This is a genomic window from Caballeronia mineralivorans PML1(12) (genome assembly GCF_001028175.1).
In the GTDB taxonomy this organism is placed as follows: domain Bacteria; phylum Pseudomonadota; class Gammaproteobacteria; order Burkholderiales; family Burkholderiaceae; genus Caballeronia; species Caballeronia mineralivorans.
Genome location: NZ_AEJF01000056.1, coordinates 1 through 53485 on the forward strand (window position 1 = coordinate 1; position 53485 = coordinate 53485).

Here is a 53485-nt window from a genome sequence, read left to right on the forward strand (position 1 = left end):
GCATTCAGCAAGCACCTCATGGAAGGCATTCAGGTGTGTTTCAATCACTGGAGTAGATGCCATAGCAATGAGTAGACAAAAAGACGACACAATCGAAAGATTCAGACGGTGTTTTAAGCATAAAACGTGCCAATTCTGATCGAAATCGTTTCAAGGCCTCGATGCAAGGTTCGACGTTATCGTGCTCAGGTAGACGGAAGAAGCAACAATGATGTTCGAATTGAGACCATTACACACGTTCCATTAATTACAGTAAATTATTCGTATCGAAATGGATGTTTGGCATTGAAATTTGACAAATTTTCCGATTCAGTCAGTCAGGACGTTTTTCCCGACGAAATTGATTTTTAATTTGTTTCAGAATTCAATTACGCTCCGGCTTATCGGCAAAAAGTGTTCGGACGTCAAGGTCTGATAAAACTAATGACGTCGGCTTTCTGCAACTCGGACTTCTTTTCCCGTTACCGTGCAAATTCTGCAAAAGCGGAACACGATTAACCCAACCGGCTTGTTTCTCCAATCGTTGTAGCGAAGTGACGGTGGATGACTTGAAGAATCAAAGCGGCAGTTCGTTGCAGATTTTGGCGTATCTGGAGGACTGGTGCTTGGATCGCCCAGGTGGAGCAAGGCCTTCGAGCACTGGCGTCGAGCGTGCCGCCGTTGGCTGAAAAAAGGCCGCGCGAGGCGGCCTTCGCGAACTCAACGTGCAGCGATATACATCGCGATTTCAAAGCCGAAACGCATATCTGTGAAACTCGGCGTGACCCATTGCATATCACCACCTTTTGCCTTGCGAAACTCGTGAACAGCTCATGATTAAAAACCGAAATGCGAAACAATATCGTTATTAAATAATATGCAAATAAAATGCATTTAAATAATTACTCGATAATCTGGTTTTTTATTAAGAAAAAATAAATGCAACCGAACAATTGGCTTGCAGCGGATGGCCGCCGGCAACGCCCCCGCCGACCTGAGTGTTATCCATGAGAACTCTCCAAACGCTTGCGTAACCAACCTGAATTGCGCAACGATCGTTCTCTTGACGGTTCAACCATCGCGGGTTTCGCCCACGTTCCACTCGATCCACCTTCGCAAAGGAGCGGAAAATCAGCTATTCAAGTACGTGCCGGGTGAACCGATGACGCAGCGCGTGCGTGCAATCTGGCGTCTCGCGAGACTTTTCGTGCGGGAAAGCCGCGTCAAGTCCGCAGCCGACGCCCCGATCCATCACGTCCTGCGCTCGTTCGCGACGGGTGCGCGGGCTCGCAGTGCGACCAGTCTCGCTCAGCGCGCGCCCGTGTTGCAGAATCTGTCCGGCGTGCTGACCATGGCGTCGGGTCTGCTGATCGAGCATCGGGGGTTATCGGAGACGGCGGTGCGTGTTGCGCTCGCCGAACTGGACACGCTCAAGGCGCCGCTGAAAGACGCGCCGCTGCGCCAGGCGCTGGAAACCGCGTTGCCGCCTGGACGGGCGGCGGCGTTGATCGACGTGGACGCCGAGCCCGAGCGTTGCGGCATCGCGGAGCAGACGCATCGTGCGCTAATCGTGCTGGATGTGAATCCCCGCTCCGGTGTGAGTGCCGCGCCCGTGGCCGCGCGCATCACGCTGATCCGCACCGATACACGCGCCGAACTCATGCAGGACCTCGACGTGGCAAGCTCGGCGGCGAGTCTGGCGGCACGGTTTTCACGCGAGGTCCGCGAGCAGAACGTCGGCGCGCTCATCGCGCGCGTGACGGAGTCTATTGGCGGCATGCTCGATCTGCGCCAGCGCGCCGCCGATCAAAGTTTTCTCCGCTACCGGCTGCGCGAGGTGAACAAGGATTCACGCGTCGTCGTGCCGGAGGTGTTCTGGGATTTTTGCAGCGATACGGTGCTCGTCACGCGCTCCGTGCGCAGCGTGCCGCTCTCGGACACCGAAGCACTGCGCGCCCACGGTCTGGACTCGGCCGACTTGATCGCTACGTGGATCGAGGTTTTTTTCGAGGTCGCGCTGGGCGAGGGCGTGTTCCACGCCGGTCTGGAAGCGGCGGGCGCAGCGGTCAGCATCGAGCCGGACACGCTCGGGGCGCTGGTGCTGGATGGCGATTCGCCGCTCACTTTTTTCGCCGCGCACGAGCGCGGTTTCCTGGTCGCAGGGTCGGACGCGTTGTTGCGCGGCGATCACAAGGCGGCTGCGCGCGAACATATGCAGCACGGCCGCCCCCGTGAACAAGAGACGCAGCATGCGGTGCGCGTGGAAGCGACGTATCGGCGGGAAGCAGAGCGTTTTGCCGGCGATGCCCATCGGCACCGGACTGCCGCCGATCTCTTCACCGCGCTGGGCAAAGGGCCGCTGGAGCATGCTTTCGGCGACAACCATACAGGCATCGCCTCCCGCGCGGCGCTGCTGGCGCGCTCGGTACAGAGCATCGAGGAGATGGTGCGGCGGGTCGCGCCGGATGTCGATGTGTGGCCAATCGCGCGCCGGGTAATCATGCGCCTGGCGCTGGATCAGTTCAGTTCGCACGGAGCCTTTTCGCAACTGGCGAAGGAAGCCATGCACTGGCCGCACGCGCTGCCGCGTGTGCCGAATCTGCTGGCGGATTGGGTGAGGCGGCAAAACCAGCGGAACACGGATTCGCGTTCCGCGCGTTAGGACCACCGCGACAAGGGACCGTCTGTTACGCGACTGATGTGGCTTCAAGCCATCGAAGTCCCATTGGGTCCGCCAGGAACAGGCATAACACGGTGCGTAAAAAAACCGGCCGCACTTCGCAGTGCGGCCAGCCGTTTCCCGCCCAAACCCTTCTGACGAAACTACCGTTGCCGTGCCCAGATTGCGCCCAGCACAAAACCAACCGCAGCTGCCACAAGCACCCCGTTGATTGGCTGTGCAATGACCGCCTCGCGCACGTTGTCGATGGTCTCGCCGTAATTGCGCTGGATCGTGCCGAGCGTCTGACGCACCTTGCCTTCAGCCTGCAGCGACGCGTCGCCGGTCAAACCGCCGACCGCATCCTGCACCTTGCCCACGACGGTTTGCGCCGCGCCTTCTACCTGATCCTGCACCATAGTGCCTCCCGTTCTGGTTGAAGCGGTTATCGAAGAATCCGGCGTACCGGAGCGATTGATTGAGCAGGGTTCATGCCCAGGTGCCACAGGTTTGAAGCTGGATTCGAGAGTTCGATTCGAGCGCGCGCCGCATGAACCCCGCCTTAACCTGATCGCATGCGCACTTTTCGCGCCCGGTCGCGTTTTGTCGGCGCGCGAGGCGCACGACACGACGCGTGGCATCATCTGGCTTCATCGTTTTCGCCCGTCAAACACCACGTCATGCTGCGCGCCCTTGCTACCTTGTTGTTGTTCCAGTGCTTCGGAGAGGGCCTTTCGATGGGCTTGCATGTGCCCGTTCCCGGCCCTGTCATCGGATTGTTGCTGCTGTTCGGCTATCTGCTGATCAGGCCGTCCGCCGTCGATTCGATCGAACCCACCGCCCTCGAATTGCTCCGCCACTTGTCCTTGCTGTTCGTGCCGGCTGGCGTAGGGATCATGGTCGCCGCCGACAAGGTGCGCGGCGAAGGTCTCGCGATCGTGGTCGCGTTGGTGGTGAGCACGACGCTCGCGATTGCCGTCACCGCGCTCGTCACGCGGGCGCTGATGCGGCGCCAGGTGAGACGGGCGCGTATGAATACACCGTCAGAGCTTTAAGGACCACGCGATGACAGAACTCGGCGCCCTGTGGGTCTATCTCGCCGCAACACCGCTGCTCGGCCTGACGATGACCCTGTTCGCGTACCTGATCGCACAAGGCATCTATGCCCGCGCGAAGTTCAACCCGCTCGCGAACCCCGTGTTGATTGCGGTGGCGCTGATCGTTGCGGTGCTAAGCGTCACGCACACGCCATATCAGACGTATTTTCAGGGCGCGCAGTTCGTCCACTTTTTGCTCGGACCGGCGACCGTCGCACTCGCGCTGCCGCTCTACCGGCAACTGCCGAAGCTGCGCCGCGCTGCGTTGCCGCTGGCCGGTGGGTTGATCGCGGGCTCGCTGACGGCGATCGTTTCCGCGACCGCCATCGCGATGTTATTCGGCGCGCCGCGCGTGACGGTGATATCGCTCGCGCCGAAATCCGCGACCACGCCGATCGCCATGGCTATCGCCGAGCGACTGGGCGGACTGCCGTCGTTGACTGCAGTACTCGTGATTTGCACCGGTGTGTTCGGCGCGGTCTCGGCGCGCACGATTCTCAACGTTTTACGTATAGAGGAGCCCGAGGTGCGAGGGTTCGCGCTTGGCGTGGCGTCGCATGGCATTGGTACGGCGCGCGCTTTCCAGGTCAGCGATGAAATGGGCGCGTTCGCTGGCCTCGGCATGGGCTTGAACGGATTGTTCACGGCGTTCGTGGTGCCGGTCCTGTTGCCGATAGTTTTGCGCTGGGTCAACTGACCCGCGAAGGATTGAAACGATCGAGGCGATCTAGGAGAAGTTAGGAACTCGCTCATGGTTCAGGCGGCGCGGAGATGGTCTCATCTTGGATTGTCGCGGGCGCTGTCATCGGGCGCACGCGAGTTCCTCGTCTGGTTCACGCCTGTCACGAGTACGCGGTTCAATGGTCGTTCGCGCGCAGGCATTTTTTGCGGCGAGTCTCCGTCATGTCCCTGTATACCCGTTTGTCTTTTATAACCGCCAGCCGGATTGCGCTGGGCGGCTTCTTCCAGGTCTCGCCGAGCATGGCGGCTACGTCCATCGATCCGGGCATCTACTCGGGCGCTCCGTTCGCTTTTAAGGCGGACCGTGGAATCTTCTCCGAAGTACCTGCACAGCAAGTCGATTCGCGCATCTTTTCGCCCATCAGCGAACCGGGCGATACACACGTCTCGAAGTTTGCTCAGGATCGCGAGCGCTTGCGTCACGACCTGTAGAACCTGGCAAGAATCGCTTCACGAACTGTTTAAAACCGTGGAGTGTTTCAGGCGATGACCGGGCTGTAAAAAGCATCTTCATGCATTTTCCGCTTTGGCTTTTCTATCTGCCATAATTCCGGTGCTTTCGCATTCTTAATTGCGTTCAACCCGGAAATTCCATGAACTCCAACAATACAACGAGAGGCGGGGCACTGGTCTTGGCATGGTTCGTCCTGTGCGGCGCAGCGTGTGCCGCCGGGCCTACAGCGCCCATGCAAAGCAGTGCCACGGCAGCCGGTGCACTCGGCGATTCAGGCGCGCGCCGCAGTCTCCTGACCAACGGTGCAGCCGATGAACCGCAGGCGACGGTGAATGGCAATGTCGCGGAATTGCAGCAAATGATTCGCGAAGGAAAGGTAAAGGAATTGCGCACCACGTATAACGGCAGCTATGGTGCGAGCATGTTGTTTTACCCGGATGAAATGACGTTTTATATTGCACTGTTCCAGCAAAAGAAGTTCTGGCGCGTGATCAAGACTCAAGTTGATTCGCGTGCGGAAACGCTCTATGCGGACTTTGCCAAAAATACTGCGGCACTCGCAGATACCGAGATCCGCCGGACCAAGCTTGAGGCCGAAAAGAGCTTTGCGGACCGGTTGATCGCCGTTCAACAAGGGCGCGCGAATCGCCTGCAGGCTGACCTCGATGTCGCACGGGCGCAGCAAAGCCAGGTGGCCGACCGGCAGGCGGAACAGCAGGAAGCGATCCGTTCGCTGCGCGCGGAGCAGGATGCCGCACAGGCGCAACTGCGTGCCTTGCAAACCAAGGTGCAGGATCTTCAACGCCAGTCGGACGTCGACCTGATGCCATTGCCGAAATGAAGCGCGCCTGACCGCTTGGATTCCGCCTGCGACGCGTGGGCGCCGATCTTTCGCAGCGCGTTTCAAACTCCGCAAAAGCGGCCGCATTCGCGGCCGCTTTTCATTTCCCGTATGGTAACGAGCCACCAAAAGTTTTCCGATTTTTCACGTTTGTGTGCTGTTTCAAAAATCACCCGAAAGTGTTTCACTAATTAGGAATTATCCAGTAAGGAATGCTTGTTTTCGCATGCTAATATGCCGCGCGATTTCGGATTCCAGATCATTTTCAAGATACGGATCGAAGGCTTGAGGCGAATAAGGTGACTGCGAAAATCGGGTAACTGTCTGATGGCCCATCCAGTACGCATTTGTCTCGATATCTCAGTCACACGTTAATTTAAGAATGGTAAACAGGATGTCTAATAAATTAATCGCTGCAGGTTTGTTGTCAATCGGTGTGCTCGCTGGCTGCTCGACAGCTTCGGGTCCGACTTTCAACGCCAATCAGATCCAGACGGCCACTGGCGCGCAGGTTTATCGCGTGGAATGTCATGGTTTGTTCGAAGGTGTCGCGGCATGCGTGAAGCAGGCTCAGAAAATTTGTGGCGACAAGCCCGCGTACAAGCTTGAGACCATGGAGCGCCTGCGTTCCCCGTCCGAAGACGCTGCTGATCCGCGTGTCCTGACGTTCCAGTGCGGCGCACCGGCTCAACCGGAACCTGCTGCGGCTGAAGCCCCGGCTCCCGCGCCGCAGCCTGCTCCCGAAATGCCCCGTCAAATCGATCTGAGCGGCGACGCGAATTTCGCTACCGACAGCGCCACGCTGACGCAGAAAGCAGCTGGCACGCTCGACGAGTTCGTGGCGGCTGCTCAGGGCGTGACGTTGCGGCAAGTCGCAGTGGCGGGCTACACCGATTCAACGGGCTCCGCGTCGCATAACCGGCAGATGTCGCAACGCCGTGCGGAATCGGTGATGTAGTACTTGAAGGACCATGGTCTGCGTTCGCAAAACTACACGGCGCAAGGTTTCGGTGCCGCGAATCCGGTCGCGCCGAACGCGACGAACGCTGGCCGTGCCAAGAATCGCCGCGTGGAAATTCGCGTCAGCACGCAGTAATCGACGCAACGAGCTTGAACGCTTCGGTCGTTGTTTCGAAGCGTCCAGAAGCGTAAAAGCCCCGCAAGCGCGTAGCGCTTGCGGGGCTTTTGTTTGCAGGGCTTCTTATATACTTGCGCGGGCAGAGTCGGCTGCGCTTCAGAACCTTCAGAACAGCGTGAGCTGCGCGCGTCCCGGTCCGCCTTCAAGTGTCAGCAAATGTTGCTTGCGTTCCACGCCGCCTGCGTAACCGGTCAACTCTCCGTCCGCGCCTATGACGCGATGACACGGCACGATGATCCCCACCGGATTGCGCCCGTTCGCTCCGCCCACGGCTCGCGATGCTCCCGGAGCCACACCCATCCGGCGCGCGAGATCGCCGTAGGTCCAGGATGTGCCGAACGGGATCTCTTGCAACGCCACCCATACACGTCGCTGGAACTCGGTGCCGTTGAGCCGCAACGGCACGGAAAACACCGTGCGCTCGCCGGCGAAATACTCGGCAATCTGTTCCTTCGCCTCGATAATCGCTCGCGACTTCGGTGGTCCTGTATCGATGAGACCAGCTGGAAAGTGCTTCTGTCCGACGAAGAACAATCCTGTCAGGAAATCGTCTTCCGCGCGATACGCGAGGTGGCCCAGCGGACTCGGTGCAACGTGGCATTCGATCAAGGGTCGTCTCCGGCCAATTTTTAACGCTCAGATGAACGGATTATCCGTCTTGCCCGCTGGCTTCGGCGGCTCGTCGGCGAGTTTCATGGGTAAGCTTGCGTCGTTTTGCAGGGCATCGACAATAGCGTTCACCGCCTTTTGCAGCGCAAGCGCCGTCGTCAAGCCCGTTTTATCGCGTGCGATCGTCAGGTCGCCGGAAATGGAGAGGCGCGCGGTGTCGTTGGCGATCACGAGCGCGTCGCCGTTGATGTTGAGCGTATCGGTATCGTTGGAAAATGGCTTAAACACCTTTCAGTCCTCCAATGCGTTGGTCTTTCAGCGTGTCCGGAATGCCTGGAAATTGGAGCCCGCTCATGGCTTCCAGTTCGCGAACCGTCTTGACCGTGTATTTGTTCGTCGGCATGTTGTCCACCACCACGGCGAACGCCAGTTCGCGATTCGGCAGATACACGACCTTATACAACTGCGTGGGCACAAGCACACGCGACTCGCCGATAGTCTGCAACTGCCGTCCGGAAAACAGCGGTCCGGTGACGACGTAGGCATCGCCGGATTGTTCCACCAGCCGCCGCACAGCCTGCTCGATCCGCGACCAGATGCGCCGGTTATTCGACGGATCTTGCGGCACGACGTTCGCCAGCGAAAACGATTCCGCCATACCCTTCTTGTCCCACCGGTCGCCGGCCGGACTCATGTGGCCGCGATCGTAGCCGCTTTTCTTGTAGTCCGAGAGCGTGGCGCTGTCGCCAGGCGGCAGTTTCTTATCGACAAAAAAACGGTTTGTGCGCGTGTTGTCGCGGGCATCGTCAATATGTTGCGCCGTCAGGTGCTCCGCCGACCACAGCGGGCCGTGCGTGACGCCGGAATGCAGGACGGCGAAGTCGGAATAGCAAAGTTGCTGCGTCGATACGCGCATCTTCGCATTCGCGATAATCGGCGCCCGGCCACCCGGGCTGAACTGCGGACAGTCGCTGGCCGCGAGGACGTTGAGGGAGACGGTGGCGCTGAGCGCTGCCAGGAACGATGCGAAATGCGTGAAGCGGATTTTCATGCGGAAGGCGAGGTCGGGGTGTAGTGGGCTAATTTCGTCGAGGCCGGAGTATAAGGCGCTGAGGTGCGTCGTGTGGCAGCGAGCATCGGTGAGCATCGGCGGCGAAAACGCACACGCGATAAAATTCCCCCGCCGTCGCAGGGTGCATGCGCGCAGTGTGCGGCCGCGATGGCCCTTTCTGTCTTTGATTCCTACTTGCGAGCTTCCGCGCCCATGACCTCGATCAGCCGCATGTTTTGCGCTGTTATTGCTTTAGCCGTATCGATTGCATTGCCCGTATTCGCCGATGAGGCGGCGTCCTCCCCAACGGTCGCCTCGTCGCCAGCACCGGCCGACAACGACGGTCCCGTCTACGGCCCTGAACTCCAGGGCTTCGACTACCCATATCCGGTTGGCCGGTTCGCGATTTCATCACAGCGGCAAATCGTGCGCATGGCGTACATGGACGTTGCGCCGAAGCGTCCTAACGGGCGAACCGTGGTTCTCCTGCACGGCAAGAACTTTTGCGCGGCGACGTGGAAGGAGAGCATCGATGTGCTCACCGACGCGGGGTATCGCGTGATCGCGCCGGATCAGATCGGCTTTTGCAAATCGACTAAACCGGTGCGTTATCAGTACACGTTCCAGCAACTCGCGCGCAATACGCACGCGTTGCTCGCGGCGCTTGGCGTGAAAAAAGCGACGCTCGTCGCGCACTCCACGGGCGGCATGATTGCCGTGCGTTACGCGCTGATGTATCCGCAGGAGACCGAGCAGCTCGTGCTGGTGAATCCGATCGGGCTGGAGGACTGGAAGGCGAAGGGCGTACCGTCGATATCGATCGATGACTGGTACACGCGCGAGTTGAAGACAAGCGCTGACGGCATTCGCAACTACGAGCAGGCCACCTATTACGCGGGTCACTGGGACGCGCGTTACGAGCCGTGGGTGCAGATGCTGGCGGGGATGTATCGCGGCGCGGGCAAGGAGGTTGTCGCGTGGAATTCGGCGTTGCTGTACGACATGATCTATACGCAACCGGTTGTGTATGAGTTCGGGCAGATCAGGACACCGACGTTGCTGCTTATCGGCGATAAGGACACGACCGCGATCGGCAAGGATTTCGCACCGTCGGAGATTCGGCCGACGCTTGGGCGTTATCCGGAGTTGGCCAAACGCGCGGTAGAGGCGATCCCGGGAGCCAGGCTGGTGGAGTTTGCGGAGTTGGGGCATGCACCCCAGATGCAGGACCCGCACGCGTTCCATCAGGCATTGCTCGCGGGGCTGGCGGCGCTTGGTGAGAAGAGCAACTGAGAGGCATTTTTGTTGGCGCCGGCGGAGCGTTTTGGCCGTTGGCGGAACCGGGCCTGTCAACCTCTCGTGCGAACGAATCACCACCGCTAAATATGAAGACTTTCCTTCTCTACGTTGTAACCGCCATCGCCGAGATAGTGGGCTGCTATTTTCCCTATCGATGGCTAAAGGAGGACGGCTCGCCGTGGCTCCTCATCCCCGGCGCGTTAGCGCTTGCACTCTTCGCGTGGTTGCTGACGCTGCATGCCAGCGCCGCCGGCCGCGTTTACGCGGCGTACGGCGGCGTGTATATCGCCGTGGCGATCATGTGGTTGTGGATCGTCGAACGGATTCGCCCGACAACCTGGGATCTGGCCGGCGTGGCGATCGCACTGGCCGGCATGAGCGTGATCGCGTTTCAGCCGCGCGGATGAGGCCAGCGGGCTGTTACACGCTTTAAGCCTTAAGCCTTAAGCCTCCAGCGCCAGCAACGCGAACGTCGCGAGCCAGTGCTCGCCCATGTAGTCACCCGCCACGTGCGCCAGGCCCGCTGCAAGGTGGTCGTTCGCCGTGGCATCGAGCAAGCTTATCCGCGCGTCGCCTGCAGGCAGTGAGCGGGCCAGTGACCGCTGGCACCACGCGCGGCTGAGATTCAGGCCATCAAGGTGCGCAAGCTTGCCGTCGCTGCGATCCGTGACCGTGGCGGGCGTGAACAACGTGGCGGGTTCGCGCGCGCTCAACTGGGGGAGAAAGCGGTCGAACCAGCTGGCGAATTCGGCCGCGGGCAACACGCGCCGCATCAACTCGGCTTCCATTAGCGACGACGACAAAAACTCATCGCCGCCTGGTTCCCACGCCTGGCAACCGGCATCGTTCAGATACCAGCGGCGCGCGGTATCGACGATCAGCGTTTCAAACGCCGAATCATCCACCTGTCGTGCATAACCGATAGCCAGCGTCAACGCGAACGCCGTATTGAAATGCGTGCCCACACGCAGCGGATATGTCGACTTCGGCAAGAATTCCGTGAAACGCTCGACAAACGCGTGCGCAAGCGGTGCAAGCGCCGCGGCCCATCGTTGGCCTTCGGTCGACTGCATCGACTGAAGCTGGTCCGCGAGCGCGAGCAGCCACGCCCAACCGTACGGACGCTCGAAACCACGCGCCTCCGGGCGCTGCAAATACGCGACTTCGGCGGCGACGTTGGTATGGGTGAAATGGGCGTCGATCAACGCGTGGATTGCCGGCGCTTCGGGCAACCCGGGGAAGCGGTCGACGAGCCGCGTGGTCAGCCAGTATCCATGAACGCACGAGTGCCAGTCGAAGCTGCCATAGAAGATCGGATGGAGGGCGCGCGGGCCTTGCGCGTCGGCGGCGCTCCCCATCACGTGGTCAAGCTTGTTCGGGTATTCACGTGTCAGGTGGCCGAGCGCGAGCCTGGCGAATTTCGACGCGAGAGCGGCGTCAAGCGTAGGTGTCGATGACTGCGGGTTCATGCGGTTCTCCAGAAAACCAGGCGTCCGCAATTATGGCAAGACTTCGGCTCACGGGACGTGTGAATCCGGAGGCGATCAATGCCATGCAATGCGGCGTTGAGCGGCCATTTCTTAGCGACTCAGGGTAATTACTAAGTACTTTCAATTTGCACGACTGTAAGTTTTCGTTCGCGCCGTTCCTCACGCTTACCCGGTCTGCTGCTGGCCATTGATTTACCGGTAATCCCTTTCGAGAAAGGCCTTGTGGATATCTGCCAAATTCTTTTTCTAACGAAAAACTTTCTTCATAAACGCTGCTGTAAGCTGAAATTTGGCTGACCGTTATGACGCGCCAACCCCCTGTTCGTCGTATAAACTTGCGCCCGACCGCCCTCAGGGCGTGACCGTCGCCGGCATCCGACCGGCTCAAGAGCGGCCACAAGCCGCCGTTTTCAATACGCGACAGGAGTTCTCAACAGCATGGCCGACATCGCACTCTCAACTTCAGCCGACACCCGGCGACGCGTCTTCGCGATCGTCGGCGCTTCATCGGGGAATCTCGTCGAGTGGTTCGACTTCTACATCTACTCGTTCCTCGCGCTCTACTTCGCGCCTGCATTCTTCCCAAGCGGGAACCCGACCACGCAGTTGCTCAACACCGCCGGCGTGTTCGCGGCAGGTTTCCTGATGCGGCCGATCGGCGGCTGGATGTTCGGCCGTATCGCCGACAAGCACGGCCGCCGCACCTCGATGATGATCTCCGTGCTGATGATGTGCGCCGGCTCGCTCGTGATCTGCTTCCTGCCGACCTACGCAAGCATCGGTGCATGGGCGCCGTTTTTCCTGCTGATCGCGCGGCTGTTCCAGGGCTTGTCGGTGGGTGGCGAATACGGCACGAGCGCGACCTACATGAGCGAAGTGGCGCTGCAGGGGCGGCGCGGTTTCTTCGCGTCGTTCCAGTATGTGACGCTGATCGGCGGTCAGCTCGCCGCGTTGCTGGTGCTGGTCGTGCTGCAGCAAGTATTGACCACGGAAGAACTGAGGGCGTGGGGCTGGCGCATTCCGTTCGGGATTGGCGCGCTTGCGGCGGTGGTGTCGCTGTATCTGCGGAAATCGCTCGATGAAACCACCACCGCCGAAAGCCGCAAGCTGAAGGAAGCCGGCACGCTGCGCGGTCTCCTGCAGCATAAGGCTGCGTTCATGACCGTGCTGGGTTTCACAGCAGGCGGATCGTTGATTTTCTACACGTTCACCACCTACATGCAAAAATACCTGGTGAACACGGCCGGCATGCATGCCAAGACCGCGAGCAACGTGATGACGGCCGCGCTGTTTGTCTACATGATCATGCAACCGGCGTTCGGCGCGTTGTCGGACCGGATCGGCCGGCGCAGGTCGATGATCTGGTTCGGCTGCCTCGCTACCCTCTGCACGGTGCCGATCCTGCATGCACTGAAGGACGTCACGAGCCCGGTCGTGGCGTTCGTGCTGGTGGTGATTGCGTTGGCTATCGTGAGTCTCTACACGTCGATCAGCGGATTGATCAAAGCTGAAATGTTCCCCGCGGAAGTGCGCGCGCTCGGCGTGGGGTTGTCGTATGCGGTGGCAAACGCGGTGTTCGGCGGCTCGGCGGAATACGTCGCGCTGTTCTTGAAGTCGATCGGCAGCGAGTCGATGTTCTACTGGTACGTGACGGCGCTGTGCGCGATTGCCGGAATTGTCTCGTTCCGGATGCGCGATTCCGCCAAGGAAGGGTATTTGCGCGACGTGCCTTGATGATTCGACTGATTTGACGCGAGGCAGAGTTCTGCCAGGCGTCACCCGCGGCGCATTGCGCTGAAGCTGACGCTAATGCGCCGCGGGATTCAATACGGTTCTCACTCTCAAGCAACTGCCTCGGCGGGCATCGCGTCGAGTGCGGCGACTGTCTTGCGCAGCCCCTCGAAGATACGGTCGGAGACCCTGGCCGGAAACCCCTCGGGCAACTCACCCGATACACGCTCGATAACACCGGGCGTTTCTTCAATCAACCGCTGGATGATCGGCTCTGCATCCTGTCCGTATGAGCACCGCGGCGCCATCGCGTTGAAGTGCCGGCGCTGGATATCGCGGAAAGCGTAGTGACGGTTCTTGCCCGACACGGCCATCGCGAGCTTGGCCTTGAACCACGACCACTGGTTCGCTCCCTTCCCCTCGACCGGCCAGATGGACATGACGTCATAAATCGGCGTCAGCCGGTAATGTCCGCGCGGAAGCAGCCGGATGCTGAAGTTCTTCGCGTGCCCGTCCGGGGCCGCCAGCAGCCAGAAAAGTATCTGCGCGGTCAGCAGCGTTTCTATGTCTTCCTTCGCCGTCTCCGACTGCTGGAGCACTTGCGCCAGGTCGATCACACCCGGGCCGCCTTCGTTCTCATACTTCTTGTGCGAGGGTAGCCCCATCACCTGGCAAAAGTCCTCTTGCGGCAGCCGCACAATCCACTTGCCGCTCGAGTGCATCTGGCGGTCAAAGCGCTGCACGCTCAGCACGCGTTGCCGGCCAAAGGTCTTGATGTCCGTTTGGGCGACCGGTAAGCCGTAAGCCCGCAGGAGATGCATGCACAGCCACTCGTTTTCGACCGACGTGGTGAGGTCCGCGCGCCGATTACCCACCAGGCCGAGCGGGAGCTTCAGGATATGGGTGGTAGGCGTGGCGCCGTGGGGTTTCATCCACTGGCCTTCGTGCCAGAGGAGCGCCGTCTTTTCCTGCGCGCCCGCGAGCGAAATCCGGAAGTCGTCTTCGTCGTCTTGAGGGCCAAAAGTGCCACCCCCCGCGGTTTGTTTCAGGAGCGTCTCGATTTCTCCATCGCTGAGCGGGGTGCCATCGATTTGTTCGACACCCGCAGGTTCCTCGTCGACGCCCAGGAGCTGAACCGCGCCCACGCAATCCCGGCCGATGGCCTGCAAAAGATCGAACGCATCCAGCGTGTCTGTCCGGAATCGCTGGCCTATTCGCTTTCGGATGGCTTCGCTGTCCGGTAGCAGATTGTCGAAATAGTTGAGTACCCTGTCGCCTTTGAGCGGAGCGTTATCGAGCGGGATGGGCAGCGACAGGGAAAGCGGACGGCCGACCTCGGAGGCGGCCCACGCGGGGGCGTAGGCGAGTTCCATCGGGCCGCGAGTGGGAATGCGCCAGACACCCATGCGTACGCCGTTGACCCATACCGAGAGCGACCGGGAATGTGGTTTGCGTCCCGCCATTACCACTCCAGCGCGGACGCGGTTGGCGCTACCGCAGGCGAACCCTTGTCCTGAACCTGGAGTTGCAGCCCGTAGGCGCCAAGAAGCGTCAGCAACTGGTTGAGCGTAAGCGCACCGGAGTCCGCCTCGAGAGTCGAGATACGACTCTGGCTCACACCGAGCCTTGCGGCTGCTTCGGTTTGGGTGAGGCCCGCCCGCCGGCGGCCGGCCGCGATAATCTGACCCATCTGGTAGGGCGTGGCGATTGTCTGTTGCATGACATTTATCTCTCACACGAATAAATGCAGTTTATGTCTGTGGCAGATATTTGTCAAATATTCGTGTGGCAGATATTTGCACACTATCTCTCACACGAATATTTGGGGTTTATTCATGCTGCAGATTTTCTTGACCCAACAATCCCCGACATCGACCGATGACCGGGATTCGAGCGGACTAACCTCCGCCGTTTTACCCACACCCCACGCTTTTTTGACGTGGGTCGCCCTTAAACCGCGTGATTTCTGTCGATTCTGCGGGTTTTCACCGCCTGCTCGGACAAAACGCGCATTATTGAGATGACGGTAAGATTGCGGTCAGATGCCCACTTAGGCGACGCCCCCGATCACGATCCGGCTCGTCGCTGCAATAACGGGCTCGCCAGGACCTAAGCGTCAAGCGCACGTAAACCGGCTGCGCGGCGTTTGCGAGTCCGTCTGCTTGGAGACTAGCCCATGGAAGATTTCGACGAAACGTTGTACCTCGTGTGGCGAGCCAACCTGAATGTGCTCGCGGGATCGCCGGCTGGCGGCGCGAGGATTGCCCGCATGATGAGTTTTTCCCCGTCGTACATGAAACTGATTTTGGCCGGAAGGCGCGATTTCAGTGAGGAGTTCGTGCGCGGGGTGGAAACCGTGACCGGCTTGCCGCCGCGTTGGCTGGACGAGCGCCGCGACCGGCGCGACATTCCGCCCGAAACCCAGCGCGCGATGGACGAGGAAACGCCCGCCGCCGTGTTTCGCGGCAACGCGCACCCCGCGCCGAAGCGGCCCGTCTTGCGTGGGCCGGAGCCGTTGCTGTCGCAGACGGAAGCGACCCGCCGCATCGCCGATCAGGCGCTGCAGCAGGTGGAAACGCATCGGCGCGACCAGATGTTCCGCCGCAACCGCGATCTGTTGCTCGCCGACCTGCGCCGCGTGGAGCGGCAGCTTTCGATGGTTCAGCTCGACGGCATCAATGCGAAAGCGGAGGATTTGCGCGCGTCGGGCAAACTGGACGATCCGGTGAAAGCCGATCTTGCCGGCCGTATCGAGCAGATCGATAAGCACCGCGCGATGCTGATGCAGCACGTGGAGAAGCTGGCCATGCTGCTGGCCGGTCTCGACGAGTAGCGGCTAACGCGTCCGTTTGCCGCGATGTTGCGCTTCGGGAGCAGATTCGTGATCCACTGTGATTGCGACCGGATCGCTTGCGGGAAAGCTCTCTTCCAGCGCTTCGTCGAGGGCTGCTTCGAGGTCGTGCGCGGCCACCGGCGCTTTCTTCGGCTCGTGGTGCGGCTTTGCTTTCGGTTGCGACATGGCGGCGCTCCTTCAGTGAACCAGCAGATTTCACTATAGCAGCGGGGCGGCGTGCGTGCAGTCACGCATTGGCACGCATACCGCGATACGCCGCCGGCCGCACGCCCGTCCACTTCCTGAATGCACGATGAAACGCGCTTGGTTCGGCGAAACCGAGCGCGTGCGCGATCTCCGCGATGGTCTGCGTCGTGTCGGCAAGCCGTGCGATGGCGAGATCGCGCCGCAGGGCATCGCGGATGGATTGATAGGTCGCGCCTTCTTGTTTCAGGCGGCGTCGCAGCGTGGCTCCGGCCATGTTCAAAGCGGCAGCGATGTCTTCGCTGTCCGGCCAGTCGACCGGCGGCGACTGCCTTAATTGGCGGCGAATCCGTGCAGCCAGCGAATCTGGATTGCGATACTTCACGATGAAATTCGCCGGCGCCTCGCGCAGAAAAACCTTCAGCGTGGCGGCCGTCTGCACAACCGGCAACGTGACGCAATCCGGTGCGAGATCGACATACGACGCGGGTTGATCGAAGAACATGGCGTCGCAGAACATCAGCCGGTATTCGTCGGATGCCGCAGGTTCCGGGCAGCGCAGATGCGCGGCCAGCACCGGGATGCGCCGGCCTACGAGCCAGCACAACAAGCCGTAGATCATGATGAATGCAGTCGCGTACGCGAACATTGGGCGTGGCGCGTCGGTATCGGCATCGGCGAGGCGAATTCTCACGCGCGTTGTGTCGGTGTCGATCTCGCATTGCAAGTCGTCCAGCACGAGCCGCAGGAAACCCGCGATGCGGGTCAGCGCCTGGCCGCCGTCGCGCGAACCCAGTGCGGCATGACAGAGCAGCGCGAAGCTGCCGCGGCGCATCGGATGGCTGTCCTGGCCGAAAAATTCATCGTCGAGCGCATCTGCAACGGCGCTCCACAAGCGGCCGTATTGCGCAGCCGACACGCGGGCGAGCGGCGCTGCGAGCGTGGCGGGCTTGATACCCGCAAGCGCCAGCATCGCGATACGCGCGACGCCGCGACGCTCGGCGTAACGCAGCGCTTCTTCGACGAGAACCCCCGCTATGGTCCCGCGTTCGTTGCCCTGGCCGCGTGGCGTTTTGGGCACGGTTGGCGTTGGCGTCACGGCCGGCCGTGGCCGCCGCTCTGTTTGCCGTTCCGAGCCACGCGCGTTCTTCGATGTTGGGGTAGTCACTAGGTGGCGGAATCGCTCAGGAAGCTTGATCGTTTCAGGCATCGGCAGATGGCTTCACAGCGCCTAGAATCTGGCGTGATGTTATTTGCCATCCGCTTCGTGGTTTAAGCGCAGCAGTGTAAACCCAGCGCGTTTTCAAGTATTTCACACGAGCCAGACCGCCATGATCGACAGCTTCCTGACCGACGACCAACGCATGGTTCGCGACGCCGCGCGCGACTTCGCTACCGAAGTGCTGACGCCGCACGCGGGCCAGTGGGACCGCGATGCACGCCTGCCCGACGAAGTCGTGCGGCAACTCGGCGAGCTCGGTTTGCTCGGCATGATCGTGCCTGCGGAATGGGGCGGCACCTTCAGCGACTATGTTGCGTATGCGCTGGCTATCGAAGAAATCGCGGCCGGCTGCGCCTCGTGCTCGACGCTGATGGCCGTGCACAATTCCGTCGGCTGCGGACCGATTCTCGCCTTTGGCACTGAAGCGCAGAAGGCCGAATATTTGCCGAAACTGGCGACGGGGGAGATGATCGGCGCGTTCTGTCTGACGGAGCCGCAAGCGGGATCGGAGGCTAACAACCTGAAGACGCGTGCCATCGAACGGGACGGCCAGTGGGTGCTTTCCGGGGCCAAGCAGTTCACGACGAACGGCGCGCGCGCGGGCATGGCCATCGTGTTCGCCGTCACGGATCCCGAGCTTGGGAAGAAGGGTTTGTCGGCGTTCATCGTGCCGACGAATACGCCGGGTTTCAACGTTGGGCGGCCCGAGCACAAGATGGGCATTCGCGCCTCCGATACCTGTCCGATCTCACTCGTAGACTGCGCGATTCCGGCCGGCAATTTGTTGGGCGCGCGCGGCGAAGGGTTGAAGATCGCTCTGGCGAATCTGGAGGGTGGGCGTATTGGTATCGCGGCGCAGGCGGTGGGCATCGCGCGGGCGGCGTTCGATGCAGCGTGTGCTTACTCGCATGAACGCGTGCAGTTCGGCAAGCCCATCAGGGAGCATCAATCGGTAGCAAACCTTCTCGCCGATATGCAGACCAGCCTGAACGCAGCGCGTTTGCTTGTGTTGCACGCAGCGAGAATGCGCACGGAAGGTTTGCCTTGCCTGAGCGAAGCATCGCAGGCGAAGCTGTTTGCGTCGGAGATGGCGGAGCGGGTGTGCTCGCAGGCTATCCAGATTCATGGCGGCTACGGTTATCTGGAAGACTATCCGGTCGAGCGTCATTATCGCGACGCCCGCATCACGCAGATCTACGAAGGCACGAGCGAAGTGCAACGGATGGTGATTGCGCGTCAACTTTAGGCTGATCGAATCCCACATGACGTTGTGTTGAATCGAAGCTGATCGATGCGTTCGATTCAAACATCTTAAAAGCGGCGAAGGCTTAAGAGGCTTCGCCGCTTTTTTTGTGGCTCCCGCGAAGGCTCACCGTGAGCGCGAGTCAGACTCCCGAATAGACTCACCGCTTGCATCCCGCAGGTTCTCACCGGTCGTAGCGCTTTGATCCCTCGGCGTTGATGTCACATCGCTGCCGTGCTTGCTTTACGACGCTTCACACTATCACTGACCGCTGGCGTTGACCCCTGCCGACGTGCCGCTGACCGACGAGCCATAGCTGCTTTGAGCCACGCTATTTTCCGCAGCGACGCGGCGCTCGGCGGCTTGAATGTTCAGCGGGTAGTCGGTCTGATCGCCAGTCGGGTTGTAGCCGGCCCGCTCCAGTTGAGCCAGTTCGGCGCGCACTTGTGCGCGCGTGACAGGACCATTGTTCTGAGCAAAAACGAAGCTCGGTGCGGCCAGTGCGGCAGCGATGACGACTGCGGGGATAAGTGCTTTAAACATGATGAACCTCCGTATGGTTTATCGACTACGAAGCTTGCGCTGTGGCCATTCCGGTGCGCCGGGAAAACTGACTGGCATCGCTTGTTTCGATATTTGATTTGATGTTATTCGGAGTAAGGGCCAGTAAAAATACCTATTTGGGTAAGAAACTGTTGTTAATCCGGCAGGTAAAGCGGCGCCTCGGTTTTTACCGCAGCCTCGATCGCGACAACCATTGCAGCCAGCGGGGGCGCGCTTAAGGGGACTCTCATTCACCGCCCGCGTGATTCAAAAGGATCACTAATTATCGCGGAGTCGTCGCATGTGATGAAAAGCGGACGCCGGTCGGTTAGGTGCCGGTGTCGATGCGACGAAGCGATCCGTGAAACTCACTTCAGCGCGTACATCGGGCCAATCACATGGCGATGACCCAGCCCGACAGGCACGCTGACCCGCAGCACGCGTTGAAGCGGACAGCGGCGAGGTCGGGGTCACTTGGATTTATAGGTGTATACCCGTTACCTCTTGCGCTAGTATTATCGATATACCGATAATATTGTCATGGATGTGAAAACTGCAGTGCGCGTCTTCGACGTGATCAACCTCTTTGCCGAAGTCCGGCAACCGATGATCTACAGCGAGATTGCGCGTCGAACCGAAATCCCTTTGTCGAGTTGTCATGCGCTTTTGCAGACGATGGTGGCAAAGGGTTATCTCTACGCGCCGGGCGTAAAGGCGGGTTATTACCCGACGCAGCGCTTGTTGCATGTCGCTCGCGACATCTGCAGCGAGGACCCGCTGACGCTGCTGTTCCAACCGTTGCTGAGCGCATTGCGCGACGCGACCGGTGAAACGGCCGCGCTCGCGACGCTCGCCGGCACGCGGGTCGTTTATCTGGACGTCATGGAATCACGCCAGAAGATTCGCTACAGCGACGAACCCGGCGGTTTCATGTACGTCCACGCCAGCGCGGCGGGCAAGGCGCTGCTGGGCGCGCTCCCGGTCGATGCACGCCGGCGCCTGCTCGACAGTTGCGAGCCGCTGACGGCATCGACGGATGGTTCGGTAATCGATCGCGCGTCGCTCGAAGTAGAAGTGGAGCAGGGCGTGACGCTCGGCTGGCATCGCTCTACTGGAGAAAACGTCGAGGATGTTGCGGGGCTAGCCAAGGGATTCTCGATCCACGGCGAGGCATTCGCGCTCGTTATCGGCGGTCCGAAAGCGCGCTTGCTGAAGAACCAGGAGCGCGCGGTCGAAGCACTGCTCGATATTTTCGAACGGATTCCGCAGACGTTGATCGGCTAGCGGCGCGGCCGCGGTGATCATGCTCACGTCATGGTCGACCTGACGGGCTCAAGACGTCGTGCAAGGAGAAGAAGATGCAGGATCAGAGGCGCTGGAAGAACAGGCCTGACGGTTCGAACTGGGGCGATTTCGGTCCCGACGATCAACTCGGACGACCCAATCTGATCACCTCGGAACAGGTACTGAAGGGCGCGCGCGAGATTCGCGCGGGCTTGAGTTTTTGCCTGTCCCTGCCGCTGGATTATCCCGGCGACAGCAAGCTGAACGTGCGACGTCATCCGCCGGTTTTGCGGCCCACGACGAAGGACGGATTGCCCTACGTGAACTTCCCGTTCGCGCGCATGGAAGAGCAGGCGACCGACGTGGTCAGCGACGACCAGGTCCTGATGAGCCTGCAATATTCCACCCAATGGGACTCGCTCGCGCATGTGGGCGCGCTCTTCGACGCCGACGGCGACGGCGTGGCGGAAAGCGTCTACTACAACGGCTACAAGGCGAATACGGACGTAGTCGGACCGATGGAATATCGTCGCGACGACGCGTTTGCGCCGCACGCCTGCGGTAACGAACATAGCCACGCGGAAGCGCTCGGCATCGAAAATCTCGCGGTAAAGGGCATGCAGGGGCGCGGCGTGCTTGTCGATCTCGTGGCGCATTACGGGCGTGAGCATCGCACCGTGGGTTACGACGACCTGATGTTCGCCATCGACGCCGACAACGTGCAGATAGATCGCGGCGACATGCTGCTACTGCGGACGGGCTTCGCCGAACTGGTGCTGGAAATGAACCGTCATCCCGATGAAGCCGTGCTCAACAGCCAGTGTTGCGCGCTCGATGGCCGCGATCAGCGGCTGTTGCAATGGCTGACCGATTCGGGCATTGCGGCGCTGGCCGCAGATAACTACGCGGTCGAGCGTTATCCCGCGCGTCCGGCGGAAGGTCGCTATCCGCTGATGCCGCTGCATCACCACTGTTTGTTCAAGCTCGGCTTACCGCTCGGTGAGCTTTGGTATTTGCGCGATCTCGCGGCATGGCTGCGCGCTAACGGACGGTCGCACTTCATGTTGACAGCGCCGCCGCTGCGTTTGCCGGGCGCGATGGGTTCGCCCGTGACGCCGATCGCAACCGTCTGATTTCATAAAGTACACGACATGACACGAGAACGAGTTTTGATTACCGGCGGTGCGGCCGGAATCGGTGCAGCTTGCGCCGAGCGCTGTGAAGCGGACGGCTTCGAAGCTGTGGTGATCGACCGTGTGGGCAGTGGTTTTATTGCTGACCTTTCGGATACCGACGCAACGGCGAAAGCGCTCGATCAGGCGCTCGCCGGCGGTCCGATCACCCGGCTGATCAATAACGTCGGCGTGGTGGTGCCGGCCGGCGTGGCAGAGCAAAGCATTGAGGAACTCGAACTCGCGTGGTCGCTGAATGTGCGTTGTGCGATGCAATGCATGCAAGCGCTGCTGCCGGGCATGCAGGCAGCGGGTTTCGGCCGTATCGTCAACATGTCTTCGCGCGCGGCGCTGGGTAAGGAATTACGCACCGCGTATTCGGCGACCAAGGCCGCGTTGATCGGCATGACGCGTGTATGGGCGCTCGAACTCGGCTGTCATGGCATCACGGCGAACGCGATCGGCCCAGGTCCGATCCGTACTGAACTTTTCGATCGTGCGAACCCGCCGGACAGTCCGCGTACGCGAGCCATTGTGGAGAGCGTCCCGGTGAAACGCGTGGGTACGCCCGAGGATATTGCGCATGCTGTGTCCTATTTCCTCGATGCCCGCAGTGGTTTCGTCACCGGCCAGGTGCTCTATGTGTGTGGCGGCATGACGGTCGGCGTAGCAGGAGTTTGAGATGAGCACGCTTGAAATCCGGCGCGTGGCCATCGTGGGGGCGGGGAGTATTGGCGTTGCGTTCGCCGTGGTGTTTGCACGCGCGGGCTGGCCCGTGCGCCTGTTCGATCCAGATGCGGCACGCCGTGATGCCGCGCTAGGAGAGATCGCACAGCGCTTGAACGAACTGGCGCGCTTCGGTTTGCTCGATGAAACTGTGGACGCCGTGGCGGCACGCGTCCAGATGACAACGTCGGTGGAAACAGCGGTTGCCGGCGCCGATCTCGTGCAGGAATGCGCGCCCGAGCGAGTGGACGTCAAGCGCGCATTGTTCGCGCAGTTCGACGCGGCTGCTCCCGCGACGGCGATCTTTGCGAGCGCTTCATCTGCGTTGACGGCGTCGACCTTCGTCGGCGATCTGCCGGGGCGGCATCGTTGTGTGATCGCGCATCCGGGGAATCCACCGTATTTGATTCCCGTTATCGAGATCGTGCCCGCGCCTTTTACTGCGTCGCACGTCACCGAACGCACGATGCAACTTTTCCGCGATGCCGGCCTGCAACCCGTGCTCGTATCGAAAGAGGTGGAGGGTTTCGTTTTCAACCGGCTGCAGGGTGCGGTGCTGCGCGAAGCGTATTGCCTCGTGCGCGACGGCGTGGCAACGGTCGAGGACATAGACACGGTCATGCGCGACGGTCTCGGCTTGCGCTGGTCCGTAATCGGTCCGTTCGAAACGGTGGATTTGAATACCCGTGGCGGCATAACTTCGCACGCGCAGAAGATGGGCCCGGCATACGAACGGATGGGCGCCGAACGCGGCCAACACGATCCATGGACGCCGGAGCTCGTCGGGAAAGTGGCTAAGGCACGACGTGCGGTAGTACCGCTCGAACAATGGGAAGAGCGCGTGGCATGGCGCGATCGCGCTTTGATGGCGCTAGCCCGCCACCGGAAGTCAGCGGTTTCAGGCAGCGATTCCTGACGGTTGATCGGACAGAGCAGTTTGCTTAACTAAATAAAACATAGAGACATTAGCATGCAGAAAATAACGGGATTCTTCACCGAACTGATGCGCAAATATTTGCCCGATCCGTTCGTATTTGCCATCGGGCTGACGCTTCTCACCATGGTCCTCGCCGTACTCGTGCAGGGTCAGGGCATCGTGGCGCTTACAACAAGCTGGGGCAAGGGCTTCTGGACGCTGCTTGCGTTCACCACGCAAATGGCCGTGATTCTCGCGATGGGTTACGTGCTCGCCACCGCGCCATTGACCGAGCGGTTTCTCGACCGCATCGTCATGCGGGTGCACGATCCGCGCACGGCGATCATCGTCGCGACGCTGGTGGGTGGGATCGGCAGTTATCTCAACTGGGGCTTTGGGCTGGTGATCGGCGGCATTGTCGCGCGCAAGCTGGCGTTGAGCGTGAAGGGCGTGCATTACCCGCTGATCATCGCGTCGGCGTATAGCGGCTTTACGCTCTACGGGCTCGGTTTGTCGGCGAGCATTCCCGTGCTCATCTCCACCAAAGGCCACCCGATGGAAGCGCAGATGGGCGTGATTCCGCTCTCTGAAACCATCTTCTCGCCGACCATGCTTATCACCAGCCTGGTCGTGCTGATCACGTTGCCGCTGCTCAATGCATGGCTGCATCCGAAGCCGGGCCAGCCGGTAACCGAGATCGACCGTACGCTTGAAGATGACTCGCGAGCAGATAAGCCGGCGCTTCCTGCCGACGCCGCCGATGACCGCACACTAGCCAGCCGCCTCAACAACAGCCGCGTGCTGAGCGGTTTGATCGGATTGATCGGCGTGGTCTACGTGGTGCTGTATTTCCACGGCGGCGGCTCGATGGATCTGAACCTGATCAACTTCATCATTGTGTTTCTCGGCATCATTTTGCTGGGCACGCCGATCCGTTATGTGGAGAAACTCAACGAAGGCATCCGCACGATCAGCGGCATCATCCTGCAGTATCCGTTTTATGCGGGCATCATGTCGATCATGGCATCGTCGGGACTGGTCAAGACGTTCTCCGAGTTTTTTGTCAGGATCGCGACGCCGCATACGTTGCCGTTCTGGGGCCTCATTAGTTCGTTTTTCATCAACTTCTTCGCGCCGTCCGGCGGCGGCCACTGGGTCATTCAGGGACCGTTCATGATCGAGGCGGCAAAGGCGATTGGCGCGTCCGTGGGTCATACGGCGACGGCGGTCATGCTCGGCAATGCCTGGAACGACCTGATCCAACCGTTCTGGATTTTGCCGGCTCTCGCGTTGTCGAAGCTCAAACTGAAGGACATCATGGGCTATACCGTCATCATGATGTTCTGGATCGGTATTGTTTATACGGTTGCGATCCTTGCATGGGGCTAAACGGCCCACTTACCTTCCGGAGGTTCGATCATGTTGTTCCTGGTTCATATGGTGGTGCAGATCCCGCTCGACGCCGACACCGAGCTCACCAATCGCCTGAAGGCGGACGAGAAAGCGTTCTCGCAAAAACTGCAGCGTGAGGGGAAATGGCGCCACTTGTGGCGCGTGGCCGGGCAGTACGCGAACTACAGTGTTCTGGACGTCGAATCCAACGACGAACTGCACACGTTGCTCAGTTCGCTGCCGCTCTTTCCCTATATGGCGATCCAGGTCACGCCGCTTGCCCAGCATCCGTCGGCGATCGCACAGAACTGATCCCGATAACAGGAGGTGTGGTGCCGTTCATTATCGAAACGTGGGACAAGCCCGGTCACGCGCCGATGCGCACACGGGAGCGCGACGTGCATCTGGCGTATCTCGACGCCAATAAGTCGCTGCTGCTTGCGTGCGGTGCGAAGCTCGAGGACGACGGCAGTAACGCGGGCGGTGGCCTGTATGTTGTCGATCTCGACACGCGCGAGGAAGCCGCGCGTTTCATCGCAAACGACCCGTTCGCGCTTGCCGGTTTGTTCGAGCGCGTGACGATTACCCGCTGGCGTAAGGCTTATGTAGACGGCAAGGGTTATTTGTAGGCCGTCCTGCGTCGATTTCGTGCGCCTCGTCATGCTTCGGTGGGTAGCCATACCTCCAACCCGATACAACGAGCCGTGTGACGCCTGGCAAGCGGAAGATTCTTTCAACGCCACTTCGGTAAGCTGACCATTCTGCGAGCGGTCTTAGCGCTGCCGCTTACTTCCCGTTTTCTTCCCCTTGGCCCCCCGGCCGCGCTGCTTCAGCGCAGAACCGTGGTGAACAGCAGACGTTTGAAGCCTTCTACCGGAGCCGGATTACGTTGCGCCTTTGCCAGCAAAATGGCCCCTTGCAACGACGACACAACGAACTGCGCCAGCTCGTCACAATTCGTTTTCGGCGGCAACTCGCCCGCTTCTACCGCCGCGCCGAGACAATAAGCCACGCACTTCTGCACTTCCGCGAATATCTCGACCACCCGGGTACGAAGCACCTCGCTGTGATCGCTTGCTTCGACCGCGAAGTTTCCGAACAAGCAGCCATTCCTGCTGTGGTTCCGGGTGAGATGCGCAATGTTGGCGTCGATGTAATCCTCAAGTCGCCGTAGTGGCGCAAGCAGGTCGTTGCATAGCGTTTCGCGGATCACTTCGCGGCTGTCGGCGAAATAAAGATCCATGACTTCCAGGCCGAACGCTTCCTTCGACGCAAAGTGATTCGTGAACGAGCCTTGCGGCACGCCGGCGGCCTGAACGATGTCCCGCACGCTCGCTCCGCCGAAGCCTCGTTCGTGGACGACCTTGAGGCCTTCGGTCAGGATCTTCGTGCGATGTGATGGTCTTGGCATAGTGAAAATATTGTACGGTCGTACATATTGGCGGTCAAGATTTCCGCCGGCCGGCGCAACCATCACTTGACATCAGAAGTGTAGGTGACTTTAATACGGACAGACGTATTATTTTAGAATGATGCGACTGCTCATCGATTCGCGTTCACGCGCGCCAAGGGAACACACGAATGGAGTTGTTCGATCGTTGTCCGTTGCTATCCGGGCAGGGCGCGCATGCCGGTGGCAACGCGCCGTGTTGTTTCGGAAGAACCGGATGTGGCGGAGTTGGTGAGTTGAAGCTCTAATGCGTCACGCGGGCGCACGGCAAACAAATGCGCTTTCCGATACGCTGCAGTATTCATATGTAGCTGCTATTCAACAACGCTTGAGTCCGTTCACCGTTGCCTCAAGGAGCACGAAGCCATGCAGACCAAAACAGTCAAGATTCCTGGCCCTGATCACCCCATCACGATCGAGCCTAACCCCGCGCGCATCACCGTTTCTATCGGCGGGCGGGTTATTGCAGACACGCGTGAGGCGCTGACGTTGCGTGAAGCGTCGTACCCCGCGGTTCACTACATTCCGCGCAAGGACGTCGACATGTCGCTGCTGCAGCGCACGGACCACGCGACCTATTGCCCGTACAAAGGCGACTGCGCCTACTACAGCATCCCGCTGGGTGGCGAACGTTCCGTGAACGCGGTGTGGACTTACGAGGACACTTATCCCGCGGTTGCGCAGATCAAGGACCATCTGGCGTTCTACACCGATCGCGTGGATACGTTCGACGTGCACACAGCCGGTTGACACTGACACACCGTGTTCGCCAATGAGATTGAACGCATTGGGGTCTCGGCACGCTTACCAAACACTGACGACTGATCAAGCCGTTTTTGCGTCGATTGCCGTTTGTGCACGCTTTCGCCATTCGACGTATTTTATCGATGACGCTGCGTCCACGAACGAAGCGTTTGCCTCGCCGTCGGGGCGCTTTTGTCAACGCTAAAACGGAGCTTTATGACCACGCAACGTCGCTTGCGGCTTGGCGCTTTCATGCGCCCGGCCACCATTCACACCGGGGCCTGGCGTTACCCCGGCGCGTTCCCCGACGCGAACTTCAATTTCGCGCATCTCAAGCGTTTTGCACAGACGCTGGAGCGCGGCCGGTTCGACGCTTTCTTCATGGCAGATCATCTTGCCGTTCTCAACATGCCCACCCAGGCGTTGAGGCGAAGTCACACGGCCACGTCGTTCGAGCCGCTCACGCTGTTGTCGGCGCTCGCAGCGGTGACCGAGCGCATTGGCCTGATCGCGACGGCGTCCACTACCTTTGACGAGCCTTATCACGTCGCTCGCCGCTTTGCCTCGCTCGACCATCTGAGCGGCGGACGCGCGGGCTGGAATCTGGTCACCACGGCCAACCCGGATGCCGCACTCAACTTTGGTCTGGACGAACACGTGGAGCACGGCGAGCGTTATAAACGAGGCCGGGAGTTCTTCGACGTCGTTACCGGCCTCTGGGATAGCTGGGCCGACGACGCCTTCATTCGCGACGTTGAAAGCGGGACCTTCTTCGATCCCGCCAGGATGCATGTGCTGAACCACAAGGGCGAGAACCTGTCGGTGCGCGGGCCGCTCAATATTGCGCGGCCGGTGCAGGGCTGGCCGGTGATCGTGCAGGCGGGGTCCTCGGAAGCGGGGCGTCAGATTGCGGCCGAGACGGCGGAAGCCGTGTTCACGGCGCAGACCACACTAGCCGACGGTCAACGGTTTTACGCCGATGTCAAAGGCCGCATGGCGAAGCTCGGCCGCAATCCGGAACACCTCAAGATTTTGCCGGCGGCGTTCGTCGTAGTTGGCGACTCGTTGGACGAAGCACGGGAGAAGCGCGCGCGTCTCGACAGCCTCGTGCATTACGACAGCGGCATCGCCTCGCTTTCCATCCTGCTTGGCCACGACGTATCCGGCTTCGATCCCGACGGTCCACTGCCCGAGATCCCTGAAACCAACGCAAGCAAAAGTAGCCGTGAGCGCGTGATTGAATGGGCCACGCGCGACAAGCTCACGATCCGCCAGCTAGCGCAGCGGGTCGGCGGTTATTCGGGGCTTGAAATGATCGGTACGCCAGCGATGATCGCGGACCAGATGGAGCAATGGCTCGTGGAGGAGGGGTCGGACGGCTTCAACGTGATGTTCCCCTACCTTCCGGGAGGCCTCGACGATTTCGTCGACAAGGTCGTGCCAGAATTGCAGGCAAGAGGAATCTTTCGACGTGAGTACGAGGGTGTCACTCTTCGGGAGAATCTTGGGTTGCCGAGACCTGAGAACCGATTTTTCAAGGCTTGAGGGGTGGACGGCGCCTTGTGTCCGGGGCGCCATATCGAATCAATACGGCGTTCCTAGGTCATTATTTCGTATACCTAATTTATATTCAGGCACAGCGTCAAACCGGCCAGCGATCGGTCCAACTCGGTTCTGCATTAAGATTGATGCCCGGGGGTGCTCGTAGCCGCCCCATCACAGGACAAACGCAGGTCATGGGACATTCACAGGCAGAGAAGGCAGCAACGCATCAGCGGATCGTCGACGTGGCAGCGCGGCGCTTTCGGGAACTTGGGCTGGACGGCATTGGCGTCGCCGATGTCATGAAGGAAGCCGGCATGACAGTCGGCGGTTTCTATAAGCATTTTGAATCGCGTGATGAACTCGTGACCGAGGCACTCGGTGCTGCGTTCACGAGCCTCGATGCATGGGAAGCACGTGCAGAAAACCTTGCGCAGGCGGTGCGTGATTACCTGAGCGAAGCGCATCGGGATGCGCCTGGCAAGGGCTGTGCATTGGGCGCGTTGCTCGGCGACGTCGGGCGCAGCAACGAAGCCACGCGCGATGTGTTCACGGAGCGCGTCAAACACAATCTCGCGTTCTCCGAGGGTTTGCTCGACATCAAGGATCCGGCCGAACGCCGCGCCCGCGCAATGCTGCAAATGAGCGCCTGTCTTGGAGCGATCGGGTTGGCGCGAGCGGTGTCGGACCCGGTTTTATCGAAGGAGATTCTGGATGGCGTCGCTGGGCAACTGATTCCCTTGTTGCCTGGGCCACCGGACTGAACATGGCGTCGAAGTCAGCGGTGCCGTGGCGAGGCGCGCGCTGCGTTGGTAGAAACAAGTCTTGAAGCAGTGCGGTCAATCTATTACATTCGACGCGTTGTCTGCGTGTCGATGTCGGCCATCGGGCATGAGTCTGGTGGCCGGTAATCGAATACAAAATCGTGCTCTTTGGAGACTGTCGATGAAAGTAGTTAACCTGATTTGCGTATCCACAATCCTGCTTGGCGCGTCCGGCATGGCCGCTGCCCAGAGTGGTGGTGGCAACGGCAACGGCGGCTCGGGTGGCGGCAACGCGCACGGTGCGGCAACGGCCGGTCCAACCATGGGCGGCGACAATGTATCCACGCCCGGCAGTTCAAAGGGCAAGCTCCACTTCAAGCACAAAAAGAAGCCGCCAGTAGCCCCCGCGCAATGACGCTTGACGTTAGAATTCAGCCGCCGATTACGTCAGCTAAGTTACGTCGATTAAGCGGCGGCGAACACAAAGGGCTGTTGCGGTTCGGTAAACCGGCCGCGACGGCTTTTTTTTGACCTTTCCACTCGGACAGAAGACGCAACGCCTGGAAATGTTCATGTGCGCCGGCCGGACGTCCCGCGGGACCCAGCCGACGAACGACTTTTCAGCAATTGCTCCGAAGTCGCACGCCCCGCGAAGCGGCGCTGGCCGGCGAGAGTTTGTCCGTTTTTGATCTCGTTAAGCTTCAATCGCCGTGCGCGTGTGTTATTTCCGCGGGTTAGTATCGATCGTGCCGTTGCGGGCGCGTTTATCGGGCTTGCGAAGATTCCGAAATCGATTTTTCAGGTGAAGTTTGAACTCCACGGAGCGGCGTTGCTCGAACGTGGGCAAACAGTGCGCGGTGCCATGATCTGGCATTATGAAGGCACGTCAGGGATTAGCAGAGCCTGCGTGGCTGCTTCCGTGTTATTGAGCGGTAAGAAACGGAAGCATTCGGTCAGCGCAAGCCGTTGCATTGGAATTCGCCGAAGCTAGGTAGCGAGCCTGCTGCCGCACATTGTTTAATGAATCAAGATTCCGGTGGATGTCTGCCGGAACAGTCCGAAATACTAACGTCAGGTCGAATGAGAATGGCTACAGAACCCCAGCAGCAAAGTCAGAGCGACGTGCTGAACGCCGCTCGCAAAGAGCGCAAGCGTGTCGCAATTTTCCTCGTGAACGGGGTACGGCTGGTTGGCCACATCGAATCGTTCGATCAGTATCTGGTTATGCTAAGCTCGGCCGCCGGCATCCAGGCGGTCTACAAGCATTCGATTTCGACCATCCAGGAAGACACCGGCAAAGCTTTCACCGCCGGAACGGCGCGTACCGGTGCGGGCGCCCCACGGGACGGAGATTCAAAGCGTCCTGTTGCCATATCCCACAAGCGGCGCTTGCCGACGAACATTGGCGGCGAATAAAGCCGCCTTGAATAGCGCGTCGGGCAGACCGGCGCGTGAACCACGGCTATTGAGGGAAGAATCGGCCTTGGGTTGTGGCGGATCGGTGAAATGCCAGCTGTGCGGCGCAATTAGAGCGGACACTCAACATCCGGCTCTTTGCCCAATGGCCCCCGAAATAATGGGTTAGGCGGGTGGCTTAAGTGGTGCGAGTCTGGCAACTTTCCGGGCCGGAAAGATCACTGCAACTCAGCGAACGCTGACCCGTTCTGCCCAAAGCACGTAAAAAAGGCGAAGCCCGATTCGGGCCTCGCCTTTTTTGTTGCGTAATATTGTCACCGTTTCGTCACAAACTCCGCGTGCCGCCGGTTAACCGTTGTCATCGTCCAGAGGGCGATTTCTTGCGCATCACCAGGACTGCACGCCGGCCGGCGTGCACGATGTCTTCACGATGTTTCTCCTCAGGAACCGGGCGTGTCGCCAGATCGAGCGCGTTGACAACCGATTCGAGCCGCGTATCGGCCGCAACGTCCACGCCGTCCACCTTGACCTCGGCATCTGCGGCCAGCGCATGCCGCACGTCCACTGTGCGGCACCGGACGTCGAAACCGACCGCGCGGATGATCGTCTCGCGCGTCTTCCAGAAGGCTTCGGCCGAGCGGGTCATCGGCCGCATGGCGACGTATTCAATAATCACCGGATAACCGCGCACACGCGGGTAAGCCGCAAGCAACTGGCCGGAACGGACGTACTGCGTGTAACGATCGATCTTTTTGGTCAGCAGCGCAAAATGCGTGGCTTCGTCGTCCCAGTCGAGGTCGTCGAAAATGCCGACATACACCCGCTTGAACAAAATGTTCACGCCGACGTAATCGATTGTGTCCACGTCGAGAAGAGACATGGTATTTCCCCAGCGCCCGATGCCGGACAAAGATTGCAGGCGCGTATTGTAATGGACTGCGTCATCCTAAATAAGTACGCGGGGCATGATTGCAACAGTGTACGACCATCAAGCTTCACATCGTCCGACAAGCTTTGAAATTGATTGTTTTGGTGCACATCTTAAACCGATATCTTGAAATAGGAGGATACCTAAAAATAAGCTAGATCAATTGACAGGTTTCATCTCGAAAAACAAACTGGATTCACGTTATTAAACAGTTTGTGCGATTGGATCGGACGGCGCATGAGCAGACCCTGATTTGTCCGGCAGGAGCAACACCATGAAATCGAAGTCAAGAAAACTCGGCAAATCCTTTAAGTCCGCTCTCATTGCAGCCGCATCGTCGATGGTGATGACCGGCGCATTCGCCGCGTCTATCGACGGCACCACGTCGGTGCGTGTCGGCGAGAAGGTGCAGTCTGTGGATGTGGCCATGCATCAGGTCACGGTCGTCAATGCACAAGGCGCGACTGAAGCGTTCCAGATAGGCAGCAACGTGGCTAACCTAGATCAACTGAAAGCCGGCACGAATGTGGTCGGCGTAACCCAGCGCGCGATCAGGTTGACGGTACTCGACTCGTCGTCGTTGGTGGCGACCCCGTCGCCGGAGGGCGATCAGACGGTGGCCAGCGTAGCGCGCGTTGACCGCGAGCGCGGCGTGATGACGCTCAAGGACACGCAAGGCGCCGAGCTGACGGTCCAGGCAAATTCGCCAAAGGCAGCAGCCACGGTCGTCCCGGGCACGCGTGTGCTGGTCGATGTCGTCAGCCCGACTCCGCTGGCGTCAGGCCAGGCACTCCGGTAAATCAGTCGGATTCGTCCGATAGCCGTTGATCCGTCGAAACTTCATGATGCGCACTTCGTTGGTGATCCGGATCCCCGCTGGATGACGAACGGCGAATCATCCGGGTAAAACCGGCTGGTTTCGAGCTTCTCCGGAAGCGCGCTGACGCTGCAATCAAGGTACCTCTGCGACCAGGCGTCATCGCTCAAAAAATCCATTCGGCGCAAGCCGGATGGATTTTTTTATGCGTCGCGCATAACCGTCCGGTGGGAAAAAACGCGTTGTTTGGGGCCGCATGCAAAAATCCGGCGTTGCTCTCGGCGCCGTTTCGATATAGCAGACTTGCGGCTGTTCGTGGCCGTGGTGGAAACAGGCAGCATCACGCATCGCGCGACGCACGTGAACCTTGCGCTCGGTTCTGCAAGTGGTCGCATCAAGCAAAATGGAAGAAGCCGTCGATGTGCCATTGCTCGCGCGTTGCCGCGTGGCTGCGGAACCGACGGTGTTGTCAAAGCGTGAGTCGGCGAGCAGAACGACACAGGGCATTGTCACGGTGGAGACGATTAAAATTAATCAGGATAGCAAAATAGTTATAACATTCGAACGCACGATGCTGATCTACAAACCCGACCATTCACCGGAAGAAGCCGTCAACTACTGATGCAGGTATTTGCTTAGGGAACACAAGCATGAACGTCAGAATGCAAGTTGAAGAGATGTACCAGAGCAAGCTGACATCACCGGAAAATGCGGTGGCTGCATTGCGCAGCGATTCGTCGATCGCACTTGACATGGCGATGTCGCAGCCGCCCGCGCTGCTCGAAGCGCTCCGTGCGCGTGCGGTGCGACGGCTGATCGTGGAAGTGAATCCGAACATGCTGCGCGTGTTTGGCGACTCGCTGCTGCACGTGTCGGAAGTCGATGCAATCGTAGAGTCGAATCAGCCGTTGCCCGAGTTGAGGCCGAAGGCCGCGACCGAACGCGACCGGGCGATCAGCGCGAGCATTGCCGAACGCGGTGTGCAATGCACTGGCGAGCCATCGGCATCTGGGAATTCATACGGAATTGCTCATGCCCGGGCTCGTCGAGCTGATCCATCGGGGGTGGTCGACAACTTGCGCAAGACGCTTAATCGCGGCAAAGCCGCATTCAATCGCTATCACAGGATCATCGCGGAACATCTGGCGCTGCCGGACAATGAGAGCGCGATGTGCGGGATGAGCATCGGTCACGCGGATCCATCGCAGCCCGAAAATGCGCTGGTCGGCAAACGCGAAGCGGTCGACAACTTCGTACGCTTTTTGACGTGACGAAAATGGTGCATCGGCGGGTAATCGTGGAGTGAACCACCGGTCTGGCACGCGCCCCGACTTGATCCATCCCGTAAAAAAGGCGGCTTACTGCTTTAGATCTTGCGGATGTGCTACACGTTTTTACAAAGAGTTGGTTAAGATACCCACGCGTGCCCGCTGGTTCACAAACAAGGTCTTAGGCGCGGGACCTTCTGGCACGTAACGAAGCATGCAGGTCCAGCACGACAAACGCGGCGGACGCCGAGTGCGCCACCGCTCCAAAAAAGAACCGCTTTTCGTGGAGAATCTCGTTATGTACCGTATCCGCATGGCTGCAATGGCTCTTGTCGTATCAGTTTCGATCGCCGGGCTCACCGTCCCTGTCGCGATGGCGCAAACCGCCGCTTCCGACATGGGTGCTTCCGCAACGAAGCAGGAGCAGAAGGCGCAACGCAAGGCCGCCCGCAAGGCTGCCCGCGCCAAGAAGAACGCCGAACTGAAGGATCTGGAAAAGAACGGCTACCAGCCGGGCGGCGACCAGACCAACTATCCGCAAAACATTCAGAATGCGGAGAAGAAGTCGGCGGCAGCTAAGGCCAAGGCGGCTTCCGCGCCCTGAACGAGGACTCTGATCGTAGTCTGATCGCATGAAAATAACCCGCTGAAAGCGGGTTATTTTTTGCTCCGCAGGGTGACCGTGCGAGCGATCCGCTAACTGATTTCTTGCGGTTTCAAGCGGAGTTGCCCGGTCACACTTGCCGTCGCCTTCACGAAGTGTGAGGCTTGACGAACCCTTTATGGCATGCGCGTTTCAAGCCGTATGACTCCGGCCCACGCACCGGCAGGCTTTTTGGCGAACCGGTAGAATCGGATGCCGTTTCAGACCGCGTTTGTCTTCAGACGTATCCGGTCGCCAGCTTCAATCCCGGTCTGAACACTCCGGCTTCACCTTCTACCAGGCGGTCTATGCGACGTTCCGCGTTTTTCATCCGCGTAATCGGTATCGGGATTCTGTTTCATGTGTATATCGGCGTGCGCCTCATTCCGGCCGCACCCGTCGGTGCACCGCTGCGATGGCTCGCAGTGCTCGCACTTGTGGCGTCCTGCTTGCTGATTCCCCTCGGCATGGCCGCGCGCAATGTCAGCCAGCAGCCGCTGTCCGATCGCCTTGCGTGGATCGGCCTGCTCACCATGGGCTTTTTCTCCTCGCTGCTGGTGCTGACGTTTCTCCGCGATATCGTGCTGCTCGTTTTGCACCTGATCAGCAGCGTGCAAAAGGACATCGGCGGCTGGCCTGCCTTCATTGCCTGGAGCGCGCTTGGCGTGCCGCTGCTTGCGGTGCTGGCCACGCTACTTGGTATTTACAGCGCCCGGCGGCGTGCCGGGGTGAAAAATGTCGACGTGCCTATCGACAACCTGCCTGCCGCGTTGCACGGTTTCACCATCGTGCAGATCAGCGATATTCACGTCGGCCCGACCATCAAGCGTCATTACGTCGAAAAGATCGTGGCCGCGGTCAACGCGTTGACACCGGACCTGATCGCTGTGACGGGCGATGTAGTCGATGGTTCCGTGCCGCATCTTGCCGCCCACACTCGACCGCTGTCGGATCTGAAAGCGCGGCACGGCGCATTTCTGGTCACCGGCAATCACGAGTATTACGCGGGCGCGGACAAATGGATTGCGGAATTCCGCCGGCTTGGGCTGAAGGTCCTGATCAACGAACATGTGGTGGTGAATCACGACGGCGCGCGTGCGGTCGTGGCCGGCGTGACCGACTACGGCGCAGGCAGTTTCGACCCGGCGCACAAAAGCGATCCGGCCAAAGCCATGCTCGGCGCCCCTTCCGACATTGCGTTTCGTCTCCTGCTGGCCCACCAGCCGCGCAGCGCGCCGGCTGCATCGAAAGCGGGTTTTACGCTGCAATTGTCCGGTCATACGCATGGCGGCCAGTTTCTGCCGTGGAATTTCTTCGTCCGGTTACAGCAGCCGTTCGTTGCGGGACTCGAGAAGCTCAACAACTTGTGGGTTTATACAAGCCGCGGCACCGGCTACTGGGGACCGCCGATACGGATCGGCGCACCGTCTGAAATTACCCGTTTGCGTCTGGTGAACGGGAGCGGCGTCCATCCGGCCTGAGCGAGGGGTTCGGCCGGCATTCTCGAAAGGGATGTCGGCCTCGCGTCGAGTTTGTGTTGAATCGGAGCGGTTATTATAAAAAATAGAATAAATCCGGGTTTTTGAATATTATCGCCGATTGCTTGATAATCAGTAATTAATGCGGTTTCGTGGACAACGCTCTGGTGTGCGCTGTATAAATAGCGCTCGCACCTTAATGCGCTGGCGCTTCTGAATTGAATTAATCATTCAATTCGGTGCGCGATTTAATTCACATTCGCCCGGAGAAACTGCATGAACGCAAAATGGACTGTGGCTTTATCGCTCGCCTTATTAACGGTGACTGTGCATGTCGGCGCGCAAACCGATCAGCAGCTCTCCAGTGCCGCCATACAATCCTTGCAGAGCACGCCTCCGAAGCAGATCCAGGCGCAGATTGCCGCCATCGATTCGGGTACGCGGACCTTGACGCTCAAAGGCGCTAAAGGCCGGGTAATTCCGATAGTGGTCGGCAAGGAAGTTACGAATTTCGACACCTTGAAAACCGGCGATCGCGTGGATGTTTAGATCAGGAACGCGATACTGGTCAAGGCGGTTAAAGCTTCAGCCAAGGATGATGGATTGGGAAAACGGGTCGATACCGAGGTTTATGCACCCGCATCCGGTTCCGAGGGATTTGGTGCGGTACACGAAGTCGAGGTTATCGCAACGGTGCAGAGTATTAATCAAAAGAAGAAAACAATTACCCTGCGTGGCCCGTGGCATACGGAGACATTCGATTTAAGCTCCGATATAGCCGCTTATAAACTAAAAGCGGGCGATACCGTTCATGCCGTAATGATTTCAGCAACGGCAGTGGAGCTCACGCCCACGGCGAAATAATCCACGGGTGTGATGAGCGTCGGGAAACTGCCGCTGAAATGCGGATCAAAACCGCGCCGGCCGTGACGAGCGCACACGCCAGCACGCGCCGTGCGGTCGGGTAGATCCTCGAGAACGGACGCGTGGCGGCGCACGGTCCGGCAGAGCAGTTGAAGAATGACTGCCGATGAAGGCGGCGTATCTGGGGGAGAGCTCGTAAGCATCCGGCATACGGCAAGCACGAGCTTCAGCCCACCGCGTTTTACATCGGAACCGCCGCGACTTCCCTCACGGATTCCGCGTGGCTGTTGCCGCGAATGTAGTGTTCCAACTGGGTGATCGTAAATTGTTGCTCGGCGATCAGGTTCTTGACGAGATCGCCAATCGACACCATGCCGATCAGCAATCCGCCGTCGATAACCGGAAGATGACGTATCCGGTTTTCCGTCATGAGCGCCATGCATTCGTCCGTCGTTTGATTCAGGCGAACGTAGCGGATGGCTTTCGACATGACCTCACCGACCGGCGTCTCTTTTGACGATCGGTCGTGCAACACGATCTTGCGGGCATAGTCACGCTCGGTCACGATGCCGGTGATGTGCTCCCCGGACGTGACCACGAGTGCGCCGATTTGTTTATAGGCCATCAGCTTGATGGCATCGAAGACACTTGCCGATGCCTCGATTGTATGAAATGTCTGATCTGTTTTCGAACTCAGCAATTGCGCGACTGTTGTCATCATGTGCCTCAATCAAGAAATAGGTTTGAGCGGCTGCTCGTGGTGCATTTGCATCTGCTGCACTCGTCATTCGTCAGTCAAAGTCGAACAGGTCACCGAGAAGCGACTTCTTCTTTTTGTACGGATAACGCCGGTCGCGATAATCGTCGTCGCTGTGACCGTGGCGACGATCATGGTCGTTGTAGTGCCGCCTTTCATCATGGCGACGCTCGGCCCTCGTACTCGCCAGAGCCGCTACCGGTTGCGGAGCAGATTCGCCTGCCGCGCGCTCGATTAGTTTGTCGAGTTCACCACGATCCAGCCACACGCCGCGACAGGCCGCGCAATAGTCGATCTCTATGCCCTGGCGATCCGCTATCAGCAGATCCGGCGTCTTGCACACTGGACATTTCATTGCCTTGCCTCCTTCTTCAAACACCTTAGCGAAGCCTTAATGTATCGGATGTAGGCTTAATGTAAAATTCGTATTTTAGGTGTCGATACTTCGAGAAAACCGATGGTTTCATCGTTGCGGCGAGGGCATGAATGAACTTCAAGCATTTGTATTATTTCTGGGCCGCGGCGCATGCGGGCGGCATTGCGCGTGCCGGCACGCAGTTGCACATCACGCCTCAAACCCTGAGCGGTCAGATCAAACTGCTTGAAGACGCGCTCAATAAAAAACTCTTCAAGAAGAGTGGCCGCAATCTCGAACTGACGGATGCGGGCCGGCTCGCGCTTGATTACGCTGACGAAATTTTTTCGCTGGGCGCCGAACTGGAAAGCGCGGTCAGGCAGGAGAAGGAAGCCGCGAGGACGCAACTGCGCGTTGGGGTCGCGGATTCGGTTCCGAAGACGGTGGCTTATCGGTTGCTCGAGCCGGCATTGAACCTGTCGGATTCACTGCGGCTGATTTGTCATGAGGGCAAGCTGCATGCGCTGCTGTCGCAACTGGCTGTGCATCGGCTGGATCTGATTATTGCCGATGCGCCGATCCCGCCCGACGTGAACGTGAAGGCATTCAATCATTCGCTTGGCCGCTCGACGCTCAGTTGCTTTGCACCGAAAGCCTTGGCGGCACGCGCCGCCAAGGCATTTCCCGCGTCGCTAAGCGACATGCCGGTGCTGTTGCCCGGCACAGAGTCAGCAGTCCGAAGGAAGCTCGATCACTGGCTGAAGTCGCGCACGATATCGCCGCGCATTGTCGGAGAATTCGACGACAGCGCGCTGACCCTCGCGTTCGGCCGCGAAGGGCGCGGCGTGCTTTTCGCGCCAACGGTCCTGGCGGCACAACTCAGACGTGAGCACGGTTTGATCGAGGTCGGGCACATCGATACCATCGTTGAAGAGTTCTTCGCCATCTCCATCGAACGGCGGATCAGCCATCCCGCCATCTCGTCGATCATGAGCACGGCGCGAAGCAAACTGTTCAATGTGTAAGGCCAAACCTCAAACGTTCGATCTTCCACGGCCGCGCATTTCCAATCCGCGAATAAAAAAACCTTACATTACGTTTAACTTTCATCTATAAATGCTATACGTGTTGCGGACTGCCATGTCACGCATCACGCCTCTGCCCGCCAGGCTTGCCTGCGGGCTTTTTTTTTCCCTGCGTGACAATCGGAAAATTACTTTCATATTTCTTTCGGTATTAACCCGATCTGGTAAAAACCCTGTCAATTCTTTCGTTTTACTTACTTGATATATCACATATCATTCATTCCATCGCCATCTGAAACCAGAGGCAGGCGATGACGGAGACGTCCATTCGGCGTCCCGAATACAAGGCAGCGAATGCCAAGGAGACAGTGATGGAAACGAATCGCCAGGTGGGAGCGTCGCGGCTAGCGTCGCCATGGGTGCAGCTCGTGTTCGGCGTGATCTGCATGGCCATGATCGCGAACATGCAGTACGGCTGGACCCTGTTTGTGAATCCAATTGATGAAAAGCATCACTGGGGCCGCGCGGCGATTCAGGTAGCGTTCACGATCTTCGTGGTGACGGAAACCTGGCTGGTTCCTATCGAAGGTTATCTCGTCGACAAGTACGGTCCGCGTCCGGTCGTGGTGGCGGGCGGCTTGCTTTGCGCCATTGCATGGGTGCTTAATTCGGTTGCCGAATCGTTGCCGATGTTGTACTTCGCGGCAGCTGTCGGCGGCGTCGGCGCGGGCGCCGTGTATGGCACGTGTGTCGGCAACGCGCTGAAGTGGTTCCCCACTCGCCGCGGTCTGGCTGCCGGTATCACAGCGGCCGGTTTCGGCGCGGGGTCGGCCGCAACCGTCGTGCCGATCGCGCACATGATCAAGAGCAGCGGTTACGAAGCCACCTTCCTGTGGTTCGGTCTTGGGCAGGGGCTCGTCGTGTTCTTGCTCGGGATGGCATTGTTCGCACCGCCGGCCAGCCTGCTGGCATCGGTCAAGAGCGCCTTGAAGAGCGCGGTCTACAACGCGACGCCGAGGCAGGTCGTGAGCTCACCTATCTTCTGGGTCATGTACCTCATGTTCGTCATGATGGCGGCCGGCGGCTTGATGGCTACTGCACAACTGGGTCCCATTGCGAAGGACTTCGGCCTGCATGACTCGCCTGTTTCGCTGCTCGGTCTGACATTGCCTGCGCTCACGTTCGCGCTGACTATCGACCGGGTTCTCAACGGGTTGACCCGGCCTTTCTTCGGTTGGATCTCGGATCGCATCGGCCGCGAGAACACGATGTTCATGGCGTTCGCCATCGAGGCGATCGGCATCTTGCTGCTGTCGAAATATGGGCAGAGCCCGGTGGCGTTCGTGGTGCTGACGGGCATTGTTTTTTTCGCCTGGGGCGAAATCTACAGCCTCTTTCCGGCCACTTGCGGCGATACGTTCGGGCCAAAATTCGCAGCGACCAATGCGGGCCTGCTCTACACGGCGAAGGGGACGGCAGCCTTGCTCGTGCCGTTCAGCAGCGTGATTACCGCGGCGACCGGTAGTTGGCACGCGGTGTTCATGCTGGCGTCGGGTATGGCCGCGGCGTCGGCACTGCTCGCGCTATTCGTGCTCAAGCCGATGCGGCAGGCTCACAGGCAGAAACACGCATCGGCGGCAGTCGACATGCCGTTTGGTTCGGTCTTGAAGGAGTGACGCGGCGGCTGGCAGAAGCCAATGTGTCGTTAAGCCTTGCTCGTTTCCAATGAAGAATGGCCGGCGATGAAGTCGGTCGTTCGTTATTTCCTGCCGACGAGATAACAGACGCCTTCGGGGCCGTAACGCTCGCTATGTGTTTCGTTCGCTTTCAGATGGAACACATCGCCTGCCTGATAGCGCGTTTCCTTATCGGCGATGCGCAGCGTCAATTCACCTTCAAGAATCAGTGCCTTGGCTTCGAACGAATGTGCGTGGTCGTCGAGAAACGCGCCGGCTTCGCGCTCCACCAGCACGGTTGTCTGAAAACCCTCGCGTGCGAGCATTTCGATGAAATCGTCGCGTTCCATGATCGTTCCCCTTTTCTCCGGGCTTTCCTCATCCACTAATATAAGCGTCGGCGCGAATTGTAATGTTTCGTCGGGAGCAACTTCCCGCTTACGTCCTTATGTCCTTACGTCAGCCGCGCGACCGTTCCCGGATCCGGCTCCCCACCGAAATACATGTTCAACGCCGTTTCAAATGGTGTCTTGTCGCGGGCGGCGTGGGCAAAAAGCGTCATCGATGAATGGAATTTCAGGTCGTCGGGGTAACCGAAAATCTGCTCTACCGAGCGGCCTTCGAGCGTGTTCACGATCTGCGTAAGCACCAGCAAACGCTCGCCGAGCACGGAATGCTCGAGGTACGCCCGCGCCTCATCCACCGATGAAATCGCGTACCGGCGCGCCATCTCGCTGTGGCCCAATCCCTGGATCTGCGGAAACACGAACCACATCCAGTGCGTGCGTTTTTTGCCGGCCGCGAGCTCGGCCGTCACCGTTTCGAACAGCGGGTCCTGGGCATCGATAAAACGCTGCAAATTAAAAGGATCAGGATCGGTCATGGCGGCCTCCGGGGTCTTGCTGGGTCTTGCTGGATCTTGCCGGAAAGCGCTGCAAGCCACGTTCCCGCTACGTTTCCGTCGCGTTCGGCGGCAACGCGGGCCCACTTGCAATCCCGGCCGTCTGCGAACGATATGCCGCTTTCTGCTATCTTCACGGCCATGCAAAACATCATCGAAATCTCGAATCTCTCGAAGAGCTACGCGTCCGGCTTTAAGGCGCTGAAAAACGTCACGCTCGGTATTCGCCGTGGCGAAATCTTCGCATTGCTCGGGCCGAACGGCGCCGGTAAAACCACGCTGATCAGCATTGTGTGCGGCATTGTGAATCCCACGGAAGGCACGGTGCGCGTCAACGGTCACGGCATTATCTCCGACTACCGGGCGGCGCGCGCGATGATCGGCCTCGTGCCGCAGGAGCTCACCACCGACGCCTTCGAGTCCGTCTGGGCGACCGTTTCATTCAGCCGTGGCCTGTTCGGCAAGCCGCCGAATCCAGCGCACATCGAAAAAGTGCTGAAATCGCTGTCGCTGTGGGACAAGAAGGACAACAAGCTGGTCACGCTGTCGGGCGGCATGAAACGCCGTGTGCTGATTGCCAAAGCGCTCGCGCACGAGCCGGAAATCCTGTTCCTCGACGAACCCACTGCGGGGGTCGACGTCGAACTGCGACGCGATATGTGGAATCTCGTGCGCGGCCTGAAAGCGAGCGGCGTGACGATCATCCTGACGACGCATTACATCGATGAAGCAGAGGAAATGGCCGACCGGATCGGCGTGATCAGCCGCGGCGAGATCATCCTGGTCGAGGAAAAAGCCGAACTGATGCGCAAGCTGGGCCAGAAGAAACTCGCGCTGCAGCTGGAAGACGAGATCGAGCGGATTCCCGACGGCTTGAATGCTTACCGCCTCGACCTGTCCGCCGACGGCAACGAACTTACCTACACCTACGACGCGAAGGACGAACCGGGACGCATCATTACGCTGTTGAAAGATCTCGCCGATAACGGCGTCAAGTTCAAGGACCTGCAAACGACGCAAAGCTCGCTGGAAGACATTTTCGTGAGCCTGGTCGGAGAGAAGAAATGAATATTCACGCCATCCGCGCGATCTATATATTCGAAATGGCGCGCACCTGGCGCACCATCATGGGCAGCATCATCTCGCCGGTGATCTCGACGTCGCTGTATTTCGTGGTGTTCGGCGCGGCGATCGGGTCGCGCATTCCCGAGGTGAACGGCGTGAGTTACGGTGCGTTCATCGTGCCGGGGCTCGTGATGTTGTCGCTGCTGACGCAGAGTGTGTCCAACGCGTCGTTCGGCATCTATTTTCCCAGGTTCACCGGGACCATCTACGAACTGCTGTCGGCGCCGGTGTCGTATCTGGAGATCGTGCTGAGCTACGTTGGCGCGGCCGCCACCAAGTCGATCATCCTCGGCCTCATCATTCTCGCGACTGCACGCTTGTTCGTGCCGCTGCACGTCGATCACCCGTTCTGGATGATCGTGTTCCTGCTGCTGACGGCGGTGACGTTCAGCCTGCTGGGTTTTATCATCGGCATCTGGGCGGACGGGTTCGAGAAGCTGCAGGTGATTCCGCTGTTGATCATCACGCCGTTGACGTTCCTCGGCGGAAGTTTTTATTCCATCGATATCCTGCCGCCATTCTGGAAAGCCGTCGCGCTGTTCAACCCGGTGGTGTATCTGATCAGCGGCTTTCGCTGGAGTTTCTACGGTACCGCCGACGTCAGCGTCGAGATCAGCCTCATCATGACGCTGGTATTTCTCGCGGTGTTTATCGGCGTGGTCGCGTGGATCTTCAAGACAGGCTACAGGCTGAAATCATAGGGAGCGTGGGTGATGCGTGACGTGTTGATCGAACGATTCGGGCTTCAGCCGCATCCGGAAGGCGGCTATTTCCGCGAGACCTTTCGCGGCGCGAAAAACGTCACGCGCGAGGCTTCACCGGGCGCGACGCGGTCGGCATCGACGGCGATCTACTACATGCTTTGCGACGGCGCACATTCGGCGTGGCATCGGATCCGCTCGGACGAGGTGTGGCATTTCTATGCAGGCGAGCCAATCGATATCCATGTCATCGATACCGCCGGCCAGTTGCTCACGCATCGGCTGGGCAACGCGCTGACGCATGCCGACGCCGTGTTTCAGGCGGTCGTTCCGGCGGGGCAGTGGTTTGCGGCTGAACTATGCGATCAGTCGGCGTTCGCACTGGTGGGATGCACGGTGGCGCCGGGTTTCGAATTCAGCGAGTTCGAACTCGCCGATGTCGCGGCGCTGGCAAAAGCGTATCCACAGCACGAGGGCGTGATCAGGCGGCTGGGCCCGGCGGTGAGGTGAGGATAAAGCCTTGAGCGTGCGGCGTGCGGCGTGCGGCGTGCGGCGTGCGGCGTGCGGCGTGCGCGGTAATGCGGTGCCCACGCATACGGAACGTTGCGGCGAGTTGCAGCAATAGTCATCAGCATGATGAACGTCCTCTCGCGCTGACCAGGCAACGCAAGCAAACGTTAAAACGCAGCGACAAAAAAAGCGGCGCTCTCATTTCTGAGGCGCCGCTTTTTCACGCTTCTATTATAGATTGGCCCGGACTGCGTCGCGGACGGCATCCATCATACCGCCGTGATTCAGCGGAATGTCGAGTGAATCGCCATAGACGTCCTGATCCGCTTGTGCACGCGCTTCTTGCGATTCGCGGCGCATCGGCGCTTCGTACGCTGTGTCTGCGGACCGGATGGTGTCTCTGGCTTCGACGCGCTGCGCTTGATAACTCTTCACGATGAACTCCTTGCAGTGATGGAGCGGCGGGAGACTGCGATGCTACGGAACTGCCGTGACAGATTTACGACTCTTGGCGCTTTTCGGTGCACGACTGGAACGGCGGGCGGGCCGCTCGCCTCTGGCCGTGTTGCGCACCCTGCAATGAAAGCGCGGCTCTACAGTTTAATAGCGTCGTGATGGGGGATTCGTACTTCTGGCTTATGAAACAATGCAGGCTGTATCAGCGTGCAGCGCAGACTTTGGCTTGAAACTTGCCCTTGCAGAAAGCGCGTGCGGAGGAGGCCTGAAAGCGCCGGTCAGGATAGACGCCGTTGCCGGCGCAGGGTGAGAGTCGACACAGCCTTACGCTTTTCGCTTGAGCATTACGCTTGGCGCAAAAAGTTAAAGCACTTTCTCAATGTGGGCACACGGTGGATCTGTTTCACATAATGGAAAGCGCGACCGCATGGTGCGGTCGCGCTTTTTGACCATCCAAGCGTGCTCGACCAAGCTATCAGGCGTGCTGGTCTTGCAAATCAGCGTCGCTCGTCTCGTCCTGTGGCATGGAAGCCGCAAGAATCATCGCCGATGCGTTTTGCGGTTTCGGATCGCGCTGCGACGGCCGATACACCGAGTCGCCTCGGTGAATGGCTGCGCCGGTGAGTGCGCAGGCGCCGTCTGTTGTGGCCGTGGTAACGCGCCAGCCCTGATAGCCATAGTGGCAGGTCGCGGCGTCGGACCAGTAGACAATCGCTGTCGCGCTGCTCGGCCGCTCGATCACGCGCACAACAGCTTCAGGAAATGGCCGTGGCGATTGCGGTGACCGCGGAGACGTTGCGCGCGGATGATCACGCTCCCACGCTCGCGTGAGCCGCTCTAGAAACGGGTGCGCGGCCTTTTGCTGCGGTGCAGGTTCTCCGCCGCCGTTGTGGGTCGCTGTCAATGAGCGGACCGTTTGCAGCCACGGGTCCGCGCTTCTCGCTAACGCTGTCATGGTTCGTTCCTGGCATGGTTCATGATCGAACTTACGCAATCAGCCAGTTCCGATAAATAGCGTTAAGGTGAATACACTGTCTTATCAGCGCGAATAATCGCATCAGTGCGTTATTCAATAAGGCTTTCCGGGATGTTGCGCCGCAGCGGAAATCATATTTGCGTTTCATTGAACGTTTTAATGACATCGATAGGGGCGAGGATTGGCGCGAAAGCAGGGAGGACACAATGTTGGCGCGACAAGGAATGTATAGGTTACGTAAGGTGTCAACTTTGGCCACAAGTCGTGAATTGCAACTTGCGTGGTTCATACTAGCGGCGCACCTACAACGTTGAACGAGGTATTCGTGAAGAAAAGTCATATTGCTGCTGCATTGCTGTTTACTAGCTTGGGTTTGACATCGGCAGCGTTCGCTGAAAACGGTCCCGGTGGCGACGACAATCACGGCGGACAACAACAACGCCCAGGTGGCCCTGGCATGCAAGGCCACAATGGCGGCGGTCATCAGGATCAGAATCACGGCCAGCAAGGCGGCCAGCATCACGACAACGGCCGTCCGCCGATGCACGCGGACAACGGTCGGGGACACGGCCCCGATTACGCGCACGGCGACGGTCCGCACGACTGGCGCCGCGGTGACCGCTTGCCGGACGATTATCGTGATCGCCAGTATGTGGTCGAGGATTATCGCGGCTACGGATTGCATCAGCCCCCGCGCGGCTACCACTGGGTGGGCGTAAACGGCGACTACGTGCTCGCGGCTATCGCGACAGGCGTGATCGCGCAGATCGTGCTGAGCAACGGACGATAACTGCAACCGGTATTCGCGGACCGCTCACATAGCGGGGGAAACCGCGAGTCGAGACAGCGAGGCCGGTCCAATGCGAGTTGGACCGGCCTCGTTTTTTGCGGGTCAAGCGCTATGGATTGCGCGGTGACGTTTCTGCACAGGCCGTGAAACCGCTACCGCTGCCTAAACTTTCGCGGTATCGGTAATGGCTTTGACCACGCGCGCCAGTGACTTCAACGCCACCTCGGGCGAGTCTTCGAACTGCGCGCCCACGATGGCTCCGTCCACCGCCATCGCCAATGCTCGCGCATCGGCCTTCGCGGTTCTCGACGATGCCGGCAACAGCGTCCTGATGACTGCGGCCATGTCCAGCTTGTGACGTCGTGAGATATCGACGGCTTCGGGCAAGGTCCCACCCACTTCCACCACTGCGTTGATGAACGCACAGCCGCGATACACATCGCTCTCGAACCATTCCGCCAGCGCCGGGACCAGTGCATCCGCATTTGCGCCATGACGCAGGACCGCGTCTTCGAACCACGTCATCCAGTTGCGATGCCGATATTCCAGAAACGCCACGATCAGATCGTTTTTCGCCGGATAGTAGCGATAAAACGTCTTCTTGGCGACGCCCGATTCCGCAATCACACGATCGATTCCGGTCGCGCGAATGCCGTCGCGATAGAACAGCGCGTGAGCGGTGACGAGAATGCGCTCGGCGGGTGAGAGGTCTGCGGTGGGAGTGTTTATATCCATGATGTCGTTATTGTAGACAGGTCTGTCTCCCTACGCTAGAGTGGCGAGGTAGACAGAATTGTCTACCTCCAATTAACGATCCACGATCAAAAAGGAAACGTCATGGAAAGCAAACCGCCGTTCCCGCCATTCGATGCCGAAACTGCCCGGCAAAAGGTCCGTCTCGCGGAAGACGGCTGGAATTCCCGCGACCCGAAGCGCGTCGCGCTGGCCTACAGCGAAGACACGCGCTGGCGTAACCGCGCGGAGTTTGTGTCGGGACGTGCAGAAGCGGAGGCGTTCCTCGCTCGCAAGTGGGCGCGTGAACTCGACTATCGGCTGATCAAGGAACTATGGGCGTTCACTGGATCGCGGATTGCAGTGCGCTTTGCCTACGAATGGCACGATGATTCGAAAAACTGGTTCCGCAGCTACGGCAACGAGAACTGGGAGTTCAATGAAGCGGGCTTGATGACCTTTCGGCACGCGAGCATCAACGATTTGCCAATCAAGGAGTCGGAGCGGAAATATCACTGGCCGCTGGGCCGGCGTCCGGACGATCATCCGGGCTTGAGCGACCTGGGTTTTTGATTGGAGCATGGCCGGCAGTCTCATCGATCTTCGCTGTCTCTTCATACCTCACGAAGACGAATTGCATCGATTGACTGCCGGAACGCTATCGGCCTCGCCGCCGGTGAAAAGCCCACCATCCCGCCAGCACGGTGAAGCTTGCGACGATCGCCATCATCACCCAGAAACCATGCTTGTTTTCGGCGAGCGGAATCCCGCCGACATTCATGCCAAAAATGCCGGCAACTATATTGATCGGCAGCGCCAGCACGGTGACCAGCGTCAGCGTGAAAAGCGTGCGGTTGCTCTGCTCGTCCATACGCGCGGCGATCTCTTCCTGCAGCAGCTTGATGCGTTCGACGAGCCCGGCCAGATCGCCCAGCACCAGCGAAAATTCCTCGGTGGCATCGCGCAGATCCTGCAGGTCGAGCGTTTGCAGCCAGCGTGGCGGCCGTGCCAGCAACCGGAAAATCGATCCAGGTTCGGGCGCGAGCAAACGCTGCAAGCGCACGAGCACACGCCGCGACGCACCGAGTTCCGAACGGGTAGCGGGGGAGCGCATCGAAAGAAAACGGTCTTCTATCTGGTCGATATCAATGCTCGTGCGCCGCACGATCTGTACAAGCAGATCGGCCTGGTCACGCAGCAGATGAATGAGTAGTTCAGCCGTCGACCGGAATACTTCGCCGCTGCGTACGGATTCCCGCAGCGTATCGATGGAGCGCAACGGTTTTAGCCGCGCGGTGACGAGCAGTTTTTCGCGGGTGTAGACCCATAACGTCGCGATCTCGGACGGCGTTATGTCGAAATTGAACATCACGTCGTTGATGACGGCGAGCAGCGCGCCCTCCTGATGTTCGATCCGCGTGGAATGGGAGCCTTCGCGCAGGGTTTCGAAGAAGGCGTCCGGCAGGTCGAGCTGCGTGCGCATCCAGCGTTCGCTTGCGCCGTTCGCCAAGTCGAAGTGCAGCCAGACAAAATCGTCTGCAGCACATTCTGCGGTGGATTGCGCCAGCCACTCCAGCGCGCCGGAGGAATCGATCGGAACGCCGGCCGAGTCTGGCGCGAAACGAAAGCCACACACAATGCCGGAAAAGTCGGAGGCGTAGGGTAGGGCAGTGGTCATCGGCAATTGAAAGGTAATTTGGACTTCGATTGTCTCTGCCGCGCAACTGGAATCAAGCGACGGTCGTCCGGATTTACGTTACTGTTGGAGAAATGCCGCGTGACATTGAAATTACTTTTGGCTGTCACGCCCTCTGGGTAGACTCGCGCGGCGCGAGAAGGCTGTCGGGCGCAGCCCGACCCTTTTCGCTTCATCGGGGACACACATATGGAAGATCGCGTCGAGCAGGACGAACCTACGCAAACCACGGCAGATGGACTGACGCGGCTCGCGACGAGCATCGTCGAATTGCTGGGCGAGCAGGCCATCGACAGCCGTCTGGGTACCAAATTGCTGAAGCGGCTGGAAAAGGAAGCGAAGCTGGTGACGGAAGTCGGGCCGCAGCCGCTGAACAAGACGCAAAAGCGCACCTTGCGCGAGGCGCTGGACGGGCTTGAACATGCGTTGCATCAGGTCGATGCGGATCTGCTGGTATCGGCGAATGCAAAACTACGCTCGACGGACGAATCTTCCGGCAAAAAAGCCAAAACCAAAGCCTGAAGCTTGGCCGATCCGCTGTCCAGGCAAGCCGGCGCGGCGCCGGTTTTAAGTGCGTCAGGCTTTATCAGACAAGAGATCTGGCGGTTTTTTTCACTACGCCGACACAAGCCGCTCGCAACAGGTGCCCAGCATGGCGCGGAAAATGCTGGTTTTGCTGCACATGCATAATTCTGAGCGGCCATGGTTTCAGTTTCTTCTACTTCAAGCTGCGTGTTGTGGACCAACCGGAACGTTAACGCCGATGCCGAGCGCTGGCGAATCCTGGTTGTCGACGATAACGCGGCCAGCGCCGAGGGCCTGGCCGCGGCGCTGAGCGCGGACGGTTGCGACGCGCGTTATGTACTGAGCGGCGTGGACGCGCTGCAGGCTATTGATGGCTGGGTGCCGCACGTCGTGGTACTCGACATCAGCATGCCGGAGCACGACGGTTTTGCGACCGCGCGGGTTCTGCGCCGGATTTCTCCCACTCGAAATGCTGGAATCATTGCGTTTACGGCGTTGGGAGAGGATTACGTGCGCTCGAAAGGCCTCCACGCAGGGTTCGATGGTTACTGCCAGAAGGGCAACGCGCCCGGTGTACTGGTGGGCCTGATCAGCCGGCTCGTCCAGGTTCACTGATTGCCTGATCGAAAATTAGTTGGTTTCAACAGGTTTCGACCCCCAAAAATCTTTCTTACCTCAGCTTCCGCGTGAGCCTTTTACAGGCTCGCGCGCGCCGTTTCTAGCCGATGCGGACGCCATCCTATTATTGGTCTATCCCGAAAAGTGTATTGAAGTTTATGGGGATAAAAAACCGATAGTAGGGGTATACACTGAATTCCATCGACGAAGCAGCCCCGACACCAAGTTTGATTGCTGCGACGCCTTATGAACCAGTCGAACGTCCAACGTATATCGGAGCTCATCATGAACAAGAATCTTCTCGCATCGTTACTTATCGCCGCTACCGCTTCTATCGCTGTTCCGGCATTTGCCAGCGGCTACGGCCCGGCGCCTTCGTATCGGCCGCTGGTCGGCGCGCCGGCTTCGCAACAAGGCATGAACACGGAAACGATCGCTGCTCAAAACAACAACGCTGACGTGAACGCTTACGGTGGCGCGAAGACTTCGGTGTCGCAATCGGGTTCGAGCAACCACGATCGCACCAACAAGTCGGAAGCTGTTTTCTTCGGCCAGTAATTTTCGAGCTCCTACGCGCACGGCCGGCAGCACGCGTGCCGTCGTGAACGCGCCAAGCTTGATGACCGGGTAACGCACAAACGCCCGCTGAACGAAAGTTCAGCGGGCGTTTGTGTCAGTGTGTGAAGCGTGGAGAAAGACCGCTTCAGGTGCCCGTCAGCTTGAGCGCGTCGCGCATCACGGTCGCCAGTTCCCCCGCGGCGAACTTGGCGACGTAAGCGTTCGCGCCCACCTTGCGCACGTGCTCCTCGTTCGCAGACCCCGACAGCGACGAGTGGATCACGACTGGAATCGCTTGCATGCCGGCGTTCGCCTTGATTCGGCGTGTCAGCGTGAACCCGTCCATTTCCGGCATTTCCAGGTCGGTCAGCACGAGCGCGATTTCATCGGCGGCACAACCGCCGTGCTTTTCCGCCTTGCGCTGCAAGTCTTCCAGCACATTCCACGCTTCCTGGCCGCTTTTGGTCATGATGAACGACACGCCCATCGCGTTCAGGCTTTGCGCGATCAGGCTGCGAGCGACACCGGAATCATCTGCAGCCAGCACCTTGGTGCCGGGTTTCAGAATCAGCCGGCCGGTGCTCGATTCGTTGATCTCCACTTCCGTCGAGGGCAAGACGTCGCGCAGAATCTGTTCGACGTCGAGCACTTGCGCGAGCCGCGAGCCGTCCACGTTGCCATCGAGGCGCGCGAAACTCGTCACGGTGCCTCCGCTCGAATGCGATTCCGCCGACAAAACCTGATTCCATTCCAGCCGCACGATGTCGTCGACTTCCTCGACGGCGAAACCTTGCGTCGTGCGCGCGAATTCCGTAACCAGCAGGATCTTCGGACCGTTTTTCGGCCGGCAGCCCGTGACTTTCGCCAGGTCGATGACGGGGATGATCTGACCGCGGATATCGGCTACGCCGAGAATCTCCTCGTTTGCGCCGGCGACCACGGTGATCGTTGGCATCGCGAGGATTTCGCGCACCTTGAACACGTTAATTCCGTATAGCTCGCGTTGTTCGGAGTCCGGTGCTTCGCCCAGGCGGAACAGGAGCAGTTCGAACATGTTGTTGCCGGCGAGTCGAACCCGCTGTTCGATATCGTGTTGTGAACTGCTCAAGGTGATTCTCCTGATCGATTTATGCCGGGCTTTCTCAATAGCCGGTTTCTGATTAGCGGCGCGACGCCGGGAAACTGAAGCATTTTTCGACGCTTTATGACGGGACCGTTTCAGGCCGGGGCGCTCACGCGTCCGGCGGCATCGGGATAGACCCTCAGACGCGTAAAAAGCAGTGTTTTCCAGCGTTCACGCAGCAGGCGTCTGGCCTATACTTTTTGAATGGGCTGGGTAATGTGGATGTAAGGCGCTGGATTGAATGCGGCGGTGACCGGCGAGTTCGGGAGGTGTCGGCCGAATTCGTGGCGAACCTGTCGCGCCGTCCGGCGCCGGCTATTCAGCCATGTGGAACGCCCGCCAGCCGGCAGGCGTCGCGCGGTTTAACGGAGGCGTTCGATGGCAACAGTCGCACAAGTTCTTAATTCGAAATCCGATCACACCATCTTCACGATCGCCGACACGGCATCGGTCTACGAGGCTATCGCGATGATGGCGGAGAAGTACATTGGCGCGCTGATCGTGACCCACGGCGAAGAGATCGTCGGCATCGTGACCGAGCGCGACTATGCGCGCAAAGTCGTGCTGATGGACCGTGTCTCGCGGCAGACGCCAGTGCGCGAGATCATGACGTCGCAAGTGCGCTTCGTGCGGCCCGACCAGACCACGGACGACTGCATGGCGCTGATGACCGAGCGACGCATGCGGCATTTGCCTGTGATCGATGGGGAGAAGCTGGTGGGAATGATTTCGATCGGCGACCTAGTGAAAAATATTATCTCCGAGCAGCAGTTCACGATTCATCAGCTCGAGGGATATATACGAGGCGAGCACGTGTAGCTTGCCCGGGAGGGACGCAACGCGGCGTATGAACGCCGCGTTGTGTTTTTGTTTGTGCGGCTGCGTGTGCATCGCGCCAATGCCGCGGGCGTCAACTTGTGTTGTTCAAAGTCCTTCTTTTAAGGCTCCAGCGTGAGTCCCTGCATCGCTTTCGTTCGATCAATCTGTAAGTTGACTGTCATAATTGCCAGGTACTGCGCATAGGCCTGACTTCGATGCGCCTGGCTTATCGCCGAGTAACACTTGATCCGACCAATGCCAATCGCTCATGACCCTGTTGCTCCAGATTTCAGATCCGCACTTTGGCACCGAACAACCGCCGGTCGTGGAAGCATTGCTGCGTCTCGCCACTGCCCTGCGGCCCGACCTTGTGGTGATGTCCGGCGACATCACGCAGCGCGCACGGCGTACGCAATTCAATGCAGCGCGCGCGTTCGTTGACAGATTCGATGCGACGCCCTTTGTTGTCGTGCCGGGCAATCATGACATTCCGCTCTACAATCTTTTCGCACGTGTGGTGCATCCCTATGCGAACCATCGCCGCGTATTCGGGTACGATCTCGAACCCGTGTTCGAATCGGCGGAGTTGCTGGTGATTGGTGTCAATACGACGCGGGCGTATCGTCATAAGGATGGCGAAGTATCGGAGCAGCAGGTCGAGCGCGTGGCACGCCGGCTCGAACGTGCCACACCGCAGCAACTGCGCGTTGTCGTGACGCATCAGCCGGTGGTGGCTGCACGTGCCAATGACATCAGGAACTTGTTGCACGGCCGCGAACATGCAATCGAACGCTGGTCGCAAGCGGGCGCGGACTTGATCCTGGGCGGCCATATTCATCTCCCTTATGTTTCACCTCTGCATGTTGCCTACAAGGACCTGCCGCGTCGAATGTGGGCGGTGCAGGCGGGGACGTCGTTGTCCTCGCGCGTGCGTGGCGCCGTGCCCAACTCGGTGAATATGATCGACTACGACGCATCGCGTACGGACGCGCGCCACGTGAGCGTTGCGCGCTGGGATTTCAACCGGGCGCGCGCATCGTTTGAATCTGTCATGCAACACGAACTCGACTTTGATACTGAGTCACTCAAGACTCCTTTAGCGACGGTTTATGAAACAGATTGACGAGCCGTACACCGGCTTGATTAACTTGGCGCATGTGGCGGGCGAGCATGCAGTTTTGTTGTTTGCGGTATCGCTGGTTCTTGCGATGGTCGTGGTACTAAGTGTCTGGGGGCTCGTGCATCGCTACGGCGTGCCGCGCGAAGATGGGGGTCCGTCGCGCAAGGTTCTGCTGGTCGTTCACCTGGCGGTGAGCTTTGGCGTCATTGTTGGAGCGGGTGCGTTGTTCGCCGCGATCGCCGACGAAATCGGCGTAGGCGAAACACTCGGCCGTGTCGATCAGGCTTTTGCCGACGGCATCGCGAGCGCAGTTCCAATCGATGTGATTCGCACATTCGCGCTGATCACGCATCTCGGCGATGCATGGTTGCTCGGCATCTGGTGCGTGCTCGGCGCAGCCATCCTGACGGTACGGCGAAAGTACGCGCTTGCCATCGGTTTTGTGCTCGCGATAGTCGGCAACGGCCTGCTCAACAATACCTTC

65 protein-coding genes and 1 pseudogene (1 of these 66 cut by a window edge) are annotated in these 53485 nt (G+C 59.3%); 44 read left to right on the plus strand and 22 right to left on the minus strand.

Annotated elements, in window-relative coordinates:
- Positions 1 to 699 precede the first annotated feature (699 nt).
- Complete coding sequence (gene pqqA / locus EOS_RS48705) at positions 700 to 774, minus strand: pyrroloquinoline quinone precursor peptide PqqA (RefSeq protein WP_075645291.1); 75 nt, start codon at positions 772 to 774, stop codon at positions 700 to 702.
- Between the two features lie 268 nt (positions 775 to 1042).
- Here pqqA and EOS_RS06320 point away from each other — a divergent pair, with 268 nt between their 5' ends.
- A complete protein-coding gene (locus EOS_RS06320) occupies positions 1043 to 2641 on the plus strand; it encodes an AarF/UbiB family protein (RefSeq protein ID WP_235442718.1) in 1599 nt (532 codons plus the stop codon).
- Between the two features lie 161 nt (positions 2642 to 2802).
- Here the strand turns inward: EOS_RS06320 and EOS_RS06325 are convergent, their stop codons facing one another.
- Positions 2803 to 3057 carry a CsbD family protein gene (locus EOS_RS06325; protein ID WP_047845756.1) on the minus strand — a complete coding sequence of 85 codons (255 nt, stop codon included), beginning with the start codon at positions 3055 to 3057 and terminating at the stop codon, positions 2803 to 2805.
- A gap of 261 nt (positions 3058 to 3318) precedes the next feature.
- Here EOS_RS06325 and EOS_RS06330 point away from each other — a divergent pair, with 261 nt between their 5' ends.
- The 6 genes from EOS_RS06330 to EOS_RS48710 all read left to right on the plus strand — a co-directional run bounded on the left by EOS_RS06330 (position 3319) and on the right by EOS_RS48710 (position 6867).
- Positions 3319 to 3693, plus strand: coding sequence for a CidA/LrgA family protein (locus EOS_RS06330; RefSeq protein ID WP_047845837.1), 375 nt, complete (start codon positions 3319 to 3321; stop codon positions 3691 to 3693).
- A 10-nt stretch (positions 3694 to 3703) separates the two neighbouring features.
- Entirely contained in the window at positions 3704 to 4432 is a 729-nt protein-coding gene (locus EOS_RS06335; RefSeq protein WP_047845757.1) for an LrgB family protein, read from the plus strand.
- Positions 4433 to 4638: 206 nt separating this feature from the next.
- Positions 4639 to 4908 (plus strand): hypothetical protein, encoded by a 270-nt coding sequence (locus EOS_RS06340; RefSeq protein WP_047845758.1) that lies wholly within the window; start codon positions 4639 to 4641, stop codon positions 4906 to 4908.
- 161 nt (positions 4909 to 5069) lie between these two features.
- Complete coding sequence (locus EOS_RS06345; protein ID WP_047845759.1) at positions 5070 to 5771, plus strand: DUF2968 domain-containing protein; 702 nt, start codon at positions 5070 to 5072, stop codon at positions 5769 to 5771.
- A gap of 394 nt (positions 5772 to 6165) precedes the next feature.
- The gene (locus tag EOS_RS06350) at positions 6166 to 6729 is read left to right on the plus strand and encodes an OmpA family protein (RefSeq protein ID WP_235442719.1); all 564 of its coding nucleotides are present in this window, start codon (positions 6166 to 6168) and stop codon (positions 6727 to 6729) included.
- Between the two features lie 3 nt (positions 6730 to 6732).
- On the plus strand, positions 6733 to 6867 hold the full coding sequence (locus EOS_RS48710) for an OmpA family protein (RefSeq protein ID WP_268760294.1): 135 nt from the start codon (positions 6733 to 6735) through the stop codon (positions 6865 to 6867).
- Positions 6868 to 7014: 147 nt separating this feature from the next.
- On the opposite strand, the gene EOS_RS06355 is transcribed toward EOS_RS48710, so the two are convergent.
- From EOS_RS06355 to EOS_RS06365, 3 genes are read right to left on the minus strand one after another with little or no spacing between them, the layout of a single operon-like run.
- A complete protein-coding gene (locus EOS_RS06355) occupies positions 7015 to 7518 on the minus strand; it encodes a methylated-DNA--[protein]-cysteine S-methyltransferase (RefSeq protein WP_047845760.1) in 504 nt (167 codons plus the stop codon).
- A gap of 27 nt (positions 7519 to 7545) precedes the next feature.
- Positions 7546 to 7806 (minus strand): hypothetical protein, encoded by a 261-nt coding sequence (locus tag EOS_RS06360; protein WP_047845761.1) that lies wholly within the window; start codon positions 7804 to 7806, stop codon positions 7546 to 7548.
- Entirely contained in the window at positions 7799 to 8569 is a 771-nt protein-coding gene (locus EOS_RS06365) for a DNA/RNA non-specific endonuclease (RefSeq protein ID WP_047845762.1), read from the minus strand. Before EOS_RS06365 ends, EOS_RS06360 begins: the two co-directional genes overlap by 8 nt.
- 231 nt (positions 8570 to 8800) lie before the next feature.
- Here EOS_RS06365 and EOS_RS06370 point away from each other — a divergent pair, with 231 nt between their 5' ends.
- Both EOS_RS06370 and EOS_RS06375 read left to right on the plus strand, forming a co-directional pair.
- On the plus strand, positions 8801 to 9862 hold the full coding sequence (locus tag EOS_RS06370) for an alpha/beta fold hydrolase (protein ID WP_235442723.1): 1062 nt from the start codon (positions 8801 to 8803) through the stop codon (positions 9860 to 9862).
- Between the two features lie 92 nt (positions 9863 to 9954).
- Positions 9955 to 10275, plus strand: a complete 321-nt coding sequence (locus tag EOS_RS06375; protein WP_047845764.1) for a YnfA family protein — start codon at positions 9955 to 9957, stop codon at positions 10273 to 10275.
- A gap of 36 nt (positions 10276 to 10311) precedes the next feature.
- Here the strand turns inward: EOS_RS06375 and EOS_RS06380 are convergent, their stop codons facing one another.
- Positions 10312 to 11337: a DUF2891 domain-containing protein gene (locus tag EOS_RS06380; protein WP_047845765.1), complete on the minus strand. Its 1026-nt coding sequence runs from the start codon at positions 11335 to 11337 to the stop codon at positions 10312 to 10314.
- A gap of 459 nt (positions 11338 to 11796) precedes the next feature.
- Between EOS_RS06380 and EOS_RS06385 the strand changes: the two genes are divergently transcribed.
- Positions 11797 to 13092, plus strand: a complete 1296-nt coding sequence (locus tag EOS_RS06385; protein ID WP_047845766.1) for an MFS family transporter — start codon at positions 11797 to 11799, stop codon at positions 13090 to 13092.
- Positions 13093 to 13199: 107 nt separating this feature from the next.
- Here EOS_RS06385 and EOS_RS06390 read toward each other — a convergent pair whose 3' ends face one another.
- Positions 13200 to 14552, minus strand: coding sequence for a type II toxin-antitoxin system HipA family toxin (locus EOS_RS06390; protein WP_047845767.1), 1353 nt, complete (start codon positions 14550 to 14552; stop codon positions 13200 to 13202).
- Positions 14552 to 14809 (minus strand): helix-turn-helix domain-containing protein, encoded by a 258-nt coding sequence (locus tag EOS_RS06395; protein WP_047845768.1) that lies wholly within the window; start codon positions 14807 to 14809, stop codon positions 14552 to 14554. The genes EOS_RS06390 and EOS_RS06395 overlap by 1 nt, the downstream gene beginning before the upstream one ends.
- Positions 14810 to 15265: 456 nt before the next feature.
- Between EOS_RS06395 and EOS_RS06400 the strand changes: the two genes are divergently transcribed.
- On the plus strand, positions 15266 to 15922 hold the full coding sequence (locus tag EOS_RS06400; protein ID WP_047845769.1) for a hypothetical protein: 657 nt from the start codon (positions 15266 to 15268) through the stop codon (positions 15920 to 15922).
- Positions 15923 to 15925: 3 nt separating this feature from the next.
- On the opposite strand, the gene EOS_RS06405 is transcribed toward EOS_RS06400, so the two are convergent.
- Together EOS_RS06405 and EOS_RS06410 are read right to left on the minus strand one after the other, a co-directional pair.
- A complete protein-coding gene (locus EOS_RS06405; RefSeq protein WP_047845770.1) occupies positions 15926 to 16108 on the minus strand; it encodes a hypothetical protein in 183 nt (60 codons plus the stop codon).
- A gap of 61 nt (positions 16109 to 16169) precedes the next feature.
- Positions 16170 to 17225 carry an AraC family transcriptional regulator gene (locus EOS_RS06410; RefSeq protein WP_235442720.1) on the minus strand — a complete coding sequence of 352 codons (1056 nt, stop codon included), beginning with the start codon at positions 17223 to 17225 and terminating at the stop codon, positions 16170 to 16172.
- 235 nt (positions 17226 to 17460) lie between these two features.
- Between EOS_RS06410 and EOS_RS06415 the strand changes: the two genes are divergently transcribed.
- Positions 17461 to 18594 carry an acyl-CoA dehydrogenase family protein gene (locus EOS_RS06415; RefSeq protein ID WP_047845839.1) on the plus strand — a complete coding sequence of 378 codons (1134 nt, stop codon included), beginning with the start codon at positions 17461 to 17463 and terminating at the stop codon, positions 18592 to 18594.
- 258 nt (positions 18595 to 18852) lie between these two features.
- On the opposite strand, the gene EOS_RS06420 is transcribed toward EOS_RS06415, so the two are convergent.
- Positions 18853 to 19134: a DUF4148 domain-containing protein gene (locus EOS_RS06420; RefSeq protein ID WP_047845771.1), complete on the minus strand. Its 282-nt coding sequence runs from the start codon at positions 19132 to 19134 to the stop codon at positions 18853 to 18855.
- 540 nt (positions 19135 to 19674) lie between these two features.
- Here EOS_RS06420 and EOS_RS06425 point away from each other — a divergent pair.
- From EOS_RS06425 to EOS_RS06455, 7 genes are all read left to right on the plus strand, one after another.
- Positions 19675 to 20418 (plus strand): IclR family transcriptional regulator, encoded by a 744-nt coding sequence (locus tag EOS_RS06425; RefSeq protein ID WP_047845772.1) that lies wholly within the window; start codon positions 19675 to 19677, stop codon positions 20416 to 20418.
- A gap of 74 nt (positions 20419 to 20492) precedes the next feature.
- Positions 20493 to 21551, plus strand: coding sequence for a cyclase family protein (locus EOS_RS06430; RefSeq protein WP_047845773.1), 1059 nt, complete (start codon positions 20493 to 20495; stop codon positions 21549 to 21551).
- An 18-nt stretch (positions 21552 to 21569) separates the two neighbouring features.
- Positions 21570 to 22271 (plus strand): SDR family oxidoreductase, encoded by a 702-nt coding sequence (locus EOS_RS06435; RefSeq protein WP_047845774.1) that lies wholly within the window; start codon positions 21570 to 21572, stop codon positions 22269 to 22271.
- A gap of 1 nt (position 22272) precedes the next feature.
- On the plus strand, positions 22273 to 23232 hold the full coding sequence (locus EOS_RS06440; RefSeq protein ID WP_047845775.1) for a 3-hydroxyacyl-CoA dehydrogenase: 960 nt from the start codon (positions 22273 to 22275) through the stop codon (positions 23230 to 23232).
- 54 nt (positions 23233 to 23286) lie between these two features.
- Positions 23287 to 24621, plus strand: a complete 1335-nt coding sequence (locus tag EOS_RS06445) for a short-chain fatty acid transporter (RefSeq protein WP_047845776.1) — start codon at positions 23287 to 23289, stop codon at positions 24619 to 24621.
- A gap of 30 nt (positions 24622 to 24651) precedes the next feature.
- Complete coding sequence (gene catC / locus EOS_RS06450) at positions 24652 to 24936, plus strand: muconolactone Delta-isomerase (RefSeq protein WP_047845777.1); 285 nt, start codon at positions 24652 to 24654, stop codon at positions 24934 to 24936.
- A gap of 20 nt (positions 24937 to 24956) precedes the next feature.
- Positions 24957 to 25253, plus strand: a complete 297-nt coding sequence (locus EOS_RS06455) for a YciI family protein (protein ID WP_047845778.1) — start codon at positions 24957 to 24959, stop codon at positions 25251 to 25253.
- A gap of 200 nt (positions 25254 to 25453) precedes the next feature.
- Here the strand turns inward: EOS_RS06455 and EOS_RS06460 are convergent, their stop codons facing one another.
- Positions 25454 to 26035, minus strand: a complete 582-nt coding sequence (locus EOS_RS06460) for a TetR/AcrR family transcriptional regulator (RefSeq protein ID WP_047845840.1) — start codon at positions 26033 to 26035, stop codon at positions 25454 to 25456.
- A gap of 405 nt (positions 26036 to 26440) precedes the next feature.
- Between EOS_RS06460 and EOS_RS06465 the strand changes: the two genes are divergently transcribed.
- The 5 genes from EOS_RS06465 (at position 26441) to hfq (ending at position 30540) form a co-directional block, all read left to right on the plus strand.
- Positions 26441 to 26824, plus strand: a complete 384-nt coding sequence (locus EOS_RS06465) for a DUF427 domain-containing protein (protein ID WP_047845779.1) — start codon at positions 26441 to 26443, stop codon at positions 26822 to 26824.
- A 210-nt stretch (positions 26825 to 27034) separates the two neighbouring features.
- Positions 27035 to 28363 (plus strand): LLM class flavin-dependent oxidoreductase, encoded by a 1329-nt coding sequence (locus tag EOS_RS06470; RefSeq protein WP_047845780.1) that lies wholly within the window; start codon positions 27035 to 27037, stop codon positions 28361 to 28363.
- A gap of 191 nt (positions 28364 to 28554) precedes the next feature.
- Positions 28555 to 29124 carry a TetR/AcrR family transcriptional regulator gene (locus EOS_RS06475; RefSeq protein WP_047845781.1) on the plus strand — a complete coding sequence of 190 codons (570 nt, stop codon included), beginning with the start codon at positions 28555 to 28557 and terminating at the stop codon, positions 29122 to 29124.
- 181 nt (positions 29125 to 29305) lie between these two features.
- Positions 29306 to 29539 carry a hypothetical protein gene (locus EOS_RS06480; protein ID WP_047845782.1) on the plus strand — a complete coding sequence of 78 codons (234 nt, stop codon included), beginning with the start codon at positions 29306 to 29308 and terminating at the stop codon, positions 29537 to 29539.
- 671 nt (positions 29540 to 30210) lie between these two features.
- Entirely contained in the window at positions 30211 to 30540 is a 330-nt protein-coding gene (gene hfq, locus EOS_RS49155; protein WP_053063781.1) for an RNA chaperone Hfq, read from the plus strand.
- Between the two features lie 358 nt (positions 30541 to 30898).
- On the opposite strand, the gene EOS_RS43450 is transcribed toward hfq, so the two are convergent.
- Entirely contained in the window at positions 30899 to 31420 is a 522-nt protein-coding gene (locus tag EOS_RS43450) for a DUF6572 domain-containing protein (protein WP_053063782.1), read from the minus strand.
- A 322-nt stretch (positions 31421 to 31742) separates the two neighbouring features.
- Here EOS_RS43450 and EOS_RS06500 point away from each other — a divergent pair, with 322 nt between their 5' ends.
- The 7 genes and pseudogenes from EOS_RS06500 to EOS_RS46105 all read left to right on the plus strand — a co-directional run bounded on the left by EOS_RS06500 (position 31743) and on the right by EOS_RS46105 (position 36538).
- Positions 31743 to 32267 (plus strand): hypothetical protein, encoded by a 525-nt coding sequence (locus EOS_RS06500; RefSeq protein ID WP_047845784.1) that lies wholly within the window; start codon positions 31743 to 31745, stop codon positions 32265 to 32267.
- A gap of 421 nt (positions 32268 to 32688) precedes the next feature.
- Positions 32689 to 32907: a hotdog family protein gene (locus EOS_RS49160; protein WP_053063783.1), complete on the plus strand. Its 219-nt coding sequence runs from the start codon at positions 32689 to 32691 to the stop codon at positions 32905 to 32907.
- Positions 32908 to 32935: 28 nt separating this feature from the next.
- Positions 32936 to 33397: pseudogene (locus tag EOS_RS06510) on the plus strand (acetyl-CoA hydrolase/transferase family protein); the annotation flags it as partial.
- Positions 33398 to 33767: 370 nt separating this feature from the next.
- Positions 33768 to 34157, plus strand: a complete 390-nt coding sequence (locus tag EOS_RS06515; protein ID WP_326972904.1) for a DUF4148 domain-containing protein — start codon at positions 33768 to 33770, stop codon at positions 34155 to 34157.
- A gap of 347 nt (positions 34158 to 34504) precedes the next feature.
- Complete coding sequence (locus EOS_RS06520) at positions 34505 to 35677, plus strand: metallophosphoesterase (RefSeq protein ID WP_047845785.1); 1173 nt, start codon at positions 34505 to 34507, stop codon at positions 35675 to 35677.
- A 273-nt stretch (positions 35678 to 35950) separates the two neighbouring features.
- Positions 35951 to 36223, plus strand: coding sequence for a hypothetical protein (locus EOS_RS45585; protein ID WP_053063785.1), 273 nt, complete (start codon positions 35951 to 35953; stop codon positions 36221 to 36223).
- A 54-nt stretch (positions 36224 to 36277) separates the two neighbouring features.
- Positions 36278 to 36538 (plus strand): hypothetical protein, encoded by a 261-nt coding sequence (locus tag EOS_RS46105; protein ID WP_152693086.1) that lies wholly within the window; start codon positions 36278 to 36280, stop codon positions 36536 to 36538.
- 241 nt (positions 36539 to 36779) lie between these two features.
- Here the strand turns inward: EOS_RS46105 and EOS_RS06530 are convergent, their stop codons facing one another.
- Complete coding sequence (locus EOS_RS06530; protein WP_047845844.1) at positions 36780 to 37256, minus strand: CBS domain-containing protein; 477 nt, start codon at positions 37254 to 37256, stop codon at positions 36780 to 36782.
- Positions 37257 to 37329: 73 nt separating this feature from the next.
- Positions 37330 to 37650 (minus strand): TFIIB-type zinc ribbon-containing protein, encoded by a 321-nt coding sequence (locus tag EOS_RS06535; RefSeq protein ID WP_047845786.1) that lies wholly within the window; start codon positions 37648 to 37650, stop codon positions 37330 to 37332.
- Between the two features lie 131 nt (positions 37651 to 37781).
- Here EOS_RS06535 and nhaR point away from each other — a divergent pair, with 131 nt between their 5' ends.
- A complete protein-coding gene (gene nhaR, locus EOS_RS06540; RefSeq protein ID WP_047845787.1) occupies positions 37782 to 38675 on the plus strand; it encodes a transcriptional activator NhaR in 894 nt (297 codons plus the stop codon).
- A gap of 371 nt (positions 38676 to 39046) precedes the next feature.
- The gene (gene oxlT / locus EOS_RS06545) at positions 39047 to 40351 is read left to right on the plus strand and encodes an oxalate/formate MFS antiporter (RefSeq protein ID WP_047845788.1); all 1305 of its coding nucleotides are present in this window, start codon (positions 39047 to 39049) and stop codon (positions 40349 to 40351) included.
- 83 nt (positions 40352 to 40434) lie between these two features.
- Here the strand turns inward: oxlT and EOS_RS06550 are convergent, their stop codons facing one another.
- Positions 40435 to 40701 carry a cupin domain-containing protein gene (locus tag EOS_RS06550; protein WP_047845789.1) on the minus strand — a complete coding sequence of 89 codons (267 nt, stop codon included), beginning with the start codon at positions 40699 to 40701 and terminating at the stop codon, positions 40435 to 40437.
- Positions 40702 to 40805: 104 nt separating this feature from the next.
- Complete coding sequence (locus tag EOS_RS06555; RefSeq protein WP_047845790.1) at positions 40806 to 41234, minus strand: DUF1810 domain-containing protein; 429 nt, start codon at positions 41232 to 41234, stop codon at positions 40806 to 40808.
- Positions 41235 to 41393: 159 nt separating this feature from the next.
- On the opposite strand from EOS_RS06555, the gene EOS_RS06560 reads away from it, so the two are divergent.
- Genes EOS_RS06560 through EOS_RS06570 form a run of 3 tightly spaced genes read left to right on the plus strand, consistent with a single transcriptional unit; the run spans position 41394 to position 43588 of the window.
- Positions 41394 to 42320, plus strand: coding sequence for an ABC transporter ATP-binding protein (locus EOS_RS06560; protein ID WP_047845845.1), 927 nt, complete (start codon positions 41394 to 41396; stop codon positions 42318 to 42320).
- Complete coding sequence (locus EOS_RS06565) at positions 42317 to 43078, plus strand: ABC transporter permease (protein ID WP_047845791.1); 762 nt, start codon at positions 42317 to 42319, stop codon at positions 43076 to 43078. Before EOS_RS06560 ends, EOS_RS06565 begins: the two co-directional genes overlap by 4 nt.
- 12 nt (positions 43079 to 43090) lie before the next feature.
- Positions 43091 to 43588 carry a cupin domain-containing protein gene (locus tag EOS_RS06570; RefSeq protein ID WP_047845792.1) on the plus strand — a complete coding sequence of 166 codons (498 nt, stop codon included), beginning with the start codon at positions 43091 to 43093 and terminating at the stop codon, positions 43586 to 43588.
- A gap of 231 nt (positions 43589 to 43819) precedes the next feature.
- On the opposite strand, the gene EOS_RS06575 is transcribed toward EOS_RS06570, so the two are convergent.
- Positions 43820 to 44023, minus strand: a complete 204-nt coding sequence (locus tag EOS_RS06575; RefSeq protein ID WP_047845793.1) for a hypothetical protein — start codon at positions 44021 to 44023, stop codon at positions 43820 to 43822.
- Between the two features lie 496 nt (positions 44024 to 44519).
- A complete protein-coding gene (locus tag EOS_RS06580) occupies positions 44520 to 44999 on the minus strand; it encodes a DUF3331 domain-containing protein (RefSeq protein ID WP_047845794.1) in 480 nt (159 codons plus the stop codon).
- A 346-nt stretch (positions 45000 to 45345) separates the two neighbouring features.
- Between EOS_RS06580 and EOS_RS06585 the strand changes: the two genes are divergently transcribed.
- The gene (locus tag EOS_RS06585) at positions 45346 to 45810 is read left to right on the plus strand and encodes an RcnB family protein (protein ID WP_047845846.1); all 465 of its coding nucleotides are present in this window, start codon (positions 45346 to 45348) and stop codon (positions 45808 to 45810) included.
- A gap of 162 nt (positions 45811 to 45972) precedes the next feature.
- Here the strand turns inward: EOS_RS06585 and EOS_RS06590 are convergent, their stop codons facing one another.
- Positions 45973 to 46545: a TetR/AcrR family transcriptional regulator gene (locus EOS_RS06590; RefSeq protein WP_047845795.1), complete on the minus strand. Its 573-nt coding sequence runs from the start codon at positions 46543 to 46545 to the stop codon at positions 45973 to 45975.
- Positions 46546 to 46647: 102 nt separating this feature from the next.
- On the opposite strand from EOS_RS06590, the gene EOS_RS06595 reads away from it, so the two are divergent.
- The gene (locus EOS_RS06595) at positions 46648 to 47115 is read left to right on the plus strand and encodes a nuclear transport factor 2 family protein (protein ID WP_047845796.1); all 468 of its coding nucleotides are present in this window, start codon (positions 46648 to 46650) and stop codon (positions 47113 to 47115) included.
- Positions 47116 to 47200: 85 nt separating this feature from the next.
- On the opposite strand, the gene EOS_RS06600 is transcribed toward EOS_RS06595, so the two are convergent.
- Positions 47201 to 48220 carry a transporter gene (locus tag EOS_RS06600; RefSeq protein WP_047845797.1) on the minus strand — a complete coding sequence of 340 codons (1020 nt, stop codon included), beginning with the start codon at positions 48218 to 48220 and terminating at the stop codon, positions 47201 to 47203.
- A gap of 207 nt (positions 48221 to 48427) precedes the next feature.
- Between EOS_RS06600 and EOS_RS06605 the strand changes: the two genes are divergently transcribed.
- The 3 genes from EOS_RS06605 to EOS_RS06615 all read left to right on the plus strand — a co-directional run bounded on the left by EOS_RS06605 (position 48428) and on the right by EOS_RS06615 (position 49939).
- Positions 48428 to 48760, plus strand: coding sequence for a hypothetical protein (locus tag EOS_RS06605; protein ID WP_047845798.1), 333 nt, complete (start codon positions 48428 to 48430; stop codon positions 48758 to 48760).
- A gap of 180 nt (positions 48761 to 48940) precedes the next feature.
- On the plus strand, positions 48941 to 49378 hold the full coding sequence (locus EOS_RS06610) for a response regulator (protein ID WP_047845799.1): 438 nt from the start codon (positions 48941 to 48943) through the stop codon (positions 49376 to 49378).
- 288 nt (positions 49379 to 49666) lie between these two features.
- Complete coding sequence (locus EOS_RS06615; RefSeq protein WP_047845847.1) at positions 49667 to 49939, plus strand: hypothetical protein; 273 nt, start codon at positions 49667 to 49669, stop codon at positions 49937 to 49939.
- Between the two features lie 145 nt (positions 49940 to 50084).
- On the opposite strand, the gene EOS_RS06620 is transcribed toward EOS_RS06615, so the two are convergent.
- A complete protein-coding gene (locus tag EOS_RS06620; protein WP_047845800.1) occupies positions 50085 to 51047 on the minus strand; it encodes a chemotaxis protein in 963 nt (320 codons plus the stop codon).
- A gap of 393 nt (positions 51048 to 51440) precedes the next feature.
- Here EOS_RS06620 and EOS_RS06625 point away from each other — a divergent pair, with 393 nt between their 5' ends.
- From EOS_RS06625 to EOS_RS06635, 3 genes are all read left to right on the plus strand, one after another.
- The gene (locus EOS_RS06625) at positions 51441 to 51881 is read left to right on the plus strand and encodes a CBS domain-containing protein (protein WP_047845801.1); all 441 of its coding nucleotides are present in this window, start codon (positions 51441 to 51443) and stop codon (positions 51879 to 51881) included.
- Between the two features lie 268 nt (positions 51882 to 52149).
- A complete protein-coding gene (locus tag EOS_RS06630; protein WP_047845802.1) occupies positions 52150 to 53004 on the plus strand; it encodes a metallophosphoesterase family protein in 855 nt (284 codons plus the stop codon).
- Positions 52991 to 53485, plus strand: the 5' portion of a protein-coding gene (locus tag EOS_RS06635; RefSeq protein WP_053063787.1) for a phosphatase PAP2 family protein. Its footprint extends 336 nt past the window's final position; only the first 495 of its 831 coding nucleotides appear in the window; it begins with the start codon at positions 52991 to 52993; its stop codon lies off the right edge, out of view. The genes EOS_RS06630 and EOS_RS06635 overlap by 14 nt, the downstream gene beginning before the upstream one ends.

What these genes read in the sequence shown, in the direction of transcription:
- hfq (WP_053063781.1), top strand. Translation starts at nt 30,211, where the DNA reads ATGGCTACAGAACCCCAGCAGCAAAGTCAGAGCGACGTGCTGAACGCC.
- EOS_RS06330 (WP_047845837.1), top strand. Translation starts at nt 3,319, where the DNA reads ATGCTGCGCGCCCTTGCTACCTTGTTGTTGTTCCAGTGCTTCGGAGAG.
- EOS_RS06600 (WP_047845797.1), bottom strand. Translation starts at nt 48,220, where the DNA reads ATGACCACTGCCCTACCCTACGCCTCCGACTTTTCCGGCATTGTGTGT.
- EOS_RS06340 (WP_047845758.1), top strand. Translation starts at nt 4,639, where the DNA reads ATGTCCCTGTATACCCGTTTGTCTTTTATAACCGCCAGCCGGATTGCG.
- EOS_RS06530 (WP_047845844.1), bottom strand. Translation starts at nt 37,256, where the DNA reads ATGACAACAGTCGCGCAATTGCTGAGTTCGAAAACAGATCAGACATTT.
- EOS_RS06520 (WP_047845785.1), top strand. Translation starts at nt 34,505, where the DNA reads ATGCGACGTTCCGCGTTTTTCATCCGCGTAATCGGTATCGGGATTCTG.
- EOS_RS06375 (WP_047845764.1), top strand. Translation starts at nt 9,955, where the DNA reads ATGAAGACTTTCCTTCTCTACGTTGTAACCGCCATCGCCGAGATAGTG.
- EOS_RS06365 (WP_047845762.1), bottom strand. Translation starts at nt 8,569, where the DNA reads ATGAAAATCCGCTTCACGCATTTCGCATCGTTCCTGGCAGCGCTCAGC.
- oxlT (WP_047845788.1), top strand. Translation starts at nt 39,047, where the DNA reads ATGGAAACGAATCGCCAGGTGGGAGCGTCGCGGCTAGCGTCGCCATGG.
- EOS_RS06565 (WP_047845791.1), top strand. Translation starts at nt 42,317, where the DNA reads ATGAATATTCACGCCATCCGCGCGATCTATATATTCGAAATGGCGCGC.
- EOS_RS06515 (WP_326972904.1), top strand. Translation starts at nt 33,768, where the DNA reads ATGCAGGTCCAGCACGACAAACGCGGCGGACGCCGAGTGCGCCACCGC.
- EOS_RS06500 (WP_047845784.1), top strand. Translation starts at nt 31,743, where the DNA reads ATGAAATCGAAGTCAAGAAAACTCGGCAAATCCTTTAAGTCCGCTCTC.
- EOS_RS06370 (WP_235442723.1), top strand. Translation starts at nt 8,801, where the DNA reads ATGTTTTGCGCTGTTATTGCTTTAGCCGTATCGATTGCATTGCCCGTA.
- EOS_RS06625 (WP_047845801.1), top strand. Translation starts at nt 51,441, where the DNA reads ATGGCAACAGTCGCACAAGTTCTTAATTCGAAATCCGATCACACCATC.
- EOS_RS06595 (WP_047845796.1), top strand. Translation starts at nt 46,648, where the DNA reads ATGGAAAGCAAACCGCCGTTCCCGCCATTCGATGCCGAAACTGCCCGG.
- EOS_RS06465 (WP_047845779.1), top strand. Translation starts at nt 26,441, where the DNA reads ATGCAGACCAAAACAGTCAAGATTCCTGGCCCTGATCACCCCATCACG.
- EOS_RS06445 (WP_047845776.1), top strand. Translation starts at nt 23,287, where the DNA reads ATGCAGAAAATAACGGGATTCTTCACCGAACTGATGCGCAAATATTTG.
- EOS_RS06405 (WP_047845770.1), bottom strand. Translation starts at nt 16,108, where the DNA reads ATGTCGCAACCGAAAGCAAAGCCGCACCACGAGCCGAAGAAAGCGCCG.
- EOS_RS06590 (WP_047845795.1), bottom strand. Translation starts at nt 46,545, where the DNA reads ATGGATATAAACACTCCCACCGCAGACCTCTCACCCGCCGAGCGCATT.
- EOS_RS06470 (WP_047845780.1), top strand. Translation starts at nt 27,035, where the DNA reads ATGACCACGCAACGTCGCTTGCGGCTTGGCGCTTTCATGCGCCCGGCC.
- EOS_RS06425 (WP_047845772.1), top strand. Translation starts at nt 19,675, where the DNA reads ATGGATGTGAAAACTGCAGTGCGCGTCTTCGACGTGATCAACCTCTTT.
- EOS_RS06430 (WP_047845773.1), top strand. Translation starts at nt 20,493, where the DNA reads ATGCAGGATCAGAGGCGCTGGAAGAACAGGCCTGACGGTTCGAACTGG.
- EOS_RS06580 (WP_047845794.1), bottom strand. Translation starts at nt 44,999, where the DNA reads ATGACAGCGTTAGCGAGAAGCGCGGACCCGTGGCTGCAAACGGTCCGC.
- EOS_RS06420 (WP_047845771.1), bottom strand. Translation starts at nt 19,134, where the DNA reads ATGTTTAAAGCACTTATCCCCGCAGTCGTCATCGCTGCCGCACTGGCC.
- EOS_RS06440 (WP_047845775.1), top strand. Translation starts at nt 22,273, where the DNA reads ATGAGCACGCTTGAAATCCGGCGCGTGGCCATCGTGGGGGCGGGGAGT.
- EOS_RS49160 (WP_053063783.1), top strand. Translation starts at nt 32,689, where the DNA reads ATGGAAGAAGCCGTCGATGTGCCATTGCTCGCGCGTTGCCGCGTGGCT.
- EOS_RS06475 (WP_047845781.1), top strand. Translation starts at nt 28,555, where the DNA reads ATGGGACATTCACAGGCAGAGAAGGCAGCAACGCATCAGCGGATCGTC.
- EOS_RS43450 (WP_053063782.1), bottom strand. Translation starts at nt 31,420, where the DNA reads ATGTCTCTTCTCGACGTGGACACAATCGATTACGTCGGCGTGAACATT.
- catC (WP_047845777.1), top strand. Translation starts at nt 24,652, where the DNA reads ATGTTGTTCCTGGTTCATATGGTGGTGCAGATCCCGCTCGACGCCGAC.
- EOS_RS06400 (WP_047845769.1), top strand. Translation starts at nt 15,266, where the DNA reads ATGGAAGATTTCGACGAAACGTTGTACCTCGTGTGGCGAGCCAACCTG.
- EOS_RS06555 (WP_047845790.1), bottom strand. Translation starts at nt 41,234, where the DNA reads ATGACCGATCCTGATCCTTTTAATTTGCAGCGTTTTATCGATGCCCAG.
- EOS_RS06395 (WP_047845768.1), bottom strand. Translation starts at nt 14,809, where the DNA reads ATGCAACAGACAATCGCCACGCCCTACCAGATGGGTCAGATTATCGCG.
- EOS_RS06460 (WP_047845840.1), bottom strand. Translation starts at nt 26,035, where the DNA reads ATGCCAAGACCATCACATCGCACGAAGATCCTGACCGAAGGCCTCAAG.
- EOS_RS06435 (WP_047845774.1), top strand. Translation starts at nt 21,570, where the DNA reads ATGACACGAGAACGAGTTTTGATTACCGGCGGTGCGGCCGGAATCGGT.
- EOS_RS06535 (WP_047845786.1), bottom strand. Translation starts at nt 37,650, where the DNA reads ATGAAATGTCCAGTGTGCAAGACGCCGGATCTGCTGATAGCGGATCGC.
- EOS_RS06380 (WP_047845765.1), bottom strand. Translation starts at nt 11,337, where the DNA reads ATGAACCCGCAGTCATCGACACCTACGCTTGACGCCGCTCTCGCGTCG.
- EOS_RS06325 (WP_047845756.1), bottom strand. Translation starts at nt 3,057, where the DNA reads ATGGTGCAGGATCAGGTAGAAGGCGCGGCGCAAACCGTCGTGGGCAAG.
- nhaR (WP_047845787.1), top strand. Translation starts at nt 37,782, where the DNA reads ATGAACTTCAAGCATTTGTATTATTTCTGGGCCGCGGCGCATGCGGGC.
- EOS_RS06550 (WP_047845789.1), bottom strand. Translation starts at nt 40,701, where the DNA reads ATGGAACGCGACGATTTCATCGAAATGCTCGCACGCGAGGGTTTTCAG.
- EOS_RS06390 (WP_047845767.1), bottom strand. Translation starts at nt 14,552, where the DNA reads ATGGCGGGACGCAAACCACATTCCCGGTCGCTCTCGGTATGGGTCAAC.
- EOS_RS06385 (WP_047845766.1), top strand. Translation starts at nt 11,797, where the DNA reads ATGGCCGACATCGCACTCTCAACTTCAGCCGACACCCGGCGACGCGTC.
- EOS_RS06615 (WP_047845847.1), top strand. Translation starts at nt 49,667, where the DNA reads ATGAACAAGAATCTTCTCGCATCGTTACTTATCGCCGCTACCGCTTCT.
- EOS_RS06350 (WP_235442719.1), top strand. Translation starts at nt 6,166, where the DNA reads ATGTCTAATAAATTAATCGCTGCAGGTTTGTTGTCAATCGGTGTGCTC.
- EOS_RS45585 (WP_053063785.1), top strand. Translation starts at nt 35,951, where the DNA reads ATGAACGCAAAATGGACTGTGGCTTTATCGCTCGCCTTATTAACGGTG.
- EOS_RS06630 (WP_047845802.1), top strand. Translation starts at nt 52,150, where the DNA reads ATGACCCTGTTGCTCCAGATTTCAGATCCGCACTTTGGCACCGAACAA.
- EOS_RS06480 (WP_047845782.1), top strand. Translation starts at nt 29,306, where the DNA reads ATGAAAGTAGTTAACCTGATTTGCGTATCCACAATCCTGCTTGGCGCG.
- EOS_RS06610 (WP_047845799.1), top strand. Translation starts at nt 48,941, where the DNA reads ATGGTTTCAGTTTCTTCTACTTCAAGCTGCGTGTTGTGGACCAACCGG.
- EOS_RS06570 (WP_047845792.1), top strand. Translation starts at nt 43,091, where the DNA reads ATGCGTGACGTGTTGATCGAACGATTCGGGCTTCAGCCGCATCCGGAA.
- EOS_RS06335 (WP_047845757.1), top strand. Translation starts at nt 3,704, where the DNA reads ATGACAGAACTCGGCGCCCTGTGGGTCTATCTCGCCGCAACACCGCTG.
- EOS_RS06560 (WP_047845845.1), top strand. Translation starts at nt 41,394, where the DNA reads ATGCAAAACATCATCGAAATCTCGAATCTCTCGAAGAGCTACGCGTCC.
- EOS_RS06345 (WP_047845759.1), top strand. Translation starts at nt 5,070, where the DNA reads ATGAACTCCAACAATACAACGAGAGGCGGGGCACTGGTCTTGGCATGG.
- EOS_RS06605 (WP_047845798.1), top strand. Translation starts at nt 48,428, where the DNA reads ATGGAAGATCGCGTCGAGCAGGACGAACCTACGCAAACCACGGCAGAT.